39 protein-coding genes (2 of these 39 running past the window's edge) are annotated in these 57,671 nt (G+C 33.9%); 19 read left to right on the top strand and 20 right to left on the bottom strand.

The window, feature by feature from the left end:
• The 9 genes from BN863_RS10660 to BN863_RS10615 form a co-directional block, all read right to left on the bottom strand.
• A protein-coding gene (locus tag BN863_RS10660) for a glycosyl hydrolase 115 family protein (protein ID WP_262486731.1) crosses the window boundary here: on the bottom strand, positions 1-712 show its 5' end (the start). The gene continues 914 nt to the left of window position 1, outside the view; 712 of the gene's 1,626 nt are visible here — the first part of the coding sequence; its start codon is at positions 710-712; its stop codon lies off the left edge, out of view.
• 752 nt (positions 713-1,464) lie between these two features.
• Positions 1,465-3,024, bottom strand: coding sequence for a sulfatase-like hydrolase/transferase (locus tag BN863_RS10650; RefSeq protein ID WP_038530365.1), 1,560 nt, complete (start codon positions 3,022-3,024; stop codon positions 1,465-1,467).
• Positions 3,024-4,280 carry a glycoside hydrolase family 117 protein gene (locus BN863_RS10645; RefSeq protein WP_038530362.1) on the bottom strand — a complete coding sequence of 419 codons (1,257 nt, stop codon included), beginning with the start codon at positions 4,278-4,280 and terminating at the stop codon, positions 3,024-3,026. Before BN863_RS10645 ends, BN863_RS10650 begins: the two co-directional genes overlap by 1 nt.
• Before the next feature lie 3 nt (positions 4,281-4,283).
• Complete coding sequence (locus BN863_RS10640; RefSeq protein ID WP_038530360.1) at positions 4,284-5,645, bottom strand: glycoside hydrolase family 28 protein; 1,362 nt, start codon at positions 5,643-5,645, stop codon at positions 4,284-4,286.
• A gap of 12 nt (positions 5,646-5,657) precedes the next feature.
• The gene (locus tag BN863_RS10635; protein WP_038530357.1) at positions 5,658-6,548 is read right to left on the bottom strand and encodes a family 16 glycosylhydrolase; all 891 of its coding nucleotides are present in this window, start codon (positions 6,546-6,548) and stop codon (positions 5,658-5,660) included.
• A complete protein-coding gene (locus BN863_RS10630; RefSeq protein WP_038530354.1) occupies positions 6,545-8,386 on the bottom strand; it encodes a sulfatase family protein in 1,842 nt (613 codons plus the stop codon). Before BN863_RS10630 ends, BN863_RS10635 begins: the two co-directional genes overlap by 4 nt.
• A 2-nt stretch (positions 8,387-8,388) precedes the next feature.
• Positions 8,389-9,780, bottom strand: a complete 1,392-nt coding sequence (locus BN863_RS10625; RefSeq protein WP_038530351.1) for a glycoside hydrolase family 28 protein — start codon at positions 9,778-9,780, stop codon at positions 8,389-8,391.
• A 1-nt stretch (position 9,781) separates the two neighbouring features.
• Positions 9,782-11,089, bottom strand: coding sequence for a sulfatase-like hydrolase/transferase (locus BN863_RS10620; protein WP_038530348.1), 1,308 nt, complete (start codon positions 11,087-11,089; stop codon positions 9,782-9,784).
• Between the two features lie 197 nt (positions 11,090-11,286).
• On the bottom strand, positions 11,287-12,297 hold the full coding sequence (locus tag BN863_RS10615; RefSeq protein ID WP_038530345.1) for a LacI family DNA-binding transcriptional regulator: 1,011 nt from the start codon (positions 12,295-12,297) through the stop codon (positions 11,287-11,289).
• Between the two features lie 244 nt (positions 12,298-12,541).
• Here BN863_RS10615 and BN863_RS10610 point away from each other — a divergent pair, with 244 nt between their 5' ends.
• The 18 genes from BN863_RS10610 to BN863_RS10535 all read left to right on the top strand — a co-directional run bounded on the left by BN863_RS10610 (position 12,542) and on the right by BN863_RS10535 (position 43,459).
• Positions 12,542-14,101: a sodium:solute symporter family protein gene (locus BN863_RS10610; RefSeq protein WP_242404018.1), complete on the top strand. Its 1,560-nt coding sequence runs from the start codon at positions 12,542-12,544 to the stop codon at positions 14,099-14,101.
• 20 nt (positions 14,102-14,121) lie between these two features.
• A complete protein-coding gene (locus tag BN863_RS10605; protein ID WP_038530339.1) occupies positions 14,122-16,401 on the top strand; it encodes an FAD-dependent oxidoreductase in 2,280 nt (759 codons plus the stop codon).
• A 35-nt stretch (positions 16,402-16,436) separates the two neighbouring features.
• On the top strand, positions 16,437-19,418 hold the full coding sequence (locus BN863_RS10600; RefSeq protein ID WP_158408997.1) for a glycoside hydrolase family 2 TIM barrel-domain containing protein: 2,982 nt from the start codon (positions 16,437-16,439) through the stop codon (positions 19,416-19,418).
• A gap of 81 nt (positions 19,419-19,499) precedes the next feature.
• Positions 19,500-20,786: a glycoside hydrolase family 117 protein gene (locus BN863_RS10595; protein ID WP_038530333.1), complete on the top strand. Its 1,287-nt coding sequence runs from the start codon at positions 19,500-19,502 to the stop codon at positions 20,784-20,786.
• Between the two features lie 70 nt (positions 20,787-20,856).
• The gene (locus BN863_RS10590) at positions 20,857-21,975 is read left to right on the top strand and encodes a glycoside hydrolase family protein (protein WP_038530331.1); all 1,119 of its coding nucleotides are present in this window, start codon (positions 20,857-20,859) and stop codon (positions 21,973-21,975) included.
• 6 nt (positions 21,976-21,981) lie between these two features.
• On the top strand, positions 21,982-23,718 hold the full coding sequence (locus BN863_RS10585) for a glycoside hydrolase family 2 protein (protein WP_038530329.1): 1,737 nt from the start codon (positions 21,982-21,984) through the stop codon (positions 23,716-23,718).
• A 353-nt stretch (positions 23,719-24,071) separates the two neighbouring features.
• Positions 24,072-25,535: a sulfatase family protein gene (locus BN863_RS10580; protein ID WP_038530327.1), complete on the top strand. Its 1,464-nt coding sequence runs from the start codon at positions 24,072-24,074 to the stop codon at positions 25,533-25,535.
• Between the two features lie 243 nt (positions 25,536-25,778).
• Entirely contained in the window at positions 25,779-26,957 is a 1,179-nt protein-coding gene (locus tag BN863_RS10575) for an HYR domain-containing protein (RefSeq protein ID WP_038530325.1), read from the top strand.
• Between the two features lie 88 nt (positions 26,958-27,045).
• Positions 27,046-28,287 (top strand): family 16 glycosylhydrolase, encoded by a 1,242-nt coding sequence (locus BN863_RS10570; RefSeq protein WP_038530323.1) that lies wholly within the window; start codon positions 27,046-27,048, stop codon positions 28,285-28,287.
• 295 nt (positions 28,288-28,582) lie between these two features.
• Entirely contained in the window at positions 28,583-31,198 is a 2,616-nt protein-coding gene (locus tag BN863_RS10565) for a WD40/YVTN/BNR-like repeat-containing protein (RefSeq protein ID WP_038530321.1), read from the top strand.
• A gap of 20 nt (positions 31,199-31,218) precedes the next feature.
• Positions 31,219-32,394 carry a sulfatase-like hydrolase/transferase gene (locus BN863_RS10560; protein ID WP_197539156.1) on the top strand — a complete coding sequence of 392 codons (1,176 nt, stop codon included), beginning with the start codon at positions 31,219-31,221 and terminating at the stop codon, positions 32,392-32,394.
• Between the two features lie 63 nt (positions 32,395-32,457).
• On the top strand, positions 32,458-32,721 hold the full coding sequence (locus BN863_RS18675; protein WP_197539155.1) for a hypothetical protein: 264 nt from the start codon (positions 32,458-32,460) through the stop codon (positions 32,719-32,721).
• Positions 32,722-33,182: 461 nt separating this feature from the next.
• A complete protein-coding gene (locus tag BN863_RS10555; protein ID WP_038530320.1) occupies positions 33,183-35,405 on the top strand; it encodes a DUF7133 domain-containing protein in 2,223 nt (740 codons plus the stop codon).
• 306 nt (positions 35,406-35,711) lie between these two features.
• Positions 35,712-36,968: a glycoside hydrolase family 117 protein gene (locus BN863_RS10550; RefSeq protein ID WP_038533488.1), complete on the top strand. Its 1,257-nt coding sequence runs from the start codon at positions 35,712-35,714 to the stop codon at positions 36,966-36,968.
• Positions 36,969-36,989: 21 nt separating this feature from the next.
• Positions 36,990-38,834, top strand: a complete 1,845-nt coding sequence (locus BN863_RS10545; protein WP_038530318.1) for a sulfatase-like hydrolase/transferase — start codon at positions 36,990-36,992, stop codon at positions 38,832-38,834.
• A gap of 206 nt (positions 38,835-39,040) precedes the next feature.
• Positions 39,041-40,876 carry a sulfatase-like hydrolase/transferase gene (locus tag BN863_RS10540; RefSeq protein WP_038530316.1) on the top strand — a complete coding sequence of 612 codons (1,836 nt, stop codon included), beginning with the start codon at positions 39,041-39,043 and terminating at the stop codon, positions 40,874-40,876.
• Positions 40,877-40,957: 81 nt separating this feature from the next.
• A complete protein-coding gene (locus BN863_RS18475; protein WP_158408995.1) occupies positions 40,958-41,107 on the top strand; it encodes a hypothetical protein in 150 nt (49 codons plus the stop codon).
• A 201-nt stretch (positions 41,108-41,308) separates the two neighbouring features.
• Entirely contained in the window at positions 41,309-43,459 is a 2,151-nt protein-coding gene (locus BN863_RS10535; RefSeq protein WP_084817519.1) for a T9SS type A sorting domain-containing protein, read from the top strand.
• Positions 43,460-43,625: 166 nt separating this feature from the next.
• Here BN863_RS10535 and BN863_RS10530 read toward each other — a convergent pair whose 3' ends face one another.
• Genes BN863_RS10530 through BN863_RS10495 form a run of 8 tightly spaced genes read right to left on the bottom strand, consistent with a single transcriptional unit; the run spans position 43,626 to position 52,878 of the window.
• Positions 43,626-44,771 (bottom strand): putative porin, encoded by a 1,146-nt coding sequence (locus tag BN863_RS10530; protein WP_038530312.1) that lies wholly within the window; start codon positions 44,769-44,771, stop codon positions 43,626-43,628.
• Positions 44,772-44,793: 22 nt separating this feature from the next.
• Positions 44,794-45,594 (bottom strand): alpha/beta hydrolase, encoded by an 801-nt coding sequence (locus BN863_RS10525; RefSeq protein WP_038530310.1) that lies wholly within the window; start codon positions 45,592-45,594, stop codon positions 44,794-44,796.
• Positions 45,595-45,603: 9 nt separating this feature from the next.
• A complete protein-coding gene (locus BN863_RS10520) occupies positions 45,604-48,105 on the bottom strand; it encodes a glycoside hydrolase family 2 TIM barrel-domain containing protein (RefSeq protein WP_038530308.1) in 2,502 nt (833 codons plus the stop codon).
• A gap of 20 nt (positions 48,106-48,125) precedes the next feature.
• Complete coding sequence (locus BN863_RS10515; protein ID WP_051774696.1) at positions 48,126-48,998, bottom strand: LamG domain-containing protein; 873 nt, start codon at positions 48,996-48,998, stop codon at positions 48,126-48,128.
• Between the two features lie 11 nt (positions 48,999-49,009).
• A complete protein-coding gene (locus BN863_RS10510; RefSeq protein ID WP_038530306.1) occupies positions 49,010-50,122 on the bottom strand; it encodes a Zn-dependent alcohol dehydrogenase in 1,113 nt (370 codons plus the stop codon).
• 27 nt (positions 50,123-50,149) lie between these two features.
• Complete coding sequence (locus tag BN863_RS10505; RefSeq protein ID WP_038530304.1) at positions 50,150-51,403, bottom strand: NAD(P)/FAD-dependent oxidoreductase; 1,254 nt, start codon at positions 51,401-51,403, stop codon at positions 50,150-50,152.
• 1 nt (position 51,404) lies between these two features.
• The gene (locus BN863_RS10500; RefSeq protein ID WP_038530300.1) at positions 51,405-51,713 is read right to left on the bottom strand and encodes a 2Fe-2S iron-sulfur cluster-binding protein; all 309 of its coding nucleotides are present in this window, start codon (positions 51,711-51,713) and stop codon (positions 51,405-51,407) included.
• Between the two features lies 1 nt (position 51,714).
• Positions 51,715-52,878 (bottom strand): cytochrome P450, encoded by a 1,164-nt coding sequence (locus BN863_RS10495; protein ID WP_038530297.1) that lies wholly within the window; start codon positions 52,876-52,878, stop codon positions 51,715-51,717.
• 202 nt (positions 52,879-53,080) lie between these two features.
• Between BN863_RS10495 and BN863_RS10490 the strand changes: the two genes are divergently transcribed.
• Positions 53,081-53,935 carry an AraC family transcriptional regulator gene (locus BN863_RS10490; RefSeq protein WP_038533484.1) on the top strand — a complete coding sequence of 285 codons (855 nt, stop codon included), beginning with the start codon at positions 53,081-53,083 and terminating at the stop codon, positions 53,933-53,935.
• Between the two features lie 7 nt (positions 53,936-53,942).
• Here BN863_RS10490 and BN863_RS10485 read toward each other — a convergent pair whose 3' ends face one another.
• From BN863_RS10485 to BN863_RS18045, 3 genes are all read right to left on the bottom strand, one after another.
• Positions 53,943-55,586, bottom strand: a complete 1,644-nt coding sequence (locus tag BN863_RS10485; protein ID WP_038530294.1) for a sulfatase-like hydrolase/transferase — start codon at positions 55,584-55,586, stop codon at positions 53,943-53,945.
• 62 nt (positions 55,587-55,648) lie between these two features.
• The gene (locus BN863_RS10480; protein WP_038530292.1) at positions 55,649-56,368 is read right to left on the bottom strand and encodes a 3-ketoacyl-ACP reductase; all 720 of its coding nucleotides are present in this window, start codon (positions 56,366-56,368) and stop codon (positions 55,649-55,651) included.
• A gap of 13 nt (positions 56,369-56,381) precedes the next feature.
• On the bottom strand, positions 56,382-57,671 hold the 3' portion of the coding sequence (locus BN863_RS18045; RefSeq protein ID WP_051774695.1) for a Dabb family protein. The gene runs 237 nt beyond the window's last position; only the last 1,290 of its 1,527 coding nucleotides appear in the window; its start codon lies beyond the right edge, outside the window; it ends in the stop codon at positions 56,382-56,384.

Raw genomic sequence — 57,671 nt, 5'->3', positions numbered from 1 at the left:
CATCTTCGGGAATTTGCATTTGATTTGCTTCATAATATTCTTGAACTTCGTGGTACAGTGTAAAATGAAATATAGGGTCTGCATTTTTAGGGAGGTGTTCTTTTGTTAAGGCTACCTGTGTCTCAATAATATCAGAAAGAATTTTTCCTTTTTCATTTATTGGTGTTCCTTCCGGGAAAAGCATCCCTACATCGTCTGTTCCTCGAAGTCCAACTGGCCAGATACATTCAAGACTTTTATTTTCTATAACACCAGCTTCCCAAAATTTAATCATCCCTTCTTTATTCGTATTCCAGTTATAAGGTCCTTCAACACCACGCTCTTTAGCTAAGCCAAATCGTTCGTAACCCCATGGATTAGATAATAGCATATCGTAATGATGAGAGCTGAAAAATAAACCCCAATCACTCGCCATTTTGTTGACCTCAAATGAGCGCGGTTCACGCACATAAGGAGCAACTTGATTCATGCGTAAGCGAAGTGCTGTTTCAAAAAAACGTTCCCACCATTCCATTCCAACTTCTCCGCATTGCTCTGGGTAACCGGGTTCTAGTTTTTGGATGTGGCTCTCTTTATTAATCGCTGCTACGATGGGGTCTTCAGCAATATAGCCTATGCTATCAATTGGTCTAGGGATTAAATCTTTATCATCGTGATACATACCACGATATTTGAAGGTCGGTTCGTTGACAGAAATATCAACAGCTTTCATAGTAAGATTCTCATGTTTCTCAGGTTTATATCCCGACCATATGTATAGAGGGTCAATTCCTAATCGTTCACACAAAGCATAGGTGGCAAAGGCTGTTCCTCGATAATTTGATCCCATCAGCCAAATGGTATTACCTACTGTTTTTATTTTATACGCTTCCCATTTACCTTCTAATGTTGTTGCATTTAATGATTTTGGAATATTTCCTACACCATAAGTTGTTAGGCGGATGGATGTTTTTCCGCTATTTGCTTTAGGTACAATTAATGGTTTCTTTCCTGATATTTTTTCAATATCCAGGGCTAGGAATTCTGCTGCTTTATGTACAGAGGAATGTTCTTTTTTTGATACTACTATTTCGACTATGTTGTTTGTACTAACAAGCTCTATATCTGCAGCACCTTTATCACCTGATACTACCCAAGAACCACGAACTTGTCCATCCCAATGCTGTGCTTGAATTAAATTACAGGTAAGTACGAAACAGATAATTGCTGCTGTAAATTTTTGAATATTTAAATGTATAAAGGATTCTATTAATATTAGTTTTTTTATTTATAAATTCGATTTTGTATAGTAAATAATTGCTTAGTCTATGTGAAAACTTAGCTTGATTTTATAAAGCTAAACATCTGTTTTTTTAGTTTAAAAAAAAGTAGGTATTATAAGTTAAGTACAAAATCCACACCTAATCAATTTAAATAGGTTTTCCTTTAGAAATAGAAACATTTTTTTGAGGTTGCTAGATTCAATTAATAAAAATCCCAAAAGTCAAATTTTTCACCATCAATACTTTCTTTATTATCTCCAAGTACTGTTGCTTTTTCTTTCATTTCCTTACGCATTTGATTTAAGCGAGATTTATGTTCTGGAAAAAATGAAAGATCTTGTGTTTCCCAAGGGTCCGTTTTAATGTTAAATAATTGAGTTACTTTAGAACCCACTTTAAAGTTACCTTCCGTTTTAGAAACATCATTTGCACGTACGTATTCAATTAATTTATAATCATCTTTTCTGTAAGCACGTTGAAATTGACGGTAAGCGTGGTATGTATAATCGCGAACATTATTCACTTCATTATTTAGTATGGGTAATAGACTTTTACCTGATACAGAAGACGGAATAGGAACATTGGTGAATTGGGAAATGGTTGGAAAAATATCATGAATATAAGCGTAGGCATCATAACGGTCACCTTTATTCTTTATGAGGTTTCCAGAAAAGATAAGGGGTACATGAATACCGTCTTCATCGTAAATATTCTGTTTTCCCATGAGTCCGTGATTTCCAACAGCTAGACCGCTATCGCCTGAAAATACTATTAAAGTGTTTTCATATTGTCCGCTAGCTTTTAATGCAGCAATCACTTTTCCTATTTGTGCATCTAAATGAGTTATTATAGCGTAATAATCTGCCAGTTGTTGTTTCGCTACTTCAGGAGTTCTTGGCCAAGGTGCTAACTTTTCATCTCTTAAAAACATATGTCCATTATCAAACGGATGTTGCGACATATAAGATGGCGTTAATTGAATATCTTTAACATCATACATGTCTTTATAAGCTTGTGGAGCTTGACGTGGATCGTGAGGTGCGTGAAAAGCTAAATACATTAAAAATGGTTTTTCACTGTTGTAATTTTTAAAATATTTAGCAGCTTCAGTAGCAAAAACTTCTGAGGTGTGTGGGCCATTATTTTCAGTTCCAGTTGGCCCTCGTTTTGCTTCTTTGGAAATAGATTTTTTTATGATTTCCCCTTGATCATCATAAACTAATAAATAGGCGTCTTGTTTTTTGAATGCTCCAGCTTTATCCCAATCGTAGTAGGGCATTCTAAAATGATCTTCAAGATAAACACCTTTACCCATAATTTTATCCCCAGTTGTAAAACTACGTTTTAAGGATTCGCTATCTTGATGCCATTTCCCTATAATATGCGTGTTATATCCTACGTTTTGAAATGTTTCACCAATTGTTTTATTGTCTTTAGGGATAGTGAATCCTGAGTCTTGTAATTCAAACACATTAGTACCCGTTAATAGCATTGCTCTACTTGCTACACATGTCGCACCCGTAAATGCTCCCATTAGAAAAGCATTTGTAAAAACGACACCTTCTTTGGCTAAAGTATCTATGTTTGGTGTTCTTACATTCATACCTCCTAAGGCATGCACACCAGTATAGCGATGGTCGTCTGTATAAATAATGAGTACATTAGGTTTTGTCTTTTTTGTTTGACAGAAACCAAAGGAATACTGCATAACAAAAAGAGCAAAGACAATTTTACGAATAATATATAAGCGTGATTGATACATTACTTTTGGTTTAAAACAGCATTGTTTTCTTCAGTAATCCGTTTCTTTTGCTTCGGATTTAATCCTTGTTTAAAATAAGTTTCGGGACGGAGGTATACATGATGTTTTTTCATGTCAGGGTCATTTACATCTAAACTTAAATCACAATCAAAACGGGCTAAAATGGCATGGTTTTTATCCCAAGTTGTAGCATTTGTAAAATGAGAAAGTCCCCAAGTAATTCCTCTTCCGTTTTTAGTGTTTGTATACGCATCCGGAATATAGGGCCCAGCGGCAGCAGGCATCATTTCTACTATAGAAGCAATTTCAAAATTAACCCCATCTTTAGCAAATTGAATGGTGTTATGCTCGTTACCATCTCTAATTGTAAATGCAGCAATACCTTCTTTAAAAGGAAATAAAGTTGTTTCATGACCAGAAGTTAATACCGGGTTGAGGTTGCTTTTTGTAAATGGTCCTAAAGGATTATCAGCTGTGGCAAGACCTTGCATTCGTATTAATTCGGGTTGACCATCAAAATCAGATTTATAGTATAAATAGATTTTATCTTTATAAACTAAAGGGTAGGGATCGTGTATAGAATATTGATCCCAAGTATCTTTTGGCCCATTCGGAATTACAATTTTATTTGTTGTTGTCCAAGGTCCATCTGGAGAATCTGAATACGACATTAATACCGGACAATCATCACCTCGTAATCCGCTAGCTTCACTAAATCCTTGGTAATACATATAGTATTTATCTTTCCATTTTAGAATATCTGCAGTGGATACTGAGCGATGACCTAAATTTGGTTTTGGTGGACGAGGAATAGCCACGCCTTGTTCTTCCCAAGTTATACCATCGGTACTGGTAGAATACCAAATTTCTGCCAAATCCCAATCGGCAGAAGGTATTGTTTCTGTTGCTAATTTTGCACCTTTAGGAGGTGTAGCCGTGTGTCTGTATGTATACCACACATAGTATTTACCATTTTCAAAAATAATTTTCGAAGGATCTCTTCTGCTTATTGTTCCGTCATGATTGTTATAATCGAGACCTTTAAGTTCAGTGTATTTAAATTGCGTGTAAAGTTCGTTGTTTTCAGGTCTTGGAGCCATATAATTATCATAATTACGTGACATCGATGCGCTTAATGGTTGGTTTGGTTTTTCTGCAGGTAAAGTAAATGGAAAAGTTTGGGCAGATACATAGAGCGTACTGACCAAAAAAAATGATAGCGTGGGAAATAGTAATGATGATTTAAGTGTTTTCATAGTTTAATTGTGTTTTAATATTGATTCAAATCTTTCGTCTGTATAGTCTACTTTAAAAGTGAGTTGTGTTGTTTTTAATTCTTTAATATGTCGAGCGTATAATCCATACGCAGGTAAGACATTGAAAAAACTAAATTCTGGGTAACGCGTTTCGTCTTCAGGAATATTAGTGTTAACCGGTTGTGTTCCTCCACCCGGTAATTCAATATGTATGTTTTCGAGTTGAATTGTTCCTATGTTGTGATTTGGAGTTCCTGTAATTAAAATTCCTGAAGGAGGTGAAACTCTTGAGGTTTCTAAAGTTCTTGTTGTTGCTTTTATATTTTTAATAAGCACATTGTCTATAGTCCCAACTTGACGTTGTTCTGCCCCTCTATAAGTGTTTAAGCGTTCTCCTAAACGTATAAAAATAGGCATGTCTACATTGTCCATTTCTATGTTTTCGATTGTGATATCGTAAATATTAGCACCATCAACACTAAGGATTTTTATGCCTCCTCCTTTAGTGTCGTAAATTTTACAATCGCGAATATCAATATTGTAAAAATCTCCCATAGATTCTGTTCCAAATTTTAAAGTTCCCCAATCGCTCTTTAAAATGCAATTTGAGACCTGTACGTTATAAGTAGGTAATGGACTTGTGGATTTTATACAAATGGCATCGTCACCAGAATCTATATTGCAATTTTTTATAATGACATCATGACTAGAATCTAAATCGATACCATCATTGTTTTTATTTGCGTGATTATAAATATTTATATTATCAACCAAAATGTTTTTTGACTGATAAAAATGACAAGCCCAAGCAGCAGCTTCTCGAATATGAATATTTTTAAGTGTAATATTCTCCGATTTCACAAAACGTAGTAAAAAAGGGCGGTTTTTCCCAAAGTTATTATCAGTTATTTGTAGTGCTTTCTTTTTTATTGTAAGATTTTTAGAAAGAAAAGCTGCACCATTTCCATCAATAACACCTTCTCCTTTAATACCAATATTGCTAGCGTTGATAGACCCAATAAGGCAAGTCCCACGTTCTTGCCCTACGGCATCAATAAAAGTGTCTATACTTACATAATCTTGAGGATTAGAACTTCCAACTAATTTTGCATTTTCAGTTATTTCGAGTGTAACATTGTCTTTAAGAATTATAGTTCCTGTTATATAAATACCATCTGAAACCTGCACAAGACCACCACCATTTTTCGAACATTTATCTATAGTTTTTTGAATAGCTATAGTGTTTATGGTTAGACTATCTCCTTTAGCCCCAAACGATTTTATATTGTAAATCTTTTGTTTAGAAGTAAAAGAGAAAAATATAACCGTACAAATTAGAGTTACTATTTTTAAAGTAGAATTCATTTTATTTATCTTTTAGTCTACTAATTCCCAGGATCTCACCCAATTGTAAGTGGTAGTCCTATCTGCTACACTACCAGACATTCCTCCATCTTTTGGAACAGGGTTCCAATCGTAAGTTTCCACTACCATTCTTAAATACATTTCTATATCGTAATCTGCAGGAGGTGTTACTTTTCCTTGAAATTTACCATCTAAAAAGAATAATACTTCATCTTTAGATTTCCACCATACGCCATAAACATGAAAGTCATCATAAACTTTTCCATCAATTTTCGCACTAGATTTGTTAGATCCTTTTTCATAATTACAACCTTCCGGTATATTTCGGCTATGCGTGTTAGAATTCATTTTTTGGTCAAAATTTTCCATCCATTTGGCATCACTAGTAATTTGGCCTACAGTTTCTTGAATATCTAATTCAGTGGTTCTTTTATCGCAACCTTGAATACCTTTGCCTTCATTGATTAACCAAAAAGTGGAAGACATGAATGTTTTGTTGGCTTTCATTTCGCATTCGTAATACCCATAAGTCATACCTTTTATAGAGCCAACATAACCTCCGCCGTGAGTAAATTCTTTATTGTTTTTAGTTATAGGTTTAGGTAATAGAGTGGTTGTTATTTGCAAGCCACCATCTGCAACTTTAATATTTTCCGCCTGAAATAATCCTGGAGCTCTGCCAATCCAACCTTGCCCAGATATTTGCCATTTTTTTTCATCAACTTTTTTACCTTCAAATTCATCAGACATGTTTTTTACTAATTTCCAAGTTTTATTTGCTGGTTTAGGATCTTCACCGGCATTGAAATAAGGTGTGTTTTGTGCAAATGCTATAGATGTTGTTAAGAATAATAGTGCTAGTGAGATTTGTTTAAATCTTTTAAATTTTAATAATGTTTTCATTTTTGTTTATTTATATAATTAAGGCGTTCTTGAATTAATTTATTTTCCCTTACTTGTTTATTCATTTTTGAAGCATCGATAGTAAACGTATTTTTCTGATAAAAATCGCGTTGAAGTACAATTGAATTGAGAATTAAAAGCGCTTCTTTTTCGTTATTAGATTGATATAACAAATCCGTTAAATTATTTGAGACATCTTTATAACCTATAAAACCTAAAAAATCTGCAGCTCGCATTTTATTAATAAGTTCTGAATCTGTTTTCATAATAGTTTCAATTTTTAATGAAAACACCTTTGCTTTTTTCCCAAAACTAGAACAACTTATTAGTGCCCAGTAGCGTTTTAAGGGGTCTTTAGATTCTAAATACTTGTTTAACTGAGATTTTGCTTTTTGAAAAGTTTCTAATTGTAGGTTTGCTATTTGTAAATAGTTAGAAATATCTTTTTTGTGCGTTTTTCCAAATGTGATAGGGTCTGTAAACGCATTATTAATAATAGATGCTTCAGGGTAGAAAGAGAGATCTGGCATAGATTTTAAGATTGCATTTAAACTAGTTCTTAATTGTTTTATGTCCGTTGAATAAGCAGGGTCTTCAGCTAAATTATTAATTTCGAAAGGGTCTTTTTCAATGTCATACAAGGCTTCTGGAGTTTTCGGATTAAAAAAACTAACCTGATTTTCGTTCAATTTTCCCAACTCAAATAAATCTTTCCATTCTTGGTATGCAAGTTGTTTATATCGGTAATTATTCATTAATCCATCGACATTAAAAGGTTCAAAATTCCTGATATATTTAAGATTTTCTACTCTTAAACTTCTCACCATATCATACTTTTCATCAAACCTATCTGCATAACCAAAAGTTTCATTATTATCAATAACTTTTTTATCTACCGATGCTCCTAGAAAAGGTTTTCCATCCATAGTCTTTGGTGTCTCTATATTCGCTAGATTTAAAACTGTTGCAGCAAAATCGACAAAACTTACAAATGTGTTTGTAGATTTACCAATAGAAAAAGGGGATAGGTTTTTATATTTTTCAGGAATGTAAATAACTAGTGGGACATGCAGCCCTGTCTCTAACAAATACCCTTTGCTGCCAGGTAACACACCACCGTGGTCACCATAATAGAAAATAATGGTATTTTCCAGTAAATTATCTTTTTCTAATTGGTTTACGACCTCACCAACTTCTGTATCCATTTTAGTTATAAGATCGCGATAATAGGCGTTTGTATATCTAAATGTTTTGGTGTTTGGATGATTGGGTTGTACAAAAACGGTTTCTAAAGCTGTTATAGTTGGATTTGAAATCATCTGCTCTTCAGAAAAGTGTAAACTTCCTTCATGTGTTGTCCCAATATTATGGACGTGAAAAAAGGGTTGGTCTTGTTGTCTGTTTCTCCAACTAGCTTTTTGAGAAGATTCATCCCAAACCTCCTTGCTTTTAAATATATTATAATCCTCTTTAGCGTTATTACTAGTGTAATAGCCTGCTTCACGCAAATATTCTGGAAACATTTTTATGTTATCAGGTAACGTAATTTTTTGTTCAGATCTGTGGTAATGGCTTGCTATTCTAGGACCATAAATTCCAGTAATTAGGGTTGAACGGGCAGCGCTACATACAGCCGCATTAGAAAAGGCTCTGTTAAATTGAATCCCTTGCTTTGCTAATTTTTCAATATTTGGTGTCTTTACGCCATGTTCATCAAAAAGCTTCATATAATGTTTAGAATTGTCTTCAGAAACAATCCAAACCATATTGGGTTGTTGCGCTTTTAAAATAGAATAAAAGCACAAAAAGAAAATTAGTACGAAGTGTTTTGTATTCATGCTTATTGTTTTTTTAGTACTGTAGTTTTAACTTCTCTATTATTGAGATATAGGGCTTTGCTGTTGAGGTGTTTCACATCATCAAAAACATAAGGGGCTCTAAAATCTTCATTAATTGTTGTTAATTGAAAATTAGTAATGAATAATCCGTCGATATGTCTAGCGAAAATACCAGAAGCGGGTAGTGTGCCAACTTTACTGAATTCAGGCCACCAATCTCCTAAAGTTTCCAAAGTATATTCTTTAAAATCGGTTTTCTTAGCATCTGTAGAAGTACCGCCCCCAGAAACAGTCATTTTAATGTTATTAAGTTGAATATCTGTAATGTATTCATTCGGCATGCCTGTTAAAAAAATAACAGAATTCTTATCTAGTTCACGATTGTCTATTATAAAATTATTGAAAGAAAACCCATGCATAGATTTCATTGGAAGCATGTGTTCAGGACTATCTACACCTGCTCGTTGTTGGCAAAACGTCATGAAAATAGGTCGAGGTACATTTTTCATGACGATATTTGAGAATATCATGTTTTTCATTTCAGCACCTTCATTCATCTGAATTTTTAGTCCAGAGTCTTGTATATCATGAAAAGTACAATTGTTAACCGTTATAGATTCAAAATTCCCTCTAGAAGCTAAGCCAATACGCATAGCAGCCCATTTACTAGTAAATACACAATTTGTAATTACAATATCCTTGCAAGGTTTATCTGGTCTGGAGGTTTGTAAGCAAATGGAATCGTCGCTAGTGTTAAATGAAGAATTTGCAACCCTAACATTTGTACAGCCATCAAAGTCTAAACCGTCTCCGTTATGGTTTACTTGACTAATAATTTTAATTCCATCTACCACAATTTCATCGCAATATAACCAGGCTGACGTCCAAGAAGCAGGATTTATAAGTGTAACATCTTTCAAATGAATATCTGAAGAATTGAGGAATCGCATCATCATTGGTCGACCTCCTTTTTCTTTAGTGAAGTTTTTAGGATGTCCATTAGCATCTATAGTACCGTAACCTTCTATAGCAAATGATTTTGCATTTCGTGCAAAAATTAGGCATCTATCCATATGAGGTTCGTTTTTATAGGTGTTTTTATGAGTGTCTGTAGTATAATCTTCATAATTAGGACTCCCCAATAAAATCGCACCGTTTTCAATATGTAGCGTTACAAAATCTTTTAAATATATTGTACCTATTAAAACCGTTTTTCCTGCAGGAATAATAACCGTTCCACCACCACCTTTAGTACATAGGTCGATTGCTTTTTGTACAGCTTTTGTATCTAAAGTAATTCCATTTCCAACCGCACCAAAATCTAATACATTATAATCTTTTGCAACTAACTGAAACGTTATGCTTGATAATAGTATGAGTAGTATATGTTTCATTCTATAAATTGTATTTGTTATAAATGATTGTTAAGTCGGTTCTATCATCTGTATTTTTTTGCCAGGTTTTTAGTTTCTTAAGCAAGTCTTTAATGATAGGTTCAGAAGTGTTTTTTGCGAGTAGATTATTAGTTTCCCAAGAATCATTTTTTAAATTATATAATTCAAAATCTCCTGTTTTAGGATAAATAATTAATTTGTTGTTGTTTGAAATAATAGCTCTTTGGTCATCAAACATAGCCAAGTAGATAGATTCTCTTGTCGATTCTTTATTTGAAAATAATAGCGGTGTTAAGCTTTTAAAATCTGAAGATTCAGTTGGTTTTAAATTTATTAAATCGAAAAGTGTGGGAACGATGTCCTGTAAATATACTCGAGAAGCTATTTTTTTATTGGTTTCAACTGTTGGTGCTTTAATAATTAATGGAGCTGTAACACTTGGCTCGTATAAGCAGACTTTTCCAGCTACACCATTTTCACCAAAATTAATTCCATGATCAGAGGTGAAAACAATAATTGTATTATCGTAAAGTTTTTGGTCTTTTAATGATTGAATAATATCACCAATTCGAGTGTCCATATGTGTAACCATTGCATTATTTTGTTGCACACGTTGCTTCATTGTTTTAGTTCTTAAAGGATCCTTTGTGTATTGATATTTTACGTTAGTGTTTAAAGATGTATTATCTATAACACTTGGAGGTAAAACAATGTCATCAGTTGGGTATAAATCGTAATAGTTCTGACTGGTTTGTCTTGGAACATGAGGTGCATTAAAGGCTACATAAACAAAAAATGGTTTTTCGTTTTTATAATTTTTGATAAAATGAACAGCTTCATCTGCTGTAATGTCTGTAATATGACCTGCCGGTGTATTATATGTGTCTAGTTGTCCGGGTTGTATACTTCCCGTTTCATCGAATATAGTTTCTGCTTGTTTACCCATAGCATGCCATTTTCCAGTCATGTAAGTGTGATAGCCAAATTCTCGTAGTTGTTCAGGAAAAGATAAGGGCGCATTGTTTTTGTTTATTTTTTGAGATTCCCATAAATATTGGCCATACATGAGCATGGTGCGGCTAGGTACACAAACTGCAGGTGACCAACAGCCCATATTATAAGCAGAAATAAAAGATGTGCCCTCCTTAGCTAGAGTATCGATATTTGGGGTTACCATATCGAGATTTCCATATGCACCTACAGCTTGGTTACTTTGGTCGTCTGATTCTATAAAGAGAATATTTATCTGAGCCGAAGCATGTAAATAACATATAAAGTAGAGAATAAAAAAGCCTGTTTTTTTTTTCATCACTTATTAGTTTTGAAAATAAAGCTCAACGTATTTTTACGCTGATATTTTCATTTAGTTAAAAAATAAAAATATCAATTCATAGGCTAGTAGAGCGCAATAGATAAGTAGAAAACTACCATAAATGATTTATTTAATAAAAATCGAGGTAATAAGGAATGAGTTTAATTGATTGTTTTACAGGTGTTTGTGATGTTTTATTTAATGGTAACGGAAGAGTCTCTAATATTTAGTCTACCATTTAGTATAATTGTTTGTGGAACAAATATGCCTTTATTATTTATTTGATTTAGTAATAATTTTGCTGCAGTTTGTCCAATATCATTAGTAGGTTGCTCAACCGATGTTAACGTAGGGGATGTGTGTTTGGCTACTGCAGATTCAGTAAAACCAACTATAGCGATATCATTAGGAATTACAAAACCATATTTTTTAAAAATGGTCATGGCTCCAATAGCACATGAATCATTTGCGGCAAAGATGGCTCTAGGAATTTCATTTTTATCAATCATTTCTTGTGCAATTCTTTCACCGTCCTCTATTCCAAATCCACAAGGAATTATTTTTCCAACAGGTAATTTATGTTTTCTATGCGCGTCCTCAAAACCTTTTAATCTGTTCTTTGTTAATGTTAAATTTGTTGTGCCAGTTAGGTGAACAATATTATCATAGCCTTGAACTATTAAATGTTCGGTTGCGAAAAAAGCCCATTTATAATCATTAAACAACACCTTGGAAGCCGAAATTTCATCTACTGTACGATTAAAGAATACCATTGGAATATCTAGTTCAAGTAAACTATGATAATACGCGTTATTCTTGATTTCTGAAGTTAAAGATATAATGAGTCCGTCTACCATATTATTCACTAAGGTCTCTATGTTTTTTCTTTCGATTTCCCATGAGTTATTTGATTGCATAATTAATACTTGGTAGCCCTCTTCGTGTAACACCTGTTGAGCTCCAATCATGATTTCTGGAAAATAATTACTACTAAATTCAGGAACTACAATTCCAATAGTAAAAGAACGTTGCTGACTTAACTTTCTAGCAATTGGATTTGGTGTGTACCCCAATTCTTTAGCTGTTTTTAGAATTAAATCTTTGGTTTCTTCTTTAATATCATATTTATCATTCAATGCCCTAGATACTGTTGAAATAGATACATTTAGTTTTTTAGCGACGTCTTTTATAGTGATATGCTTCATATTGTAATATTACCTAATTAATTGATTTTTGGCAAACATCGGAAACGTTTCCGTAAAATAAATAAGTTTTCGGTAACGTTTCCGGAAGGTAATTCTGAATTTTTAAAAATTAATTTTAGCATTTATTATAACTTACCCCTAAATCCAATTTTTAGAAATGCATAATTTAGATATTCTAGTCATATTAATTTTCACCATTCTTGTTTTTTCATGTGGAATGAGTTTCTCCAAGTCTGGGAAAAATATGAAATCTTACTTTTCTGCAGGAGGTGCATTACCTTGGTGGATGAGTGGCTTGTCTCTATTCATGAGTTTTTTTTCCGCAGGAACTTTTGTAGTCTGGGGTTCTATAGCATATAATAGTGGATGGGTTGCAGTTACCATCCAATCCACAATGTGTATCGCTGGACTTATCATAGGATTTTTTATTGCTCCGAAATGGCAAAAAACAAAGGTTATTACTGCAGCAGAGTTTATTACAAAACGATTAGGTTATAAAACCCAAAAAATCTATACGTATTTATTTTTAATGATTTCCATTTTTACTACAGGAGCATTTTTATATCCTGTTGCAAAAATTGTTGAAGTTTCTACAGGAATTCCTATTTATACAAGTATTATTTTCTTAGGCGTAATGATTTTAATCTATACGGCTGTAGGTGGGTTATGGGCTGTAATTGTTACCGATGTTTTGCAATTTGTAGTTTTAACAGCTGCAGTATTAATCGTGGTACCACTTGCTTTTGATAAGATTGGGGGAGTAGACAATTTTATTGAAAAAGCTCCAGAAAACTTTTTCAATTTAACCAATGACGAATATACGCCTATGTTTATGATTGCATTTGGGTTGTATAATCTGTTTTTTATAGCAGGAAACTGGGCATACATTCAACGTTATACTAGTGTAGCAACTCCAAAAGATGCAAAAAAAGTAGGATGGCTTTTTGGAGGGCTCTATGCTGTAAGTCCAATTATTTGGATGCTTCCCCCTATGATTTATCGCATATTAAATCCGCAATTAGATGGCTTAGCAGATGAGGGAGCTTACTTACTCATGTGTAAAGAAGTTTTACCTGTTGGGATGCTTGGCTTGATGCTAGGGGGAATGATTTTTGCCACGTCAAGTTCTGTGAACACTACCTTAAATATTTCTGCAGGTGTACTTACTAACGATATTTTTAAACATTTTAAACCCAATTCTAGCGACCAAACATTAATAAAAGTGGCTCGTATTTCAACTGTAATTCTTGGTGTAATAACCATAATAGTTGCCTTGTTGGTACCATTATTTGGAGGAATAGTAGAGGTTGTAATGTCTTTAGCAGCACTTACTGGAGGGGCTATGTTTTTACCGCCACTTTGGGCATTATTTTCAAAGAACCAAACAGGGAAAAGTGTATTAATTGTAACGTTAGTCTCTTTAATAATTAATGCTTTTTTCAAATTTATAAGCCCTGAATTGCTGGGTGTTCAATTGGATAGAGCTTCCGAGATGGGAATGGGTGTTGGGATTCCAATTGTTTTACTCTCGATTTTTGAATTGTATTTCAAAATAAATCCAACAGAAAATATTCAATACATAGATTACCAAAATAAAATGGAAGTAAACTCTGAACGAGTAGAGGATACTTCTATTTCAGAAAATAAAAAGGGAATTAGAGTTATTGGTGTCGGTATCGCAGCTACAGGGTTACTTATTTTAATATTAGCAATTTTTGCTAAGACGGGAGTGATGCTTGTTGGTATAATGGGATTAGTGGTGCTTTTCTTAGGCGGAGCAGTTATCCTTAAAAATTTAAAATAATTTAATATAGTCTTTAAAATATGTTACTCAAAAACTTTACTTCAGACAATCGTCCTAATAAAACAATTACATTACAAAATGAATTTGTTGTTATAGGAGGTGGTACGGCTGGAGTTTGTGCAGCAATTACCGCAGCAAGAAAAGGTACAAAAACTGTTTTGGTACAAGATCGACCTGTTTTAGGAGGTAATGCGTCTTCAGAAGTACGATTATGGATATTAGGAGCAACTTCTCATATGGGGAACAACAATCGTTGGGCACGAGAAGGTGGTGTAATAGATGAAATTCTTGTAGAAAATATGTATCGAAATAAGGAAGGTAACGCTGTTATTTTTGATACCATACTTTTGGAAAAAGTAATGTTAGAAGAAAATATTACGCTGCTCTTAAATACTTGCGTTTATGATATAGAAAAGAGAGATGAAAATACTATAGAATCTGTAATAGCATTTTGCAGTCAAAATTCTACAAAATATATCCTAAATGGAAAATTATTTTGTGATGCTTCTGGTGATGGAATTGTAGCATTTAAAGCGGGAGCTAGTTTTAGAATGGGAGCTGAGACTAAAGAAGAGTTTGGAGAACTATTTGCTCCAGAAGAGTCTTATGGAGAATTACTAGGACATTCTATGTATTTTTATAGCAAACGCGAGGATTTTCCTGTGAAATATTCGCCTCCTGCATTTGCACTAGAGGATATAACTGCAATTCCGCGTTATAAAGCCATTGGGAAAGATGATAAAGGTTGTCGTTTTTGGTGGTTTGAATATGGAGGAAGAAAGGACACGATTCACGATACGGAAGAAATTAAATATGAGCTCTGGAAAGTAATTTATGGTGTTTGGAATTACATTAAAAACTCAGGAGAATTTAAGGATGTAGAAAATCATACTTTGGAATGGGTAGGTACTATTCCAGGAAAAAGAGAAAGTCGTCGTTTTGAAGGTTTGTATATGTTAAAACAACAAGATGTTATAGAACAGCAAACCTTTGAAGACGCAATTGCACATGGTGGATGGGCGGTAGATTTGCACCCAGCAGATGGTGTGTATAGTAAGTTATCTGGTTGTACGCAATGGCACTCAAAAGGAATTTATCAAATCCCATATAGAAGCTTTGTAAGTAAGGATATTAGTAATTTGTTTTTGGCAGGAAGAATTATTAGCGCAACTCATGTTGCTTTTGGTTCTACTAGAGTTATGGCAACAACTGCCTTATGTGCGCAAGCTGTTGGTATGGCTGCCTCACTTTGTCTTGAAAAAGGCATTAATCCTGCAGAAATTTTAACAAATGGACATCTTAAGGCGTTGCAGAATGAACTGAATATAATAGGGCAAAGTATTCCTGGTATTCCAGTTGAAAAACAAAGTAATAAAATAGTTACAGCAAAAGTAGAGTCTTCGTCTAATTTGGAATTAACCATAATTCCTTTTAATGGTAACTGGATGTCCATAGCTACTGCTGCTGCTCAATTATTACCTTTTTCTGCACATGATAAATATCAATTTAATGTGGAATTAGATGCCAAAGAAGAAACAGAAATAGAACTACAACTTCGAATCTCTGAAAACGCAAAAAATTATTGCCCTGAAATTATTTTAGAGCAACAAACAATTCAACTAAAAAAAGGAAAGCAATATGTTTCCTTCAGCTTTTCAAAAACAGCCAAAGAAAATCAATACGCGTTTGTTACTTTTTTAGCAAATAATAAAGTTAGTATTAGAACTAGTGAAACAAGAATTACTGGGGTCTTATCGGTGTTTAATGGTGTTAATAAAGCTGTTTCAAACAATGGCAAACAAACACCTCCAAAAGGTATTGGAGTCGATACGTTTGAGTTTTGGATTCCTCATCGTCGCCCTGAAGGGAAAAATATAGCTATGGAGATTTTTCCTGCTATAAAAGCTTTCGATGTTGCTAATATTGGTAATGGATTTGTTAGGCCTTGGGGGATCACAAATGCTTGGGTAGCCGATTTAAAAGATGAAAACCCGACCTTGACAATAGATTGGAAAGAAGATACTGCGATTTCTGAAATTAAATTATTTTTTGATACGGATTACGATCATCCAATGGAATCAACCTTGATGGGACATCCCGAAGACGTTATTCCATTCTGTGTTCAAAATTATAAAATAATGGATGCAACGGGTAATGTTTTAGTGGAAAAGAACGGAAATCATCAAACCATAAATACATGGCAATTTAACACACCAATCCTAACCAAAAAAATAGTCATTGAACTAGAACATCCTTCTGCTCATGTTCCTGCAAGTATTTTTGAAATTATATGTCGATAATAATGAAAAGCAGCTATTCTATCTTGTTTCTTTTAATGAGTGTTTTTTGTTTTTCACAACAAGAGACAGTGGTCGATAATGGAGAAGAATTTTCTTTAAATGGCAATTGGAAGTTTAACACCATTGACGGTCAGGGATATAATTATTTAAATGTTCAAGAAAATATTTCTGATATTATTATAGATAATTCTGATATAGAAAACGTTGAGGTAAAAGGAAATTGGAATTCTAAGAAGTTTGGAGAGAGAGACACTAGTTTTTATAAAGATGATTATTTAGTTAGAAATTTTGTAAAAGGAGAAGGTAATGCTAATTATGTCCGTTTTCGTCCAAACTTAGAGAAATCGGGTTATTATGAAGCGTTTGTAAAATACCCATTTTCTAGTCATCTTACCTCTCAATGCAATATAAAACATGCAGGAGAAATAACAACTAAATATCTTAGTCAACGCGTTTTTTGTGGTGAATGGATTAGTGTTGGTATTTATCAATTTGACAAAAAAGATGATAATTATATAGAAATTACTGCCATAACAGATGGTCAAGTTGCAGCAGACGCTGTTATGCTAAAACCTATTTCGGAAGCTACATATGCACAGGCTAAAAAAATGCCAGAACAAGTGTATTTACCTTCTTTTGATGATACTAGTTGGAACGATTTAAAAGTACCTGGTCACTGGGGAATGCTTAATTCTTACTCTAATTATACAGGTTCAGGATGGTATCGTAAAACGTTTAAGTTGCCTTCTAATTGGACTTCAAAAAATGATGAAAGAATTAGAATTCAATTTGGCGCAGTTTATCATTTGGCCAAAGTATATTTAAACGGACAGTATATAGGAAAACATCAAGGTGGCTTAACGCCTTTTGAATTTGACATTACAGATCATGTAAAGTTTGGAGGAAAAAATGTAATTGCTGTAGAGGTTAACAATGCTTTTATAGTAGGAGCTACTTGGAACTGGGGTGGAATTATTAGAGGCGTTCAGCTTAAAAAACAAAAAAATGTTCGCATCCAAAATCAATACATACATGCAGAACCTGATTTAAAAAAGGGAACAGCTGCAGTAAATTTAAAAATTAAAATAGAAAACAATTCAAACAGTAGCAGAAAAGTAGATGTGTTTTCTAAAATAAAAGAGATAAAAAATGTAACCTTAGCACAAAAAGGAGTAGAAATAGCTCCTAATAGTATTACAACGATTGTGTTAATCGCTCATTTAAAAGCAAAAGATGTAAAATTATGGCATTTTGATAATCCGAATTTATACACCTTAGAAACCACTATTTCTGAAAACAATTCTGAACTAGATTCTAATCAAACTGATTTTGGAATTAGAAAAATAGAAGTAACAAATTCGCAACTACTTTTAAACGGAGAACCTGTAAGAACAGGAGGATTTAATAGAGTAAGTGAAAACCGTTACTACGGATCTTCAGAGCCTATAGAAATTTTAGAACGCGATGTAGATTTAATGAAAGAATCTGGCGCCAATTTTATGCGTATCATGCATGGAACACAAAACGAAGAACTAATTAAATTGTGTGATAGAAAAGGGATTTTGTTGTTTGAAGAAGTAAATGTACGTGATTTAACAAATCCTGAATTTACAGCTCCCGAATATCCATTAATAAAATCTTGGTTAAAGGAAATGATAGAAAGAGACAGCAATCACCCAAGTATTATTGGCTGGAGTGTTGGAAATGAGTTGTCTGATCATTACGATTTTGCAAAAAAAATGATGGAGTATGTGCGTACAGAATTAGATGAGCATAGACTGCTTACTTGCGTAAGTAATTCCGGACAAAAGAAAACCTATACAAGAACAACAGATCCTAACACGCATGTAGATATTATTATGCACAATATGTACCGTTGGCAAGGAGAACCTCAAGACATATTAGATACCTTAAGAGAAAAATGGCCTAACAAACCCGTCTTTATTTCGGAATACGGATTTGATCCTTATCCAACAGCTTCTTTAGATGGAGACAAGCCAATTGTATCAGAATGGAACCAACACTTTAGAGGGAAAAATGAATTTGTAATTGGTTCTTCTATGTGGACTTTTAACGATTATAGAAGTGGATATGCCGGTACCTCTGCCGAGGAAAATAGAGTTTGGGGCGTGGTAAATGTTTGGGGACAAAAAAGACGTTTGTTCGATCGTTTTCAAAAAGAAAACAGTCCCATTAAAACCTTAAAAGTAGAAGAGATTACAAAATCTAAAAAATCAATTTCTGTAGAAATCACTTCTAAAGAAGCTTCAGACTATCCTAGTTATCAAATAAACAATTATCAATTGGTAGCTACTTTTTCGAATCACCAAGGAGTAGTACTACACGAACAAAAAATAAAATTACCGGCAATAGAAATTGGTGGTAGTTGGAAAGGTCGTTTGCGTTTAAAAAAGAATTTAAATCCTTATTTGTTAACCGTAAAAGTAATTAATCCTTTGGGGTATCAAAGAGGGAAAAAAGAAATCTTCTATAAAGTACCCAATGCTCCTAGCATAGACAAGGTAATTGCAGGACAAAATAATGCAAGAATTTACTTTACCAAAACTGTAGGAGTTAAAGAATACAAGCTAGCTTATAAAACAAAAGGAAGTGAATATCAATTTACAGAACCAACCATTTCAAGTTTTATAGATGTACAGGGATTGTCTGAAAAGAGTTACGAGGTTGCGTTGGTTGCTATAAACGGCAAAGGTGATAGTGAATTCTCAAAAGCGGTGCCTTTTAATATGACGAATCAAAAATTACATCCCGTTGTTTGGGAATCTTTTATAGATGACACAAAATTAGTGATTGGATATTCTAGCGATTTTATTGATGGTAATTATACTGTTCGTTACGGAACACAAAAAGATAATTTAAACAAAGTGTTTACTACAAATGTTAGAGGAATGCTGACCATTGATTTAGATAACGAAAAAGAAATTTTCTTTCAAATAAAAAGAGAGGTAGCAGGAGAAAGCAGTAGTTGGTCCCCAGTAATTGCGGTAAAATATTAAAAAAAAACTAAAATCCATCGGTGTTTTTTGTTATTAAAAGAACTTAAACAGAAAATGTTGCAAACATATAAATAAAACCAAATGAAAAATAAATTAATAATAGCATTAATCTTAGGAATGACTTTTTCATGTGCTCAAAAGGAAAAGCAACTAAAACAAGAAGAGTTGAAAACATCAGAAGAGGTATTTCCTTTTAAAATGCCAACAGAGAAACCTAACATTCCTTTAAGTGCATCCTCAGAGCGAATGTTCGATTATTTAGCTCCAAGGGCTCAGGACAACGAACTATTTTCGCAATTTAAGTATACTCAATTAAAAGGGTTTGATTATAATAATGGAGATGGTACTATCTCTCGTCGCGATCCGTCAAGACCTATTTTTGTTGATGGGAAATATTATATTTGGTATACAAAACGCCATACAGAAGTTCCTCCAATAGGTTGGAATAAAGCCGCTGAAGCAACAGATGTTATCCCTTCAACGGATTGGGATTTGTGTGATATTTGGTATGCAACAAGTACCGACGGAATAACTTGGCAGGAAAAAGGTCCTGCAGTTACAAGACCTGAAAAACCAAAATCGGGGTGGCGTTCGGTTGCTACACCAGATATACTAGTTTGGAAAGACAAGTATTATCTATATTACCAAGCATTTGATGAGCCTAGTGGACTTAGAGGTGACTTATGCCCAGTTTCTGTTTCCTATTCAGATTCACCTGATGGACCTTGGATACATGGAGGAGACAAAGTAATTCCTTTTGGAAAAGCAGGTGAGTGGGATCAAAACGCTACACACGATCCACATCCCGTAGTTTACAAAGGAAAAATATATATTTATTACAAAGCGGCTTATAATAAGTGGCCAGATAATAGAACAAATTATGCTGTTGGTCATGGCTTAGTAATTGGAGAAAATCCTTTAGGTCCTTTTACAAAACACCCGCTAAATCCTGTAATGCAGTCGGGGCATGAAACTACCTATTTTCCATTTAAAGGAGGAATAGCAGCTTTGGCAATTAAAGATGGAAATGAACGAGAAACCATGCAATATTCTGAAGATGGTGTAAATTTCAAAATAGCAGCAGGTTTATCATTAACTCCTACGGCTGCTGCACCATTTTGTGCTGATGCGTTTACAGATTCAGGTAATGGAAGAGGATTTACTTGGGGATTGTCTCATTTTGTAAATGCTGGAACTCCCAAAAAAGGCTATTCAATTATCGCACGCTTCGACTGTGATTTAAGTTTAGATTATCATGAACCAGCTTTTAAAGATACAGGTGTTTGGCATAAGCCCGAAGTTTATTTCGCACAAGGTGTTGGAAGTATACATGAGCATCCAGAAGGGCGTGGAGTGAAAAAGAAATAATAATTTTTTTAAGTATGAAATAACTTGAAATATGAAATGGCAATTACAAAAAATAAATACACATTAAGAAATGAAAAATACAACATTATGGTTGCTCGTATTAATTTCTATAATACAAATGTCTTGTGCGAAAAAAGTAGATAAATTAAGTCCAGATGAAAGTTTTAACTTTAAAATTGAATTTGAAAAAGTAGCTAAAAGTTCTGTTTTTTCAGAAGAAGGGAAGAGTGTTTGGGGAGGAACTTTGGTAAAAGGTGATGACGGGTTATACCATATGTATTATTCAAGATGGCCAAAAAATATAGGTTGGGAATGGGTGAATTATTCAGAAATAGCGCACGCAACAGCAACGTCTCCATTTGGACCTTTTACATTTAGCGATGTTGCTTTGGGAGATAGAGGATCACAGTTTTGGGATGGAGCGACTACTCATAATCCAACTATATTAAAAATTAAAGGAAAATATTACTTGTATTATATGGGAAATACGGGTAATAAAGACATTGTAAGTGTTCCTGGAAAAGCTAAAATTAATTGGGAGCACAGAAATAATCAAAGAATTGGGGTAGCTGTAGCAGATCATCCAAATGGACCATGGACAAGGTTAGATACTCCTGTTTTAGATGTTACTCATGGAGATGATGAAGCTTATGATGCTTTAATGACATCTAATCCATCTGTCTGTGAAATGCCCGATGGGAAAATTTTAATGGTTTATAAAGCGGTGGGAAAACAATTTAAATTACCCGCAGGCGGACCTGTAGTGCATATGGTTGCTATTTCAGATTCGCCAACAGGACCATTTAAAAAATATCCAGAACCTATATTTGTTTTTGAAGGAGAACGATTTCCTGCAGAAGACCCATACATATGGTATCAAGATGGGAAATATAGAGCCATTGTAAAACGAATTAAATTCGAAGGAGAAAAAAGACTTTTTTCTTTAGTGCAATACGAATCTATAGATGGAATTAAATGGGATAAAGCTAAAAATTTTGAAGTTTCAGATAAAACAGTTATTTGGGAAGACGGTAGTACAACAAAATTTGATCACTTAGAGCGGCCACAAGTTTTTATAGAAAATGGAAAGCCAATAGCTTTGTTATGCGCTGCCGATACTATTGATGTTAACAATGTGCGTCATTCTTTTAATATTCAAATTCCTCTTAAAATCACTAAAGAAAATTAAATAATCATGAAGCAAGTGTTTGTACTTATCTGTATTACTGTTTTGATGTGTACATCTTGTAAAAATAAAGATGTAGTACAGCATGAGAACCTGTTTAACAATAAAATATCGTTAAATGGAACCTGGCAATTTTTGGCCTCTAATACGATGGCTGAAACAGATGTAATAATTCAGGATTACATTCAGTGGGATACGCTTAATGTTCCAGGAAATTGGGATACTAGAAAAAGATATACAGACTATGTAGGGAAAGGATTTTATCAGAAAAACTTTAAACTACCTGTTAATTGGAAAGAAAATCAGATAAGATTAAAGTTCGGAGCGGTTTATCAAACATCTAAAGTGTGGTTAAATGGAGAACTTTTAGGAACCCATGTTGGTGGTTATTTACCATTTGAATTTAATATTACAGAAAAGGTTAAAAAAGATGAAATAAACTCTATCGTTGTTATGGCAGATAATACAATCAAACGTGGAGCTTGGTGGGCTTGGGGAGGTATTAGTAGAGAGGTTTATTTAGAAGCCAATGAAGCTGTTCGTTTAATATCTCAACACATTGCTTCTGTACCCAATTTTAAAACTAAAGAAGTTGTTTTTTCTATAAAGTATAAAATTGAGAACAACGGAAATTCCCCTGTAAAGGTTAATGTTGTTTCTAATATTGAAGGCATTACTAAATTAGATAGTAAGTGGGTAAACGTAAAATCAGGAGAAGTTAAGGAAGCTGTTGTGACGTTTACCAGAAAGCTGTCAGATTTTAAATTGTGGCATTTCGATAGCCCTAACTTGTACAAGTTAAAAAGTGAATTATTGGTTAATGGCATAGCTCAGGATGAAGTTACAGACCATTTTGGAGTTCGCAAATTTGAAGTAGTTGGAGAACAGTTTTATTTAAATAATCAACCCGTTCGATTGAATGGTATAAATCGTGTACATGATCATCCGGATTACGGTAATACAGAACCGGATCACTTAATTGAGCAAGACATGCGAGATATAAAATCTTTAGGAGGTAATTTTTCTCGATTAATGCATGCTCCTCTATCAAAAAATCTATTAAATTTTTGCGATAAAAACGGATTTTTATTGGTAGAAGAAATTCCTGTTTGGGGCGATAACGACCCGAACGCAACGCCTAATAATCCATTAACCAAACAATGGATGAAAACTATGATTGAAAGAGATTTTAATCATCCATCTGTAGTCGGTTGGAGTGTCGGGAATGAACTAAGAAACGCCGATGGAGCATGGAGTGATAAAGCGCTTACTGCAAATCAATTTGGGTATGTAGAATCCATGTTAGACTATGTAGCAGAATTAGACAGCACGCGTTTAAAAACCTACGTAACGATTACTTCTTATAGAAAAGGAGAAATAGGAACAGAACCATATGAAAAAGTAGATTTTATCTCGATGAATAGTTATGGGAATGCTCCTGTTTTAGTAGAAAAAATACATGAAAAATTTCCAGGCAAACCCATTTTTGTTTCAGAAATAGGTTTAAGTCAGATAGGGCCAGCACCAGATGGAACCTTGAGCAATGAGATGGTAGGCTATCTAAAAGAGTTAAAAAAAATCCCTTATGTAACAGGAGTCTCGCCTTGGAGTTATAATGATTATAGAAGTAATTATAAAGGTACACCAGAATCAGGCTTTAGAGAGTGGGGTATTGTAGACGAACGTAGAAATAAAAAGAAAGCTTACTATCAATTAAAAGAGATTTTTAATTATTGGCAGGAATAAGATATTTTGAAGTATCTGTTTGGTATAACGCTTTTAACTAAAGTATTAAGTATAAGTGCATAGGGTATACCTAATGAATTAAAGAAAATTTATACACCTAAACCTTCTGAGAAATACTCGGAGGAGTTTAATGGAAACCAAGAAATATAATGTTTTTGATACCAAAAAAAGGCATTATAGAGAATCTACGAAAAAAGGATTAGGACAAGGTAAAGAGTTTATAAAAGAACCGATGGTCAAGTTTTATTAGCTTATAAATTCATGGAATCACATTCTAAATTTAAGAACGGAAAAGTGGTTCATGTAACTAACATGACTTAGTCTCCAATGGGGCCTTTGTAATAGTGAAAAAAATGAAATTAATACTTAAAAAATACGGGTTCAAAAGTATTTGTTTGTTGTTAGCTTTGATTACCTATCAGGTACAAGCACAACAAAAACGGTACAATATTGTTTGGATTAATGCCGACGACTTGGGAAGAGAGTTGTCTTGTTATGGTCATCCTGCAGTACATACCCCTAATATTGATGGTTTGGCAAAACAAGGTGTGTTGTATACCAATGCTTATGCAAATGCCCCCGTGTGTTCAGCAAGTAGATCGTCTCAAATTACAGGAATGTATCCTACAGCTATAAACTCGTTAGACCATAGAACTTTAAATGTGACTACTTTGCCTGATGGCATACAACCTATTACAGATTTTTTTAAACAAGCCGGTTATTTTGTGAGTAATGGAAATGGGTGGGATTTATTAAAAAGTGAAGGTAAAAAAGATTACAATTTTATTCCAGATATTAAATACGATGGGACAGATTGGAGCCAAAGAAAAAAAGGGCAGTCATTTTTTGCACAAGTACAAATTAAATATCCACATAGAACTTTTGTAAAAGATGAAGTTAATCCAATAAATCCGGATGATGTGGTGTTGCCTAAATGTTATCCAGACTACCCGTTATTAAGAGCGGATTGGGCAATGTATTTAGAGTCAGTTCAACATTGTGATGAGGTTGTAGGACAAATTTTAAACAAGTTAGAAGAAGATGGACTGGCAGAAAACACGGTTGTATTCTTTTTTGGAGACCATGGTCGTCCACATCTTAGAGATAAGCAATTTTTATATGAAGGAGGCTTGCAAATTCCCCTAATTATAAGATGGCCAAATCATTTAAAAGCAGGAGAAATAGATAAGCGTTTGGTGAGTTTGGTGGATGTTGCTGCTACAAGTCTAGCTATTTCAGGAATTAAAACTCCTTATGAATTACATGGGAAAGTGTATTTAGGAAAGCATAAAGAGAAGCGTAAATACATTTATGGATTTAGACAACGCACCGGTGATGCTGTAGAAAACATGAGAAGTATAACAGATGGCCGTTACAAACTAATTTGGAATAGAACCTATAATAGACCTTGGATGCAATTAAGTAGTTATAAAAAACTACAGTACCCAGCTTTTGCTTTATATCACTATTTACATAATAAAGGAGAATTAAAAGCTCCCTATAATCAGTTTATGGCGGCAACAAAGCCAGAATTTGAATTGTTTGATTTGGATAAAGACCCTATGGAATTTGAGAATTTGGCAGATAAAAAATCTTCTAAAAAAATACAGAATAAATTGTTTCAAATCTTAGCATCGCAGTTAAAAGAGTACGAAAAGAACATGGTTTTAGAAGATGACGTAACCATTGCTGAAGCTAAGAAAGGTTCTGAAATCTATTATGAAAAAGCATTGCAACAACAAAAATTAGAAATTTCCGTAGATGCTACTTATGAAGATATTGTAAAAGATTGGGAAAATCGTTTGTTAAAAAAATAAATTCGATATGAAATATATTAGTGTATTGGTTCTATTTGGTGGTTCAGATATTGTAGGCGAAAATGGTGTTTTACAGTCTTTTAATGTTCAGATTTCTTTAAAGTGAAACTTTAATTTTTTTTAAAACTAAAACTCTAACTTATATGTAGTTAATGACCATTTGTTGTTGTTTTAAAACCATTTAAACTGTTTTAGTCTCTTATTGAAGGATAATTTTGAAAACTAAACCAAAATTTATAAATCATGTTTAAATCAAAAATCATTTATATACCTTTTTTATCAATAATTTTTTTACTAATTGCTTGTAGCGAGGATAGTGAAGAAAATGACACGGTTAGTCCAACGCTATCCTGTCCAGAAGCTATGAATGTAAGTGTAGATACTTTTTCTAATGGAGCAGTAGTAACTTTTACAAGTCCTGTTGGAACAGATAATATAGCGGGATCAGTTACAACACAAACAGGTGGATTAGCCTCTGGAAAGGTATTTCCAATAGGAACAACTACTAATACCTTTACAACACGTGATGCAGCTGGAAATACCTCCACATGTAGTTTTAATGTAATAGTAACTAGAAAAGCACCATCAGAGGATCTTCCTTATTTTGTGATTGAAAACCCAACTCCAGTAGGAAAAAAATGGGCTAAAATTGAAAACCTTTCTGATGAATTTAATCAAACTGATGGAATTGATAGAACAAAATGGTATACAAAACCTGATATTGCTTCAGCTGGATGGTTTTGGACAGGTAGACCACCAGGATTATTTATAGAAGAATCGATAACTGTAGCTGACGGAAAATTAAAAATTGAAGCTAATAAATTACCTGCTACCAAAATAATAAATGGCAAAAGTTATGATTATTCAGGAGGGATTGTAAGATCCATAAATCAATGCAAAGTAGGGTATTATTACGAAAGTAAAATGAAGGCAAACAAGACATTTATGTCTTCGACTTTTTGGATGATGACTGAAGAGAATGCTTGTCCAAAAAGATTGGAATTGGATATTCAAGAATGTGTTGGAGAACTAACGCCAGGGGCTGATGCATGGGCGGTAAGTGGCAAATTTGATCAAATATTTCATTCAAATGCTTTTCATAGAACAAGTTGTGCCAACACTGTTGAAACAAGAAAGCAAGGGTCTGTCATTACTGATGTAAAAAACTGGAGTGAGTATATGGTTTATGGTTTTTGGTGGAAATCAGAAACGGAACTTTGGTTCTATTTAAACGGTAAATTAGCATACAAAATCACAAATCCCACAACAACTTTTGATCTCCCGATGTATTACAACCTAGCTGTTGAAACTTATGATTGGAATCCGCCTCACGCTGATGGAAAAGGCATGGAGAAATTCACGAAGGAAGAACGTTCAACACAATACGAATGGATTAGAACTTGGAAATTAGATGATAAATAAAATTAGGTAACGTTATAAATAACTGATACCCATTTTTAGGTTGAAATAGTTTTAACAATTTTGCTTTAGATAAAAAAACATCATAATTATGAAAAAATTAATAGTTGCAATTACTTTTATTTTGTCGGGTTCTAATTTCTTTGCTCAAGAATCAAAAAATAAATTCGACTACACAAAATGGGAATTAAAATGGGAAGATGATTTTAATTATAAAGACAGCCAGTTAGATGAATCTTGGGAATCGCAAAACGGCCCAAACAACCACATACTTTGTAGTAGATGGAGAGAAAATGTAGTGGTAAAGGATGGGGTTTTGCATTTAGAAAATAGAAAAGAAAAAAGAGGCGGGCAAGATTGGACTTCAGGAAGTATTTGGACAAGAAAACAGTTTAAGTACGGATATTTTGAAAGTCGTTATAAATATGCTGGCGCAGGTGCTACAAATAATTCTTTTTGGTTAATGACAAAAGGAGGCGAGCCTTCAGAAGGTAAACGTTTTGAAATAGATATTAATGAAGGACATTACCCGAATGAGGTTAGTACGAATATCCACAATTGGTCAGATTTTACCGTTTTACCTAATGGTAAAAAAACACACCCGAGTTATAATGAAATGTTCTTTTTTGGTACCAAACCAGATTATTCTATTCAATTAGAAATTCCTGTTGAAACTAAAAAAATACGTTTGACATCTAAACATAATTCGAGGTTTAATCTGGGGGAATTTAGAGTTTACGGCGTTAATGAATCCGGAGAATATCCAACCGTATTGTCGGAAACAGCAGATACAGATATTGCTGGTCTGGTTAACTATGCAAGAGCTAAAAATGTAAGCATTACTTCAAGTGGGTCGTATAAAGGAAACGCATCAGAAAACAATTTAGTAGATGGAAATCCTTTTACATCTTGGAGTACTCAAGATGAAGGTGAAAAATGGGTGGAGTTTACTTGGGATCAATTCATAAGAGTAGGTTGTATTCAGTTTACAAATGGCTGGAGAGATGAGAACAAAACGTGGCACAGTTTAGTAAACAATTATAAAGTACAATATTTTAAAGATGGTGAATGGAGCGATATTTCTGTTTTAGATGCAAGCAAAGACAATGATTTTTCAGAAGAATATCATACCTATGGTTTAGAGTGGAATGAAGATGAATTGGTGTTTTACTTTGATGGGAAAGAATTAAGAAGAACAAAGAATGATTTTTGTTTCAGTGAAGCTCCCATCTTTCTAAGTTTAGCCATCATAAAATGGCATGGAAGAGTTACCGATGAAATTGATGGAACGAGTATGAAAGTTGATTACGTGAGGTATTACCAAAAAAAATAAGGCTTAAAAATATCCCAGCTATTGGAACTAAATTCCAAACAGGAGATCACATGGGGCCATATGGAAATTCAGAAAACTATTTTGGAAATGATGACAATCCAATATAAATAGAGTTGACTTTCGACTTTCGATAAATAAAAGTAGATACTTCATTTTAGAATATCAAGCCACTCTAGTCTAGATTTAGATAGAATTGTTAGGGTAATAACACATTTGTTCTACTAGAAAAAACATATGTATGATTACTATGGAATTAACTTAAGTAGTTTTGAGTAAAAATATAGTTTTCATATAAATGAAAAGATTTTTATCCAGTATAGGCCTAGCTTTTTTTGTGCCACTTTTAGCATGTGCTCAACAAACAAAAAGTCAGCAACAGTTTTTTGAAACGATAAAAACAGAACGCATAATTTCTGATCCTTCTGTAATTTGGAAAAATTTTGGACCAGGAATGTCGGGGTATAATGAAGAATTTTGGTGTCATCCTACAGATACAAATGTCATGTTTATGGGGCCAGATATGCATGTTAGTTATGGAACATGGGATAATGGAAAATCGTGGCAAACCATTAAAGATTCTGACGGCGATGGTTTGGATATGGAACGAGTACATGACATCGCTTTCTCTGTGCAAAATCCAGATTTTGGAGTCGCTATTGAACGCGCAGGAGGAGTGTATTCTTCAAACGACAGAGGGAGAACTTGGCAAGAAATTTATAATATTCCTAGAACTCAAGGAAAACATGTAAGTAATGCACATACAAAAATTGCCATTAATCCTAAAAACCATAAAGAATGGTTGATTGGTGCAGGCGATTTTTGGAACGTAAAAGAGAATCATAGAAGCTTGGCTAAGCCGCATGGAAATATGCATCCTAGGGCAAGTTATGGCTATGTTTTAAAAACAACCGATGGTGGTAAATCTTGGACAAAGATTGCAACAGATATTTCTAAAGATTTAGATGTAGGTAGAATTATTTACGATCCAAGAAATACTAAAAACATAATTATAGCTACTAATTATGGCGTGTTTACGAGCAGTAACGAAGGAAAAGATTGGAAAGCAAGTCACCAAGGGTTACCTAATAATTTACCACGTGATTTAACCTCCTATTATAATGAGAAAACAGGTGAGTTTGTATTGTATTTAGTTGAACAAACCGTGTATGACAATAAAGGGAAAACCACTACTGCTAAAGGAGGTATCTATAAAAGTACCGATGGCGGAAAATCTTGGTCTAATATAACAGGAAACTTATTCTTCGATTTAAACGAAATCTCCTTTTCTGCTGAGATTGACAGATACTACAATACCATTGGCTATTGGTTTGGTAAAACTAAAACTAATATTAAGACTACTTTAAACGAATTACCTCAAGAGACCTTACCTGTGTTTAACCGTTTGGTGGTGAATCCTATAGATAAAAATGAAATCTATGTGGTTTTCAATAAAAAACATGACAAGTCGTTTGGGGCAGGCGATGCTTGGAAAACTTCTGATGGGGGTAAAACATGGATTGCTTGTACACGTCAAGGTACCTATTGGAACAGCAAAAAAGACACAGCATATTGGACTGGTAGAAATAATCCTATAGGAGCAAACGTAGAATTTGCTCATCTACAAACTTATATGGATAATGAGTCTGAGCGTTCAGGAAACCGTATGTTAGCTATAAATGTTAATGGTGATGTCTTTATGGGAATTGATCAACAAACCCTAAGAAGTACAGATCATGGAGATTCTTGGCATCAAATAGATGATTTTGAAACAGCTCCGGGAAGTAATAAATGGATTGGTAGAGGAGATAGTGATTTACCAGGGAGATACATGTTACACGAAACTGGAATTAAAGGAAGACGATTGTTAGCTAGTGGTGAGCATGGTTTGTGGCAAACAACAGGCTTAGGGGATTGGCCAGACAGGCAAGCAGTTGCTGTAGAGCAAATTGATGGTCAGGTTCATGATCACAGCGGAATGCATGGGCAACATTCAACATCTACTATTGCTGTACATCCTAAAGATCCTAACATCATTTACTCATTATCTTGGAGGCAAGAACATAGAGGGAAATTACGGAGAACCAAAGATGGAGGTAAAATTTGGGAGAATATTGCAACTATTTTAGAAGCAGACAATCCGTCGTATAGAGGTCTCGTAACACAATATTCATTGACTATAGATCCTAAAAATCCTAAAAACATGTATTTCTGTACGGTTAGAAACCCAATTGCAGAAGTAGGAAATGGTATAGCAGATTTAACCAAAGGGGGATTAGGGTTTTATCGTTCTTTTGATGGAGGTTATACTTGGGAATTAAGTAATAAAGGTTTTCATCCGAAAGCAAGTGTACGAAGAATAAAATTAGATCCTAAAAACCCGAGTACAATTTATGCAGCTTTAAATGATAATTCCGGAGGGTTATACAAATCAACTAACAAAGGAAGTTTTTGGGAAAAAATGAAAATTCCATCAGAAATAAAGGCAGTAAATAATGTGTTTATAGATAGGAATAGCCATAACATCTATATCGCTACGGGAAGACGAACAGGTACTTATGAAGAAGGAGGTGTAAGGAGAAGTAAAAACGATGGAGAATCTTGGGATAAAATTTTTAAAGCACCTTTTGTTTGGCAAGTCGAAACGTCTCCAATAGATGAAGATCTCATTGTAATTAGTGTTGCTGGTCAGGCAAGGCATATCGCAAATGAATTTAAGAATCCGGGAATTTACCTTTCTAAAGATGGCGCAGAAAGCTGGACAAAAATTAATAAAGGTTTAGGGCAACCAAATAAAATGGTAGATGTAAAACCAGATCCTTACAATAAAAATGTATTGTGGAGTGCAGGCTGGGGTTCAGGTTGGTTTATTACTTATCTGAATGGCTATGCAGAAGGATGGATGCAAGATTAAATAAAATAAAAAAACAACACATGAATTCTGAAAAATATACGTTTGTTTTATTAATTTTTATGTTATTTCTTAACATAACACAGGCTCAAGAAAAACCTAATTTTTTAGTTATTGTTGCAGATGATTTAGGCTATGCAGATCTTGGTTTTAATGGTTGTAAAGATATTGAAACACCAAATTTAGATCAACTAGCTAATAACGGTGTAAAATTTACAAACGGTTATGTTACGCATCCGTATTGTGGGCCTTCTCGAGCAGGATTAATCACTGGACGATATCAAGCGAGATTTGGGTTAGAAATAAACTTAACAAATTCTTATTTCGATGCGTATAATGGATTGCCAACTACAGAAAAAACCTTTGGAACAAGACTTAAAACTGCAGGGTATCGCACCGGTATTATTGGAAAATGGCATTTAGGAGGGGCTTATAACTTTCACCCCAATAATAGAGGGTTCGATTATTTTTATGGGTTTTTATCTGGCGGACATATCTATTGGCCTAAAAATGTGAACACTACGATTCCGTTAACGATTGGTACATCTAATAAACCGCATTATTCTGCTAATGAAGGTGGCTTTATGCCTTTGAAAAGAAATAATAATACAGCTGAATTTAATGAATACCTAACAACAGCTTTAAGTAAAGATGCCGCAAATTTTATAAAAGATAGCAAAGAACCATTTTGTTTATATCTTGCATACAATGCTCCTCACTCTCCTTTAGAAGCACCTAAAGAACTTATTAATAAATATTCAAATATTGAGCATAAAGAACGTAGGATTTATGCAGCTATGGTCGATGCTATGGACCAAGGAATTGGTATGGTAATTAAGGCTTTAGAAGAATCTGGTAAATTGGAGAATACTTTAATATTTTTTATTTCAGATAATGGAGGTATTGTTGATAATAAGAGGCAAGAATCGAAACCGCGAAACGAACATCAAGATTGGGGCGACAATAGTCCATATAGAGGAGGAAAAGGGTCTATGCTTGAAGGTGGTAATCATGTACCTTTTATAGCTTATTGGCCAAAAGGATTTAAAGGAGGCACAAGTTATAATTTACCTGTTTCATCATTGGATATTACTGCAACAATTGTCGCTCTGGGTAATGGAGATACTTCTGGGCATAAATTAGAAGGGGTTAATTTAATACCTTATATAAAAGGTGATAATAAAACGGCACCACACTAAGCCTTATATTGGAGAGGGTATAGTGGTAAAGATTGGGCAGTAAGAACACCAGAAGCAAAATATATGAGTAGAGGTGATAAAAATGGAGGCGGGCGTATGTTAGTTGATATGGTAAAAGATCCCTTTGAAAATATAAACATTTTAAATGAAAAACCAGAACTTCAGAAAAAGATGGCCAAATTATGGAACGATTGGAATGCAAAAAACGAACCTAACAAATATTTGCCAGCTGGAGCTTACCAAAAAGCTCGTTTAAATTTTTATGAAGATTTAAGAAAAAAGTTGGATGAAGCAGCGGCAAAAGAGAAACTTTTAGTTATTGACTAAAACCATTATTCAATAGACAATTTATTATAGAGGCTGTATGTGATTTTTAAAATATTTATAGAATTTGCTATTTTCTATTAGGTAAGAATGATAGATGTATAACCAAATTCTAATAATAAATATATATAGTCTTACTGCAGTGCTCTGTTACAAATTTAATTTGTGAATGTAAATGATTAATAAAATGATGAAGTTTAACAGTAATAAAATAGTTAGGGTATTCATCCTCGCTTATTTATTCATATACGCACAAGTAAAAAAAGCTCCTAATGTCATTTTAACATATAATCAAGGAATTGAGGGCTAAGATTGTTGTGTAAATAAATGATTATAAATCAAAATACACAAATGTTCCATGTAAAGAGTCTATAAGATAACTGCTTTTATGAAAGAAATTAATAACTAAATCAAAAAGAATAATAAAGTTCAAAATAAACATACTAACACAATAATTTACATTTATGAATTTCATTAAAACTTATGCAATATTTTTTTTAGGAATAGCACTTTTGGGGTGTAATGAGAAAAAAGAATACACAGACAATATTTATACAAAACCAGAAATTGTAAAAGATCCTGCTATTAATTTTTTATCTCCAGAAGAGAGTATGGAAACTATGCATCTTCCAGAGGGGTATGATATTGAGTTGGTTGCGAGTGAACCTATGATTAATGAACCCGTAACGATTGCATGGGGTCCAAATGGGAAGCTTTATGTTGCAGAAATGTTAACCTATATGCAAGATATTGATGGTACAAATCAAAATGAGCCATGGAGTAGAGTTTCTGTATTAGAAGATCTAGATGGAGATGGTAAAATGGACAAAAGTACAGTATTTATAGATAGTCTTATTTTACCACGTATTCTATTACCGTTAGATAATCGCGTTATTGTAGGGGAAACGTATAATAGGAGTTTGTATAGCTATAAAGATACCAATGGAGACAATATAGCCGATGTTAAAGAACTAATATTAGAAGAACCAAAAAGAGATAATGCTAATCTAGAACATCAGTCGGCTAGTATGCTTTGGAGTATAGATAACTGGTTATATGTTTCTAGCAAGTCACTACGGTATCGTTTTACAAAGCGAGAAATGGAAATAGATACGCTTAGTGATGCACCAAACGGCCAATGGGGATTGACAGAAGATGAAAATGGGCAATTATTTTATTCAAGTGCGGGAGGAGAAGTCCCTGCTTTAGGGTATCAACAACATCCTGTTTATGGTAATTTAGAAATGCCTGGTAAATGGGAAGAAGGTTTCGAGGCAGTTTGGCCAATTATTGGAACACCAGATGTGCAAGGAGGAGAATTTAGACTACGGGAAGATGGTACTTTAAATCACTTTACAGCAAGTTGTGGGCAGTCCATATTTTTGGGAGATCAATTACCTGCCTATGGGGATTTATTTATTCCAGAACCGGTTGGTAGATTAGTTAGAAGAGCCAAGGTAGAGCATATTAACGGGAAAACAGTTTTAAGAAACGCATACCCACAAACCGAGTTTTTAGCCTCAACGGATGCTAACTTTAGACCAGTGGAAACTAAAACCGGACCGGATGGATGTTTGTATGTGGTGGATATGTATCGTGGTATTATTCAAGAAGGTACATGGGTACGAAAAGGTAGTTTTTTACGTCCGGTAGTGGAACGAAAAAAATTGGATAGAAATATTGGAAAAGGGAGGATTTATAGAATTGTCCATAAAGAAATGAAACCCACAAAAATGGAACCTTTGTTAGAGAAATCTTCGGATGAGTTAATTGATTATTTAGCGCATCCTAATGGTTGGTATCGTATAAATGCACAAAAATTATTGGTTCTAAGAAACGATAAAGCAAGCATCCCAATCTTAGTTGGTAAGGTTACTGGCGGCACTCCTCATTTGGGGGCTTTATTTACGTCTACAGATTATGCTTTGGGTAGGTTACATAGTTTATGGACTTTAGAAGGTATGGATGCTTTAGATACAGGTCTGGTTATTAAAGCGATGCAGGATGAGGATGCTCGAGTTAGAATGGCAGCTTTAAGAATTAGTGATCGCTATATAAAAGACAAAAACGCTGAGGTGTTTGCTGCGGTTAAAAGCTTGCAAAATGATCCGGTTGTCGAGGTGAAAGAACAGCTTATTTTGACGCTTCGATCAAGTAAAACTAAAGAGGCAAAGCAAATTGCACAAGCTCTAATGGATTCAAATCAAAACAATGAGGTGATTACCGCTATGGCAAAACAAAACATAGAGGAGGTTCCTTTAGAAGTTGAAAAACTAAAAAAACAATACGTTTTAGAACATGCGTCTGTGAGAGGAAGAATACTTAGTGGGTATCAAATTTTTAAAAATGTATGTTCTGCTTGTCACGGCATGGATGGTAAAGGAATTGAAGGTTTAGCACCAACATTAGTTGGTTCTCCAAGAGTAAATGCAAAAAATCATGAAATTCCTTTAAAAATATTAATGAATGGTTTAACAGGTCCTATCGATGGTAAAGAATATTCTGGTGTTATGGTAGGAATGAAAGAACAAGATAACCAATGGATGGCCGATATTTTAACCTATATACGTTTGCATTTAAATGATGCTAGTGCTGTAGGTCCATGGCAAAATATGGAAAAAGTTAGAAAAGAAGTTGAAAACAGAGAGTCGTATTGGACTATAGAAGAGTTAATGAAAAGTAATTAAAGCTGTTGTTTTAATACAGTCTAAAACATTAATATCAATAAAAAATATTAATAAGTAAAGACATGTAATTTTAAAGTTTATATCAGATTAAGACATCTTAAAGGCGGATAGCTCCGACCTTATTAATTTGGAAGTATAACTTGGTGTTGAAAACGGACATGAGGTTAAAAACCTATATCATTCCGTTATCTATATTCAAAAATATAAAAAAAAGTTGATGCAATTAACGGTTCAGACCGCCGTAAACACTTATAACGAAACTTGGGACATAAACGAGATAATTATAGAATAATTAAAGATAAAACTATGAAACTAAAACTTTTAACCATCATGGGTGCGGTATTTCTGATGGCTTGTCAACAAAATACAAAAGAAACTCAAGTGGCTTCAGATAAAGAAACACAAGGCGCTTTCCCGTTTATACTGCCAAAAGAAAAACCAAACAGACCACTAAGTGCTGCCATGGAGCGTATTTATAACAACTATCAAGGACCGCAACCGCAAGACAACGAGCTGTTCAGTCAGTTTAAATATACCGAGCTAAAAGGGTTTGATTATAATAATTATGACGGTACTATATCTAGACGCGACCCTTCAAAAGTAATATTACATAACGGTAAATACTACATGTGGTACACCTATCGCAATACACCAACACCTCCTCAAGGTGCTCAAAAAAGTAATGATACCATTCCTTCTGCAGACTGGGATTTAGCTGAAATCTGGTATGCTACTTCTACCGACGGGTTTACATGGGAAGAACAAGGCGTAGCCATAAAACGCCCAGAAAAACCATTAGTAGGTTGGCGTTCGGTTACTACAACAGATATTTTAGAGTGGGAAGGTAAATATTACTTGTATTATCAAGGGTTTATGGAGGCAAGTGGAAAACGTGGCGATGACTGTCCGGTGGCTGTTTCTTATGCCGATTCTCCTGATGGTCCATGGACTCCAGCTAATAAAATTATAATCCCCAATGGAGCCGAAGGTGAGTGGGATCAATACTCAATTCATGATCCGTATCCTTTGGTTCATGATGGAAAAATTTATATTTATTACAAATCCGATTTTGGTGAGCAACCACATAAAGTGCGTATGCAAGGTTTGGCCATAGCCGATAATCCTTTAGGGCCTTTTAAAAAGCATCCTTTAAACCCCTTAATTACCTCAGGTCATGAAACCTCTTTATTTCCTTTTAAAGAAGGAGTTGCAGCTTTGGTATATAAAGATGGTCCAGAACACAATACGATTCAGTATGCTAAAGATTGGGTGAATTTTGAAATAGCCTCAATTACAGAGTTAATGCCTTATGCGTCAGCGCCATACGTTCCTGACGCTTTTACAAATACAACTGACGGAAGAGGGATTACTTGGGGTATTGCTCATTTTATTAACGTAACAGGCGATTGGAATAATTTCTGTTCAAAATTAGTGCGTTTTGATTGTGATTTAAGCAGAGATATTCACGATCCAGAAATGAAAGAACATCGTGTAAATCATAGACCAGATGTGTATTACAGGCAAGGGCTAAGTAAAAAACAATTAGAGCGAATAAATAAGTAAACGACTAATTACCTAAGGACTATGAAGAAATTATGTATAAATTTTTTTGGATTTATTTTATGTTCACTTAATTTAATAGCGCAAGAAACTCCCTTAAAACAGCCAAATATATTATGGATAGTCACCGACGATCAACGTGCCGATGCCTTACAATGTTATAACGAAGCCACTACAGGGAAAAAAGAAAGTGCTTTGGGGTATGTTTCTTCACCTAATATAGATAAACTGGCTAAAGAAGGTGTATTGTTTACTAATGCATACAATAATTCCCCTGCCTGTGGCCCATCTAGAGGCTCTATGATTTCTGGTCGTTACCCGTTTAGAACGGGACATTTCGGATTTGAATTAACACACCAAAATCCAGATTTTGTAAAACCGTCTTTCCCACAAATTTTGCAAAAGGAAGGCTATGTTACCGCGCTCTTTGGTAAAGGTGATTCCTATATTTATAAGTGGGGACCAGGACAAGGATATAGAGATGCAGGGCATTATAACTATAAAGTTCATTTTAAACACGATTTACAGAAGCATGATGTTGGAGATTTATGGGCGCAGCCTGTTTACCAAAAAGGATCTTGGCAAAACATTGGAACAGAAGAGCGGGTTAAATTTCCTGATGGTACTTTGGAGCATTATTTCATAAATAAAGAAACAGGCGAACTAAGTGCTGAAGACATTCAAAAACGAAAAGATATAGAAGCTAAATTCGAAATTTTAAGATCCTATACCAGATTCAATAAAGATTTAATTTTAGGAGGGGAAAACCCTTTGCCTTCGGGCCAAACCGTAGATGCTAAAATTGTAGAAGAATTTAAATTGTATTTAGCGAATTCAAGCACTGAATTTAAAACGACTTGGGGCGCAACACACAATGGTGCTGATACTAACAAACCTTTAATGGTTAACTTAGGCTTTCACTTGCCACATACTCCTATTTTACCTCCAAATGCGGTTCGAGATACATTCAAGAAATATAAATACAAGGTTCCAGAATTTAGTGAAAAGGAATTGGAACACATGCCGCCACAAATACATCGACTGTATAAAAATCTTAATTTCACTAACCTAACAGATAATGAAAAACAACAAGCTATTCAAGATTATTATGCTTTTTGTGCTTACGGTGATGCTTTAATTGGCGATGCTGTTTCGGCCTTTAAACAGTATTGCGAAAAAAATAAACAAGAATACCTTATTGTGTTTACAGTTGGCGATCATGGTTGGCATTTGGGAGAGCAAGGTATAGAAGCTAAATTTGGGCCTTGGGATAAATCGACTAATGGTGCTATGATTGTTGTTTCTTCTGATAAAAACAAAGTTCCACAGGGTACGGTTCAAAATCAATTTATTGAATATGTAGATATTGCTCCAACTATCCTTTCTTCAAGTGGCATAGATATTTCTACAGAGGCGTATAATTTTTTAGATGGTGTTAATATGTTTAATGTTATAAAAAATAATGAAGAAGTGCGGGACTACATCGTGGGAGAAATAAATTTAGTGGCAGGCCCAAGGGCATATTTAAGATCAAAAGATTTTGCGTTTTCTATGCGTACAAGACCTTCGGTTAAAAAATTAAAGCCAAACGAAAATGTAGAATGGGCCTTGAATTGTCCTATTGATAAAGCAGAACTGGTGTTATATGATTTAAGGGTAGATCCAAACGAACATAAGAACCTCGCAAACGATAAACGATATAAAGATTTGTCCGCTTGGTTTAGATTAAAATTAGGAAATATAGTTTTAGGTGATGGAAGAATTGAATGTGATTGGTCTAAGCCTAATACCTATAATATTAGCAATTTTGCTAAAGGTGCACACGATAAGGTTTTAAATATTCCACAGCATATTATTCCAAAAATTTAATAGCAACACGTTTAATAAACAAAAAAACAATGTGTCATTTATTCTTTATGTAATAATTTCTATTTCAAACTTGACGAGTAATAATATTTAAGAGGTACATGTTTACTCAATTGGAATACCATGGGTTTAAGATTCTGTATCTATTTAGTAAAATTAGTATTAAACCTATCAATAAACTTTAAAATTTTAAGACCTAAATAAAATATATGAAAAATTTAAAGCCCATTATTTTTTTTACTGTAACGCTATTAATTATAGCAGTTAAAACAAATGCACAAGAACAAAAACCTAATATTTTATACATCTTAACAGATGATCAAAGGTACGATTCTGTAAAAACATTCAATCAAGAAATAGATGGGCGAGAAATGAGCGAGTTGGGTTATATAGAATCTCCAGAAGTAGATAAACTTGCTGCACAAGGAACTACATTCATCAATACGTATGTTCAAGCAGCAGGTTGTGCGCCTTCTCGAGCTGTTATACTGCAAGGGCGTTATACATTTCGCTCGGGTGTTTATGAGTTCGAATATCATAATAATGTAGCAGAACATATGAAACCATCTTTACCAGAGCAAATGGTAACATTGGGGTACCAAACATTTCATGTCGGTAAATTAGGATATCGATTAAAAGAATTAACACCTAGTGGTAAAACCAAGGATTATAAAGTTTTTCAAACAGATATCAATTTTAGGCCTCTAGGAAAAGAAGGTTTTACCGATTATTCTGGTGGTGGCTGGTGGAATGAAGTTGATGGTGTAAAATACGATAAACCGATTACTGATATCCATTTTTTTGTTACGCCTGAGAGAAATTTTGAATATATTTCAAAACAATTAAATGAAAAAACAGACAAATACGAACATGTAGCTCAGGAAGTAACTAAAAAGTATGACTTGATAAGGCATTATAAAGTAGGTAAAAAGGAGTCTATTTATGATGGTATGATTATTTCTGGTGTTAGTCCTAGAAAGGCAGGAGAGACTAGAGATGGTTATTATGCCCATTTTTTTAATGAGTACTTGGTTCATGAGAATCAGCAATTTAATGCAGGAAAACTAAATTTTCAAGGGGTTGATCCTTCCAAACCAGTATTTGCGCATATTGGTTTCGATTTTCCTCACACGCCTGTCTTACCTCCAGCCGATTTTCGCGAACGTTTTCAAAAATACACGTATAATATTCCTGATTTTAGCGAAAAGGAATTTGCAACAATGGCAAAACAAATGAAACGACAAATAACTAGTAAACCGTCTTATCATTTTTCCTATGAAGAAAAGCAAAAAATGATTCAAGACTATTACGCTTTTTGTGCTTATGGTGATCAGTTAGTAGGAAAAGCAACTAAAGATTTTATTGCTTACAGTGAAAAAAATAATCGTCCTTGGCTAATAATCTATGTTTGTGGAGATCATGGTTGGAAATTAAACGAACACGGAGGCGTTTCTAAATTCACACCTTGGAAATGGGATACGCATAATCCGGTTATTGTGGTGTCTTCAGATAAAAATAAGTTCCCCGCAGGTAAAGTGGTAAAAGAATTTACAGAATTTGTAGACATTGCTCCAACGGCATTAGCAGCCGCAGGTGCAGATTTAAACCAAGAGAAATTCAATTATTTAGACGGTTTCGATTTGGCTAAAGTAGTATCAAAAGAAGCTCCTGTTAGAGATTATATCATTGGCGAAAGTCATGCTGTAACGGGGCCAAGAGCATATATTAGAACTAAAGACTATGTACTGTCCCTACAAACAAGACCCTCAAAAAAAGAAGGCGAAAACATGAAATGGGCACTTATTGCTTCTTGGGAAGATTTAGATCCTGCTTTATACGACCTTACAAAAGACCCTAGAGAAGTAAATAATGTAGCATTTAAAAAACAGTATAATGATATTGCAACAAAAATGAAAGAAAAGCTCTTAAATATTGTATTAGGAGATAATCGTGTTGAGGTCGATTGGGAAAAGTGGGGAACCGGTACCAAAGTGTATCGTAGCAATTTTGCTCCAGATGCTCACGACTATAAATTGAAATTATAAATTAAACCCCAAAAAATAAAGATAGTTAAGCTTATTTACGGCATTACCTTTTTAGGTATCGATAACTGTTTAAATAAAAGCGTGCAGGATTTTCAATCTAATAAAGTACTAACTTCTAAAGGATGGGCTTTAGTACTAGTGGAATCATTTAAAGGAAAAACAGGAACTGTAATAATCAATGCAACATCTCCAACTTTTAAAAGTAACTCGGTAGATATCCAGATGCAATAATATTATCAAGTAAAATAAAGTAATGCAATGAGTAGAGTTTAAAGATAGTAATTAGTTGTGCATTGTAAAGTGGTGAATATTTTTGAAAAATTAAATCCTGCTACATTTATATAAAACATATCATCCTAATAAAAAAACATTTGTTCTAACCCTTGGTGTTTTAATGTCTTAATATTGGTTAAATAACTAAACCTTAAACTTATGTATTTGTCATTAAATAGCATGCTTAAATTTCTACTCTTCTTTGCATTAACATCTAGTTCATCTTTATTCGCGCAGCATATTTATGTAGCAACCGATGGAAATGATTCAAACAATGGAACTATTAATAATCCGTACCTCACATTCAATAAAGCGGTATCCATGATGTCTCCAGGCGATGTATGTATAATACGAGGTGGGATTTATAATCAAGAATTAACAATTGATAAAAATGGAACTTCGGGTAATTATTTAACTTTTAAAGCTGCCGAAGGTGAAGATGTTCAAATTAGAGCAACATCGGTAGTTAATGGTTGGCAACAACATTCTGGGGCTATTTATAAGGCGAGTGTGGATATGGCTATTGAAAGTCGTTTTCGTGTAATATATCACAATAGTGAATATATGGATTTGGCGAGGTGGCCAAATAATGTAGATAATAATAGGTGGACTGTAGATTGTGTACCTGTAACGGGGGGAGATGGCTCTCAATTCACACTAAGTGAAATTCAAGATATCGATTGGACCGGTGGTTTAGTATATTATTTAGGTGCACATTCAGGAACTAGTTGGACAAGAACCGTTACATCAAGTTCTACTAGTAGTGTGAATTTTACAGAGGTTGATATCACGAAATGGCCATTCAATCCTCACAATCCAACCGTTTGGAGAAATAATCCTGGAAATAATAGAGGACAATTATACTTGTTTAATAAACTGGAAGCTTTAGATTTTGCTAGAGAATGGTATTATGATGCCTCTAATAAAACCCTTTATTTTCAGGCGGCAGATGGAAATATGCCAGCAGATGGCACAGTTGAATATGCTACCCATAAATATGCCGCTCAACTATACGGCGATTATATACAATTAGAAGGGATTAATTTTTTTGGAGGGAGCATAAAAATTCATAATAATGCCGATAATAATAGTATAATAAATTGCAAAATCACGCATGGAAGTGAAGGTCATGACGACTTAAATAATACTTCTGCTCAGGTTCCCGAGGCTGCAATAGAGGTTTTGGGTGATAATACTGTTATAAGCGGATGCACAATTAACCATAGCTCGGTAAGTGGTATGGCTATAGCAGGATGGGCTGCAGAAAATGGTTTAATTGAAGGTAATTATATTAGTAATATTAATTATGTTGGGATTCACGCGTCTCCAATTCGAACGTCAACTAACAATCTTAAAGTTTTAAAAAACACCATAGTTAACGCGGGAAGAGATGGTATGTACGTAAATGGTAGCAATTGTGAAGTCGCTTATAATGATGTGTCTGCATCTCAAAGAATAAATAGTGATTCAGGAATTTTTTATGTGGTAGGGAATGCTTCCTTAAAGAACACCGAAATTCATCATAATTGGTTTCATGATGCTACAGCACCAGCATATTCTCATGCTGTTAATGAGCCAGCTAAAGCAGCCGGAATTTATTTAGATAATAATAGTAAAGGCTACACTGTACACCATAACGTGGTTTGGAATATTTCCTGGAGTGGTTACCAAGTAAATTGGAATAATACCAATTTAGATTTCTTTCAGAATACAATCTGGAATGCAGAACGTGCTATGGATTCTTGGGTAAATGGCTACACTCAAGAAAACAATAAGATTTATAACAATTTTTCTAGTATTGGTGATTGGTATAGTGGAACACCTACAGATTTTGATATTCAAAATAACCTGATTTCAGAGACTTCTCCCTTTGTAGATGTGGCAAACCAAAACTTTATGCCAAAAGCAGGAAGTGCTGTTGTAGATCAGGCGATGATTATTCCTGGTTTTAATCAAGCATATGTAGGAAGTGCACCTGATATTGGAGCTTATGAATTAGGTGGAACTGCTTGGACCGCTGGTGTTCATGCTATTGAAGATACAGGCGAAGTTCTTAGTGTTGAAGATTTAGATGAAACACAAGAAGTATATTTATATCCTAACCCAGTGAAGCATGGAAGATTGAAAGTTGGTAATTTGAAACAAAGCTCTACTTATGTTATTTGGAATATGCAGGGAAGTATCGTGAAAACAGGGAGAATTTCAACAAATGAAAATGTTGATGTTTCACATTTAAATACCGGTATTTATTTGGTTAAGATAAAGAATCAAGATATTGCTTTAATAAAACGTTTAGTGTTTTTAAATTAATTGTGTTATCTACTTAATAAAACCCTTAAACGGATTTTTAAAAAAAAGCCAACTTAATAAGTTGGCTTTTACAATTGTAGTAATATCAAATATTTAAACCTGTAAATAGTTTATGGTTGCCTTTGCCAATTTTATGAAATATAACTTTAGCTTAGATGGTTGTTATTTAAAATTGAATGTTAAAATCTAATCTTACTCGATTTCCTGTCTCTTTAGCAATATCAAACGGTTTAATCTGATCTACAGTAAAAAATCTCATTTTAAGATTCATGTTTGCGGCAAGTGCATATCCTGCCATAACTTCAAATCCTTTAAAGTTTGTTAATCTACCATCAGGAGAGCCTTGTGAATTATAATCCCATCTTGCCCAATCATTTTGAGCCATAAAATCAACAGCAGCAAATCGTTCTAAATGGGTATAGGTTACTAGTGCTTTCCAATCTCCTTTTTTGTTTAAATGACCAATACTAGCAGTTGTTACAATACCTTTTTTTTGATTTTTGAATTGTTGTGAAATAGAATCATTACTCGAATAGTCTTTTAAATTTTCATAAAAATCCATTGCAAAAGTGATGTTAGGCTTTTTAGCTACTTCTATTTTTGCACCCATATGGATAATAGCATAGTCCACTGTATAGGTTTCGTTGCCATCTGGTATGTTCGAAATATTATTAAAATAATAAAAAGATGGAAATAGCATAAGTTTATTATTCCAATGTGTAGTAACTAATTGAAGTCCTTCAAAATAACTGTCGGCGTCTAGAGATGTGCCCTTAGATTCAATAATAAAATGCCCAGTATTAACTTGTAACGATTCAATAAATTTATTTTCAAATTTGAATTTACCTCGTAATAAAATACCTTCAGGGAAGACATTGTCACTCCAAAATAATTCATTAGTTTTTTCGAAAGGATATGTGTTTTTTCCAACCCAAGCAGAGAACCAATTAAAACTAAAACCAGCAAAAGCTCTTTCAAAACCTATTGGTATCGTACTAAATTCTTTAAATCCATCTCCTAAAGTTAACTGTGGGTCTTGTTGTTTCTTAGGGTCACCAGTACGTAATCGTAGTCCAAATGAAAAGTGTTCATTATGGTTGTAATACGCAGCAATTCGGGCTCTATAGCGCAACCGAGTTCTGTCTTCACGAAAACTACCATCAGGTTTTTTAGAGTCCCAATCTTGTTCTACTCTAAATCTGAAATCTCCTGAAAAAGTAAGCTTCTTTGTTTCAATACTATCTCTTTGAGCGTTTAGGGTAATTGAGAATGATAAACATAGTAAAATTAGGAGGGTGGTTTTTATTGGCATTATAAGTTGTAATGTTTTTTTCTTATACAAATTGATTGAAAAACAGTAAAGATTTTTTGATGTATTCTTGCCAATATGGCCATTCATGAGCGCCTTCAAATTCCTCATAGCTATGATTTATTTGATGTGATAACAAATCTTGGTGCAAGGTTCTGTTATGTGTAATTAACAAATCGTCTTTTCCACAATCGAAACGAATTGGAGGTAAGCTTTCTTTATTTTGAAGCATCAGTTTAAAAACATCTTCAGTATTTCTATCTTTTTGATTGTAATTAGATTCGTCTTCTTCAACAAACAAATGCATCTGATTTGTATTTGTTATCGCTGAATGGGCAGAAATTGCTTGATAGTTGTTTGGATATTTTACACCCAATCGCAACGCACCATAACCCCCCATAGAGAGACCAGAAATGAATAAAGTGGAATTTTTAGATGTACATGAAATATTTTCTGTTACTGCATCTATGACATCATTAACAATCCATTGTTCGTAATTGGTATTATTATGCGGTAAATATGCAGAACCATCGCCCCATAAGCCGTCCGATGGCATTGCTAAAACCATGGGTTGTAACAAACCTTGTTCCATCATTTTTAAAGCAGTAAAATGTACACCTGCTTTGTGTGCCCAAATCCAAGCACTTCCATAAACACCATGGAGCAACGTTACAATTGGAATGTTTTTTAAATTTTTAAAAGGCGGAACAAATACACAAATATCACCTCGTCCATTTAGATTAGACGTTTTTACGGTAATAAATCTCAGGTTATTACTTTCAAATTCGGGATTAGATAGTTCTGTAGTTCTAAATTTTGATGTCATAATAATATTCTAATTAATCGAAAGCGTTTCATTGGTTTCAGTGAAATTTTTAGTGCTAGTTTTTAAGATAACTTTTCCTTTTTCTTTTGATTTTACAAAAATTACCGCCTGCCCGTTAAAGAATTTTCGTGTTGGTTTAGACAAGTTTTGCATATTTGTAGGATCTCCATTTCCTGAGGCTAAAAAGCTTGCTGCACCGCTAACTTCAATATCCATATTTTCATTATAATGTGGGCATAAATTTCCGTCTTTATCTAACACTGAAACGACATAAACGCCAACTTCACCAGTATTTATCGATGTAATTTCGGGTTCTATCTTAATATGATGTGGTGCACTGGCTGTTACTCTTACCATTTCTGCAGCTTTTTTACCTTTTTTATCATAGGCGACCACTTTTACTTCTCCAGGTTCATAAATTACATCGTCCCAAACTATGGCATAAGCTTTGGTTAAATCCCAATTTCCACCACCAGAAGCTTCCACTTTAATATTGGTATTTTCAAAATTTAATGTTTTTAAGCGCTTTTTAGTTTGTACTCCATAACTCTTTCCGTTTACAAACAATTCAGCTTTTTCATAAGAGGTATAGCAAACTATAGGAAAAGATTTTACATTTAATTCGGGCCATGTCCAATGCGGGAAAAAATGTAATACATCTTTATCTTTGCGCCATTGTGTTTGATACAAGTGATATTTGTCTTTTTCTAAGCCAACAAAGTCTACAGGTGCAAAATAAGAGCTTCTTGATTTTGCATCGTGATAAGGTGAGGGTTCACCTAAGTAATCATATCCAGTCCATACAAATTCACCGTAAACCGTTGTGTTTTTTTCTAGAGCAGCAAATTCTTTTACAGGTGGGTAGCCCCAAGGAACTTGGGTAGATTCATAATTTCCAGGATGACCATCAGAAAAAATAAACGTATTTAAAGAAGCTCCTCTTTTATCATGGATGGTATCGAAAACTACCGGAAATTTATAAGCGTTTCGCACACTTACAGTGCCTCCCGTTTCGCTAGCATAGAATTTTAAGTTTTGATATTTTTTACGTATAGCCCCATAAATGCCAGGTTTGTAATTAAAACCAGCAACATCTACAGTGGCTGCCATACCACTTACTAAAGCATTATTAGCCGAATTGAAACCAGCAGTCGTAGCACGTGTGGTATCTAATGTTTTTACTATTTTATTTAAATAATCTGTAATATGATTTGGATCGTGTTGATACTGCTCCATAATTTCGTTACCAATACTCCACATAATAATACTTGGATGGTTTCGATCTCTTAAAATCATGTCTGAAAGATCTGTTTTTGCCCATTTGACAAAATGTTTTGAATATCCATTTGTTACTTTTCCAATTTGCCATTCATCAAAAGCTTCATCTATAGCTAAAAGTCCCATTTCATCACAAATATCCAATGCTTCAGGAGCTGGGGGATTATGAGAAAAACGAATAGCATTAACGCCCATGGCTTTCATTTTTTTCATTTGTCTTATAAATAATTCTTTATGAAATGCAGCCCCGGTAGGACCTAAATCATGGTGCATGTTTACACCTTGAAATTTTATTTTTTTGTCATTTAAATAAAAACCGTCAACTTCAAAACGTATACTTCGAATTCCAAATGGTGTCGTGTATGTATCGATTTCTTCATCACCCTGGAAAATGGAAGTTTTTAAGGTGTATAAATTTGGCGTTTCCAAATTCCATAAATCGGGTTTAGAGATTGAAAATGTCTCAGTTAACTTTTTATTTTCTGTGATTGTAACTTCCTTGATTTTTGAAGTAATTTGAACTCCTTTTGAATTAAAAATTTGGTTTTCAACTCTAAATTGTCCGTTACCAATTAATTCTAGGTCAAGATTTACTGATGCTTTTTTTTCTGAAACGAAAGGCGTAGTTATAAATGTTCCCCACGTTTTAACATGGGTAGGATTGGTTTTAATTATGGATACTTTACGGTATAAACCAGCACCCGGATACCAACGCGACTGACTGTTGTAATTTTCTAATCGTACAGCGATTGTGTTCTCTCCTTGCTTAAGAAATTTTGAAATTTTGAAATAGAAAGAAATGTAACCAAAAGGACGTTCGCCTACATATTGTCCGTTTACATACACTTTAGCATTACTCATTGCTCCATCAAAAAGTAATTCTATATTTTGATTTAAATCTTGTGCAGACATATTAAATGTTGTCCTGTACCAACCTATGCCCACATAAGGTAAAGCTCCACTTCTTCCAGCTCTATACTTTGGTTTGGTTTCTCCATCTTGCACCACCATGGTCAATTGCAAATCGTTTGCAAAATCAAAATCACCTTCTACTGCCCAGTCGTGAGGTACGCTTACAGTCCTCCAATCGGAATCATCGAAATTTTCTTGAAATGCAGCACCAAAATCGTAGTTCGTAAATTTCCATTGGTCTAAATTTTCAACAGTACGGTTTTGTGCTATTAGTAATTGAAAGTTACAAAGGAGTATAAAAATGGAGAGATATGTTTTCATATGTGTCTTTTCAAAAGTTTTTATTTATAATCTACAAGTTTGTATGTTCTTATATAATCTATATTAGCGGTTCTATCTTTTTTGTTTGCACTTGCAACTTTTCCGCCATCTTCAGGTATTGGGTTCCAATCGTATGCTTCAATAGAGAAATGTATAAACATATCTTGATTGAAATTTGCGGGAGGCGTTAATGTATATTGATATTCGCCATTTAAGTAAAAAAGCAATTCGGTTGGGCTTTTCCACCAACAACCGTAGGTGTAAAAGGTTTCTGAGTTTTTAACTTCGGGTATGGTCATGGCCTGGTCTCTTTCAGCTTTATTACAAGAGGTTTCTCTAAAAATAGTGTTGGAATGCATAATTTTATCCCATACTTTACCCCATTCTTCAGCCAATGGAGAAACAGAGCCTACAGATTCTGTAATATCAATTTCATGTTTTTTACCACAAATGTTTTTTGACATCAGCCAAAAGCCACCACCCATTTCAGTTTTACTCATTTTGAATTTACTTTCAAAATAATGACCGTAACTTACAGGTTTTACTGCTCTAATAATACCTCCATAATAGGTGTAGTTTTGTGTGTTTTTATATTTATGGCTTACATAGGTTTCTTTTAATTTACCTACTTCTATGTCCATAAATCCGTTTGTTACATTTATAGAACTTTCCTTAAAAAGGGCAGGAGGTCTACCTATCCAACCAAAATCGGGGTGTCCTTCAGGATCGGCTACCCATTTTTTTGTGTTTAAAGTATTTCCATCAAATTCATCAGAAAGGGATTCTATCAATTTCCACGATTTGCCATTTGGGGCCTCGATTTGAGCTATTAATTTGTTTGTAATTAGTATAGTAAATGCAAACACTAATACTATGTTTAAATGTTTTTTCATGGCATTTTTTATTAAAAAATAATTACACCCTTTGCATTCTTCCCTGTTAACATATCATCAAAAGCTTGTTGTAAGTTTTCTAAAGGATAGGTTCTAGTAATCATTTCATCTAACATTAAATCTCCTTTTTCATACAGACTTACCAATTTTGGAAAATCTACTTGTGGTCTGCACTTTCCGTACAATGGATTAATGTAAATTTTATCCCACTCAAACAAACGCATATCGATGGTGATTTCTTCTTCAATTCCGCTTACTTGAACAGCTGTTCCTGCGTTTCTAATCATAGCTAATGGTGCTGCTCCCAATGCTGGAATTGCGGTACATTCAAAGGCATAATCGGCACCTCTACCATTAGTTAGTTTTTTAACGTCTTCGGAAGCTTTTAGTAATCCAATGTCATTTTTATCGGCTAAAATTGTATGTGTAGCACCAAATTGTAAAGCCATATCTAGCCGTTCCTGATTAATATCGATGGCGATAATTTTAGCTGCACCAGATATTCTAGCACCTTGAATAACATTTAATCCAACACCACCAGTGCCTAAAACTACTGCTGAACTTCCAGCTTGAAGTTTTGCGGAATTTACAACCGAGCCATAACCGGTCATTACACCGCAACTAATAATACTTGCAGAAGGCATGGGCATATTGGTTTCAATTTTTACGCAAGCAGAGGCTTTAACTAAAGTATATTCTGAAAGCGTTCCGATGTTAAAAGAACGTTCTATTGGAGTATCATTCCAAGTTGTGCCTTCTAAATGTGCGTGACCAGGAGTATATCCATTTCCACCGGCCGTTACAGGTGAATTACTTTCGCAAATATGTTGATTCCCTTCTTGACATTGAAAGCAAGTCATACAAGGTGTTGCCCAATTTAAAATTACATAGTCACCAACGTTTAAGTTGGTAACAGCGCTTCCAACTTGTTCAACAAATCCAGCACCTTCGTGTCCCATAACTATGGGTTTACCCCAGTTTAAGGAATCGTGATCTGTGTGACAAAGCCCTGCCGCTTTAACTTTAACAAGAACTTCGTCTGCTTTTGGACTTTCAACCTGTACAGTTTCAATACTAAATGTTCCGTCGCCTTTTGCAATAGCGCATTTTGAAATTATGGACATATAATTATTTAAATAGTTAATTAGTTATTAATCTTTTAGAAAGCTCGTCGGCTTAATAGGAATAGATGAATTTTGTAATTTAGCTTTGTCTATAAGTTGTTTACCTGTTATAAAACGACCACCTAAAACATAGGCTTTTGCATTATTAACAGCATCTACAGCTAAAAGTTCATCGTCTTTAAAATACCAAATTGAAAGACTTCTATCATGGTTGTCTTCAACACGTTTTATAATCTGGTTGTAACCTGTAGAAAGTCCAACCATTTGTAATTTTACATCGTATTGATCAGACCAAAACCAAGGAATGGTATTATAAACCAAGGTTTGTTTGCAAATTGAAGCAGCCGCTACTTTGGCTTGATCTACCGCATTTTGAACTGATTCTAATCGGATAAATCTATTGTAATGTGGATTAAAATGAAACGTACAATCTCCAATAGCGTAAATATTTTTGTTTGATGTGCAACAGGTTTCGTCAACTTTAATCCCATTTTCAATCTCTAAACCAGCGGATTTTGCAAGTTCTACATTCACTTTAATACCAACGCCAACAACAATAACATCGGCTAAATACGTCGTGTTATCATCGCAAATTACACGGTTTGAATGTTCAGTATTTTCAATAGAAATTACATTTTTATTTGATAATATGGATACACCGTTTTCAGTATGTAAATCTTGAAAAAACTCAGACATTTCCGGAGCAGTAATTCGTGCTAAAACCCGAGTTTCACGTTCTAAAACAGTAACATCTGCACCCATTTTTTTTAAGGAAGCAGCTGTTTCCAAACCTATATAACCACCACCGATAATTACAACACGTTTTTGTTCAGTTGCATTTAAGGCTTTTTTTATATGAATGGCATCGGCATAGGTTCGCATTGGGAATAAATTTTTTGCCGTTTCAATACCTGCAATTGGCGGGATAAAAGGACGCGCACCCGTTGCTATGACTAGCTTGTCGTAAGTTTGCACGATACCATCTGATAAAGTGATGGTTTTTTTATCCTTGTTTATGGACGTGATTGTTTTTCCTAATTTTAAAGTAATCGCATCTATTATATAATTTTGTTCAGGAAATAGCGTGTCAATTTGTGAATCTGCTTCCGAAGTAATATATGTTTTAGATAGCGGTGGCCTGTGATACGGAATTTCTGGATCGCTATCGAACACTAAAATGTCGCCTTGCCAGCCGTCTCGTCTTAAATTAAAAGCGAAATTTACTCCAGCATGACTTGCACCAATAACGACACAGATTTTGTTTTTAGAATCCTGTAACATCTTATTGAGCAACTTTTAAAAGGACACCGTCAAGGGCTTCACTAACTTTTATTTGGCAAGATAATCTACTATATTCACTAACGTTATCATCAAATTCAAGCATGTCACTTTCTAATTCACTCGGAGCCCCAGTTTTTTCCCAATCTTCTGGAGAAACATGTACATGGCAAGTGGCACAAGAACAAACGCCCCCACAATTACCTTCAATGCCTTTAACTTTGTTTTGTACTGCAAGTTCCATTACACTTCCAGTAGTTCCTTCAGTGGTTATAGTATCGTTATCCTTTGTTACAAAAATTATTTTAGCCATTTTAATTTAGTTTACTATTAAATTTTACGTTGATTTTATCGAAACCTACTTTACGTTTATAATCGCCAAGGTCTTCTATGTTTTCTTTATAATCTAGAATCTCTATAGATTCAACTTTCTCTATTAATGTGTGTATTAAAATTTTCAAAATTTGTCTGGCATGTGTTGCACCTAAACAATTATGAGTTCCGAATCCAAAAGCGACATGTGGATTTATTTTTCGGTCTATAACCACTTCATTTGCATTCTCAAAAACCTTAGCATCTCTATTTGCAGAAGCCCAGTTTAGAGAAATTCTAGTATCGGCCTTTACAGCATGTTCACAAACTGTAGCATCCTCTGTTGCTACACGTCCCATTTGGGTTAAAGGTGAAAAATAACGTACTAGTTCTTCTATTGCTGTAGTTGTTAATTCGGGTTCTTTACGAAGTCGCTCTAAAGATTCTGGATGTTCTGCGAAATAAGCAATAGAGTTAGTAACGGCATTAATCACGGTATCTCTTCCTCCTGCAAATGTTAAAATAACAATTCCTTTAATTTCTTCTTTAGTTAGCTTTTTACCATTGACTTGAGAAGCTAAAAGTTTAGAATAAAAATCGTCGCCCGGATTGTTTATACTTTTATCAATTTGTTCATCTATATAAGCGTACAGTATATTCGCTTTACTAGCATCTAATGCGGTTGCTTCACTTCTAAACACATGAGTTCCCCAAGAGATCCAAGTTTCGGAAACAGAAAACGGAACATTGAATAATAAGGTAAGAGCTCTGGATTGTAGTTTTAACGAGAAATCATGAATAACTTCTGTTTTGTCCTGCGTTAAAACTTCATCAAACAAAGTGCTAATTTGTTTTTTTAACTCTGCTTCGTATTCTGCTTCTAAAGGGCGTTTAAACCATTGGTCTAAAAGTGCTCTATAATCGCCATGCATTGGTGGGTCTAGCTCAAAAGGAATTTGGCGTGTATCGCGAATATTTACTTCTGAAGGAATAACAATTCGTCCAGGTTCTGCACCAGATTGATATGTTTTCCAATTATGAGCACAACGCCTTACATCTTTGTGTCCCAATACCATAACAACAGGGTCGTTTTGGTCGTCCATTTCTCCAAATCCTTTTTCAAGTCTATCATTTTCAAAAGGATCATTAATTTTACTTTTATCCATTGGGTATTTATTTCATTTAAAAGTTCGTATCGGAATTAACAAAAATGTGAAAAATGTTTATAGAATAAGTAACTGTATTTAGCTTAAAAAGGACTTATATTGACTTGTTAAGTGTTTAAAGTTTAAAAAACATGATAATAATAAGATGTTTTTTTATGTTGAGTCCCTAAGTTTTATATTTTTGATTTTAAATAAAACCTGTTTGAAAGCACAATTCGAAAAAATATCGGCACCAATTCATTCTTCTTTTAAAGCTTTTGTTTACGAGAACGAAAATTTTAATGCGCCATGGCATTTTCATCCAGAATTTGAACTCACTTTTATTGAAAAAGGGGAGGGCATTCGATACGTAGCCAATAGCGTTCAGAAATTTAATGCTGGTGATTTTGTTTTGTTCGGAAGTAATTTGCCGCATTGTTGGAAAAATACTTTGAATTCGGAATCTAGTGTAAAATCATTAGTGTTTCAATGGGATGAAAATTTATTAGGAATCGATTGGATTAACAAAGGTGAATTTTATCATATTAAAAATTTATTAGCAAAGTCATCTAGAGGGATTAAATTTAATGATAACGTTGGGGAGGCATATTATAACGAGATTGTTGATATTATGAATAAGCCATCATTTGAAAAATTAATAAGTTTTATACAATTATTAAATAAGCTTGCTTTAATTAATGATTATGAATTATTATCTTCTGAACATTTTTCAGGTTCCTTAAATATAAAAGCAAATGCGAGGATTGATAAAGTGTACGAATACATCCACGCGCATTACGATAAAAAAATTGTACTTAACGATGTAGCTTCGTTAGTTTCAATGGGAGATGAAGCGTTTTGTCGATTTTTTAAAAAATCGCTTAATAAGTCCTTATTTACATTTGTAAATGAATATCGTATAAATGTAGTTTGTAAGCAACTCATTGAAACCAATAAACAAGTTAGCCAGATTGCGTATGAATGTGGTTTTGAAAGTTTACCTTATTTTTATAAACAGTTCCAGAAATTTATGAATTGCTCGCCTTTACAGTTTCGAAAGAATTATTTAAACCAGTAATTAGGTTTTAATGTTTTCCATCTGGGTATAAATCATTAGTGTATCTATATACTTCTGCTTTTCCAGTACCTCTAGCTTTAGTTATTTCAATTTTCCATTGGTTTCTTAATGTTTCTAAAATATCAGCGTTCTTCTTCTCACTTACTACATTATGAAGCTCGTTTGGGTCTGATTTTAAGTTGTATAATTCCTCGTAAACCGCTAATTCACCAGCTGTAGGAGCATCGATATAACTACGGTATTTAGCGATTTCTGGATCGTGGGTTTTATATAGCATTTCATTAACAGGTATCCCCATCTCTTTAGCATATTTTATTTCTTTTTTAGCTGAGAAGTTATCGTTTTTATAATATCGAATGTATTTCCATTTTTGATTTTGAACAGACTCACACCTTGGGTTTCCAAAATGCGTAGACCATAAGTTTTCGGTATATGCATAATCTCTAATAATATCTTTGTCTCCATTAATGATATTTGACAGGTCTTTTCCTTGATATGTGTTTGGAATTTCTATTCCTGCTAAACTTAATAATGTAGGAGCAATGTCTATAGTTTGTGCTAAAACATTGGTTGTAGAACCTTTAACTTTTTTAGCCATTTGAGGTGTGTTAATAATAATGGGAACATGAGTTGTTTGTTCGTAGCATAAAGCTTTTCCACCTAAACCTTGTTGACCACCAAATAAGCCATGATCTGAGGTAAAAATAATGATGGTGTTTTTGTCCAGTTTTAAATCTTTAAGTTTCTTAACAAGATTACCAACCAATCTATCAATTCCTGTCATAGATTCTAGTTCCCGGATATAACGTTCCTTGATACCTTCAGGTGTATCTACATAATTATAACCTTCTTGACGGTCTTCGGCATGTAAAAGTTCTTTTGGTAATTTCGGCGTTTTTATATCTGCTTTAGCGATATAATTATCAGGTAAAGGAATGTCTAAATTTCTATATAATGTTTTGTAAATTGTATCATCATCAGTCTTCATTTTCATTGTTTTGGTACTCGCACCATGTGGTAAATTAAAGTTGATAGAAAGCATAAAAGGTTTATTGCTAGGTCTGTTATCTAAAAAATGTAATGCGCCTTTTAATTTTCTAGCATTAGGATCTAAAAAATCATCTACACCTTCATTAATAATTTCAGGCTGCGTAAAGGCTATAGCATCGTTAAAAATGGTATGGTTGTCTTTAGGATAAAATCCTAAGTGGCCGTGACCGGCATACCAATAATCAAAACTTTTTTCCATTACACCACTGTTATATCCACCATATCCAATTGGCGCGTGGTTTTTTCCGACCCAACCTGTATAATAACCATTATTACGCATAATTACAGGGTAGGAATTTTTCCATGCTGTATCCGAAACACTTGTTCCTGAGTTAAAATTAACGCCGTGTTTTCTTTCATATTGACTTAGCAAAATTGAAATTCTACTTGGTGTACAAATAGCACTAGTAACATGGGCATTAGTAAAAAGCATGCCATTATTCGCCAATTTATCAATATGTGGTGTTTGCACAATTGGATTTCCTGTGCAGCCCAACAAATTGTAAGATTGATCATCGGTTAAAATAAACACAATGTTTGGTTTTTGTTGCGCTTGCAAAATTCCTGAGAACATTAGAAAAATAAGTGTTATTTTTTTCATTTGTTAGGTGCTAAATATTTTATGGTTATTTCGAAAATAAAACTAAAGTTTTAGTATTGATATTATGGATTTGTAGACCATAACGCAGCACTTTTAAGCATTGCTCGTCTTGGTAGTTTTAAGCCAGCTATTATTAATTCGGCAAAATCTTTGGGTTGCAGAACAGTATTGTGAGTACCTTTTTTTGCAATGCCAGCTTCAATGGACATATCTGATTCTATGGTGCTTGGCGTTAATGTAATGACCCTGATATTGTTTTTTCGAACTTCTTTCATCAAGGATTCAGACATGCCAATAACTGCAAATTTTGATGCAGAATAGGCCGATGTACTTGCACTTCCTGTTAATCCTGCTGTAGAGGAAATATTAATAATATCGCCGGTATTTTTAGCAATTAAGTATGGTAAAACTTCTTTGGTAACATAATACATACCCATAAGGTTGGTTTGCATTATTTGAGTCCATTGTTCAACTGGCATTTCATTAAACGAACCAAAGCCACCAATACCTGCATTATTCACTAAAATATCGACATCTCCTAAATTGTTAATCATATGTTTAATATTAATTTTTACGTCTTCATAATTTCCAACATTAAAAACAGCATATGTCACTTTAACTCCAAGGGCCTCAATTTCAGAAGCAGTTTCTATTAAGTTACTTTCTGTTCTACCAGTAATTGCGACATTAATACCTTGTTTGGCAAAAGCAATTGCCGTAGCTTTTCCTAAACCTCTTCCTCCTCCAGTTATTATTGCATTTTTGTTTTTTAATATTTCCATTTCTTAAAGAATATTAATTATGTTTTGTCCAATAGTCCATTACAAATACATCACCTATAATTGGGCCTACAGTATTAACTAATTCTAAATGCGCTTTATGAAATAGATAAATTTCTCTGTCCTGTTCATTATTAAACGTTATTGTAAAAGTGTGTGTAAAACCTTTGCTAGCGCCTTCTGTACTATCATTTATTCCCCATTCTATATTGGCGATTTCGGGAATTTCATTTTTTAGATCTAAAAACGCTTTAACGGCTGTATCAACTTGTGCTTTGTTGGCAGTTTCTTTATATTTTAAGTTTACTATATGCCTTAAAATTTTGCCGTCTCTGTTAATTTTAGGAGCTATTTTATAACTGACGATTTTACCTAAATCGAACCTGAATGAACCCGCAATTAAGAAATTGGTATCTTCAATTTTATGAGACTTTAAACCGTAGTAGATTGAAAAACCAGTTTCTAAATAATTAATTGGAGTAAGGATACCTTCTTTATTTAATTTTAATAATTGAATGCTAGCATCGTCTCTTGTGCCTACTGCTAGAATAGCTTCATTATTATTTGTAGACACAATTTCAATTCTTGTTTGTCCTTGTAATTTTGTGGTTTCATCATCTTTTAAAACAAAATGTGGAATCAAAGCACCTTTTTCATTGACTTTAAAAACACTAATACCATCACCATGATACACAAAGTCAGTTTTTTTAATAAATCCTGCTCGCTTATAATATTTGTGGTGTCTATGCCCCACAATAACATATTTGTTATCTTCTAAAGTGACTCCGGTTACTGGGTACGTACCAGTTAAAAATCTATCTGTGTCATTATCGCTTATGTTATTGATATTCTTAAACGTACCATCATTGTAAACTCTAAAACTACTAACACCATTATCTTGAAAACCTCCCGTGTATAGATAGGTTTTTCCTTTAATGTTATGCACATACATGCCTATTATGCCATCTGTATGAATAGTTTCGTCGTCTTTCATAGACTGTACATGGGTTAGTTTTCCATCGTTATGTATTTTAAAACTACTTAGACCAGGAGTCTCTTCTAAACCACCAATGAAAAGGTATGATGCTTTTTTCATGTGAACGACCTGCAGGGTAATGGCTGTCCCTAAAAATGTTTTATCGGTATCTTCAACCAAAGCAACACGTTCTAAAAATCCGTTGTTTAAAATTTTAAATGTTTCAATAACATTTCCGTGTTTGTTAGCTACAAAAAGAAAATCTGTACCATTAATATTGTCTGCAACCATACCTCTGGCGGGTCCTTTTTTCATATAAAGTTCATGGTT

Origin of the sequence: Formosa agariphila KMM 3901 (assembly GCF_000723205.1) — a bacterium.
GTDB classification, from domain to species: Bacteria; Bacteroidota; Bacteroidia; order Flavobacteriales; family Flavobacteriaceae; genus Formosa; species Formosa agariphila.
This window is presented reverse-complemented; position numbering and strand designations above follow the sequence as displayed.

Bases quoted from the DNA above. Each gene is read 5' to 3' on its own strand.
- BN863_RS10630 (WP_038530354.1), bottom strand. From the start codon at position 8,386: ATGAATACAAAACACTTCGTACTAATTTTCTTTTTGTGCTTTTATTCT.
- BN863_RS10525 (WP_038530310.1), bottom strand. From the start codon at position 45,594: ATGACATCAAAATTTAGAACTACAGAACTATCTAATCCCGAATTTGAA.
- BN863_RS10505 (WP_038530304.1), bottom strand. From the start codon at position 51,403: ATGTTACAGGATTCTAAAAACAAAATCTGTGTCGTTATTGGTGCAAGT.
- BN863_RS10595 (WP_038530333.1), top strand. From the start codon at position 19,500: ATGAAAAATAAATTAATAATAGCATTAATCTTAGGAATGACTTTTTCA.
- BN863_RS10580 (WP_038530327.1), top strand. From the start codon at position 24,072: ATGAAATTAATACTTAAAAAATACGGGTTCAAAAGTATTTGTTTGTTG.
- BN863_RS10555 (WP_038530320.1), top strand. From the start codon at position 33,183: ATGAATTTCATTAAAACTTATGCAATATTTTTTTTAGGAATAGCACTT.
- BN863_RS10590 (WP_038530331.1), top strand. From the start codon at position 20,857: ATGAAAAATACAACATTATGGTTGCTCGTATTAATTTCTATAATACAA.
- BN863_RS18675 (WP_197539155.1), top strand. From the start codon at position 32,458: ATGAGTAGAGGTGATAAAAATGGAGGCGGGCGTATGTTAGTTGATATG.
- BN863_RS10615 (WP_038530345.1), bottom strand. From the start codon at position 12,297: ATGAAGCATATCACTATAAAAGACGTCGCTAAAAAACTAAATGTATCT.
- BN863_RS10640 (WP_038530360.1), bottom strand. From the start codon at position 5,645: ATGAATTCTACTTTAAAAATAGTAACTCTAATTTGTACGGTTATATTT.
- BN863_RS10495 (WP_038530297.1), bottom strand. From the start codon at position 52,878: ATGGATAAAAGTAAAATTAATGATCCTTTTGAAAATGATAGACTTGAA.
- BN863_RS10480 (WP_038530292.1), bottom strand. From the start codon at position 56,368: ATGGAAATATTAAAAAACAAAAATGCAATAATAACTGGAGGAGGAAGA.
- BN863_RS10535 (WP_084817519.1), top strand. From the start codon at position 41,309: ATGTATTTGTCATTAAATAGCATGCTTAAATTTCTACTCTTCTTTGCA.
- BN863_RS10520 (WP_038530308.1), bottom strand. From the start codon at position 48,105: ATGAAAACATATCTCTCCATTTTTATACTCCTTTGTAACTTTCAATTA.
- BN863_RS10645 (WP_038530362.1), bottom strand. From the start codon at position 4,280: ATGAAAACACTTAAATCATCATTACTATTTCCCACGCTATCATTTTTT.
- BN863_RS10530 (WP_038530312.1), bottom strand. From the start codon at position 44,771: ATGCCAATAAAAACCACCCTCCTAATTTTACTATGTTTATCATTCTCA.
- BN863_RS10625 (WP_038530351.1), bottom strand. From the start codon at position 9,780: ATGAAACATATACTACTCATACTATTATCAAGCATAACGTTTCAGTTA.
- BN863_RS10565 (WP_038530321.1), top strand. From the start codon at position 28,583: ATGAAAAGATTTTTATCCAGTATAGGCCTAGCTTTTTTTGTGCCACTT.
- BN863_RS10605 (WP_038530339.1), top strand. From the start codon at position 14,122: ATGTTACTCAAAAACTTTACTTCAGACAATCGTCCTAATAAAACAATT.
- BN863_RS10570 (WP_038530323.1), top strand. From the start codon at position 27,046: ATGAAAAAATTAATAGTTGCAATTACTTTTATTTTGTCGGGTTCTAAT.
- BN863_RS10510 (WP_038530306.1), bottom strand. From the start codon at position 50,122: ATGTCCATAATTTCAAAATGCGCTATTGCAAAAGGCGACGGAACATTT.
- BN863_RS10500 (WP_038530300.1), bottom strand. From the start codon at position 51,713: ATGGCTAAAATAATTTTTGTAACAAAGGATAACGATACTATAACCACT.
- BN863_RS10485 (WP_038530294.1), bottom strand. From the start codon at position 55,586: ATGAAAAAAATAACACTTATTTTTCTAATGTTCTCAGGAATTTTGCAA.
- BN863_RS10540 (WP_038530316.1), top strand. From the start codon at position 39,041: ATGAAAAATTTAAAGCCCATTATTTTTTTTACTGTAACGCTATTAATT.
- BN863_RS10550 (WP_038533488.1), top strand. From the start codon at position 35,712: ATGAAACTAAAACTTTTAACCATCATGGGTGCGGTATTTCTGATGGCT.
- BN863_RS10635 (WP_038530357.1), bottom strand. From the start codon at position 6,548: ATGAAAACATTATTAAAATTTAAAAGATTTAAACAAATCTCACTAGCA.
- BN863_RS10650 (WP_038530365.1), bottom strand. From the start codon at position 3,024: ATGTATCAATCACGCTTATATATTATTCGTAAAATTGTCTTTGCTCTT.
- BN863_RS10585 (WP_038530329.1), top strand. From the start codon at position 21,982: ATGAAGCAAGTGTTTGTACTTATCTGTATTACTGTTTTGATGTGTACA.
- BN863_RS10575 (WP_038530325.1), top strand. From the start codon at position 25,779: ATGTTTAAATCAAAAATCATTTATATACCTTTTTTATCAATAATTTTT.
- BN863_RS10560 (WP_197539156.1), top strand. From the start codon at position 31,219: ATGAATTCTGAAAAATATACGTTTGTTTTATTAATTTTTATGTTATTT.
- BN863_RS10545 (WP_038530318.1), top strand. From the start codon at position 36,990: ATGAAGAAATTATGTATAAATTTTTTTGGATTTATTTTATGTTCACTT.
- BN863_RS10610 (WP_242404018.1), top strand. From the start codon at position 12,542: ATGAAATCTTACTTTTCTGCAGGAGGTGCATTACCTTGGTGGATGAGT.
- BN863_RS10515 (WP_051774696.1), bottom strand. From the start codon at position 48,998: ATGAAAAAACATTTAAACATAGTATTAGTGTTTGCATTTACTATACTA.
- BN863_RS10620 (WP_038530348.1), bottom strand. From the start codon at position 11,089: ATGAAAAAAAAAACAGGCTTTTTTATTCTCTACTTTATATGTTATTTA.
- BN863_RS10600 (WP_158408997.1), top strand. From the start codon at position 16,437: ATGAGTGTTTTTTGTTTTTCACAACAAGAGACAGTGGTCGATAATGGA.